The 56,528-nt window shown below is 65.6% G+C and carries 50 protein-coding genes (1 of these 50 only partly in view); 20 read left to right on the forward strand and 30 right to left on the reverse strand.

Annotated features, from left to right (window positions below; translation table 11 throughout):
• The first annotated feature begins 181 nt into the window (after positions 1-181).
• From AC3FNH_RS05275 to AC3FNH_RS05290, 4 genes are all read left to right on the forward strand, one after another.
• Positions 182-640 carry a (2Fe-2S)-binding protein gene (locus tag AC3FNH_RS05275; RefSeq protein ID WP_276099670.1) on the forward strand — a complete coding sequence of 153 codons (459 nt, stop codon included), beginning with the start codon at positions 182-184 and terminating at the stop codon, positions 638-640.
• A gap of 14 nt (positions 641-654) precedes the next feature.
• Positions 655-2,919 (forward strand): xanthine dehydrogenase family protein molybdopterin-binding subunit, encoded by a 2,265-nt coding sequence (locus AC3FNH_RS05280; protein ID WP_488719295.1) that lies wholly within the window; start codon positions 655-657, stop codon positions 2,917-2,919.
• 56 nt (positions 2,920-2,975) lie between these two features.
• Complete coding sequence (locus tag AC3FNH_RS05285; RefSeq protein WP_488719296.1) at positions 2,976-3,713, forward strand: DsbA family protein; 738 nt, start codon at positions 2,976-2,978, stop codon at positions 3,711-3,713.
• 104 nt (positions 3,714-3,817) lie between these two features.
• Positions 3,818-4,105, forward strand: coding sequence for a helix-turn-helix domain-containing protein (locus tag AC3FNH_RS05290; protein ID WP_276099674.1), 288 nt, complete (start codon positions 3,818-3,820; stop codon positions 4,103-4,105).
• 20 nt (positions 4,106-4,125) lie between these two features.
• Here the strand turns inward: AC3FNH_RS05290 and AC3FNH_RS05295 are convergent, their stop codons facing one another.
• Both AC3FNH_RS05295 and AC3FNH_RS05300 read right to left on the reverse strand, forming a co-directional pair.
• On the reverse strand, positions 4,126-5,655 hold the full coding sequence (locus AC3FNH_RS05295; RefSeq protein WP_488719297.1) for an MltF family protein: 1,530 nt from the start codon (positions 5,653-5,655) through the stop codon (positions 4,126-4,128).
• A 154-nt stretch (positions 5,656-5,809) separates the two neighbouring features.
• Positions 5,810-6,013: a hypothetical protein gene (locus AC3FNH_RS05300; protein ID WP_488719298.1), complete on the reverse strand. Its 204-nt coding sequence runs from the start codon at positions 6,011-6,013 to the stop codon at positions 5,810-5,812.
• Between the two features lie 685 nt (positions 6,014-6,698).
• Between AC3FNH_RS05300 and AC3FNH_RS05305 the strand changes: the two genes are divergently transcribed.
• Positions 6,699-7,511 carry an SDR family NAD(P)-dependent oxidoreductase gene (locus tag AC3FNH_RS05305; RefSeq protein WP_488719299.1) on the forward strand — a complete coding sequence of 271 codons (813 nt, stop codon included), beginning with the start codon at positions 6,699-6,701 and terminating at the stop codon, positions 7,509-7,511.
• An 84-nt stretch (positions 7,512-7,595) separates the two neighbouring features.
• On the opposite strand, the gene AC3FNH_RS05310 is transcribed toward AC3FNH_RS05305, so the two are convergent.
• Positions 7,596-8,354: an SDR family NAD(P)-dependent oxidoreductase gene (locus tag AC3FNH_RS05310; RefSeq protein WP_488719300.1), complete on the reverse strand. Its 759-nt coding sequence runs from the start codon at positions 8,352-8,354 to the stop codon at positions 7,596-7,598.
• A 209-nt stretch (positions 8,355-8,563) separates the two neighbouring features.
• Positions 8,564-9,580 (reverse strand): AraC family transcriptional regulator, encoded by a 1,017-nt coding sequence (locus tag AC3FNH_RS05315; RefSeq protein ID WP_488719301.1) that lies wholly within the window; start codon positions 9,578-9,580, stop codon positions 8,564-8,566.
• 200 nt (positions 9,581-9,780) lie between these two features.
• Here AC3FNH_RS05315 and AC3FNH_RS05320 point away from each other — a divergent pair, with 200 nt between their 5' ends.
• Positions 9,781-10,509: an SDR family NAD(P)-dependent oxidoreductase gene (locus AC3FNH_RS05320; RefSeq protein ID WP_488719302.1), complete on the forward strand. Its 729-nt coding sequence runs from the start codon at positions 9,781-9,783 to the stop codon at positions 10,507-10,509.
• Positions 10,510-10,601: 92 nt separating this feature from the next.
• Positions 10,602-11,660 (forward strand): AraC family transcriptional regulator, encoded by a 1,059-nt coding sequence (locus tag AC3FNH_RS05325; RefSeq protein ID WP_488719303.1) that lies wholly within the window; start codon positions 10,602-10,604, stop codon positions 11,658-11,660.
• Between the two features lie 11 nt (positions 11,661-11,671).
• Here AC3FNH_RS05325 and AC3FNH_RS05330 read toward each other — a convergent pair whose 3' ends face one another.
• From AC3FNH_RS05330 to AC3FNH_RS05355, 6 genes are all read right to left on the reverse strand, one after another.
• Entirely contained in the window at positions 11,672-12,376 is a 705-nt protein-coding gene (locus tag AC3FNH_RS05330; protein ID WP_488719304.1) for an EthD family reductase, read from the reverse strand.
• Positions 12,373-13,233, reverse strand: a complete 861-nt coding sequence (locus AC3FNH_RS05335; RefSeq protein ID WP_488719305.1) for an SDR family NAD(P)-dependent oxidoreductase — start codon at positions 13,231-13,233, stop codon at positions 12,373-12,375. The genes AC3FNH_RS05330 and AC3FNH_RS05335 overlap by 4 nt, the downstream gene beginning before the upstream one ends.
• A gap of 36 nt (positions 13,234-13,269) precedes the next feature.
• Entirely contained in the window at positions 13,270-14,289 is a 1,020-nt protein-coding gene (locus tag AC3FNH_RS05340) for an NADP-dependent oxidoreductase (protein ID WP_488719306.1), read from the reverse strand.
• Positions 14,290-14,364: 75 nt separating this feature from the next.
• Positions 14,365-15,615, reverse strand: coding sequence for a serine hydrolase domain-containing protein (locus AC3FNH_RS05345; RefSeq protein ID WP_488719307.1), 1,251 nt, complete (start codon positions 15,613-15,615; stop codon positions 14,365-14,367).
• 284 nt (positions 15,616-15,899) lie between these two features.
• On the reverse strand, positions 15,900-16,877 hold the full coding sequence (locus AC3FNH_RS05350) for a Bug family tripartite tricarboxylate transporter substrate binding protein (RefSeq protein WP_276099686.1): 978 nt from the start codon (positions 16,875-16,877) through the stop codon (positions 15,900-15,902).
• Positions 16,878-17,116: 239 nt separating this feature from the next.
• Positions 17,117-18,094: an NAD-dependent epimerase/dehydratase family protein gene (locus tag AC3FNH_RS05355; protein WP_276099687.1), complete on the reverse strand. Its 978-nt coding sequence runs from the start codon at positions 18,092-18,094 to the stop codon at positions 17,117-17,119.
• Between the two features lie 403 nt (positions 18,095-18,497).
• Between AC3FNH_RS05355 and groES the strand changes: the two genes are divergently transcribed.
• The 5 genes from groES to AC3FNH_RS05380 all read left to right on the forward strand — a co-directional run bounded on the left by groES (position 18,498) and on the right by AC3FNH_RS05380 (position 23,142).
• A complete protein-coding gene (groES, locus tag AC3FNH_RS05360; protein WP_063237002.1) occupies positions 18,498-18,788 on the forward strand; it encodes a co-chaperone GroES in 291 nt (96 codons plus the stop codon).
• 46 nt (positions 18,789-18,834) lie between these two features.
• Positions 18,835-20,478 carry a chaperonin GroEL gene (groL, locus tag AC3FNH_RS05365; protein WP_488719308.1) on the forward strand — a complete coding sequence of 548 codons (1,644 nt, stop codon included), beginning with the start codon at positions 18,835-18,837 and terminating at the stop codon, positions 20,476-20,478.
• Between the two features lie 488 nt (positions 20,479-20,966).
• Positions 20,967-22,205 (forward strand): pilus assembly protein TadG-related protein, encoded by a 1,239-nt coding sequence (locus AC3FNH_RS05370; RefSeq protein ID WP_488719309.1) that lies wholly within the window; start codon positions 20,967-20,969, stop codon positions 22,203-22,205.
• Positions 22,206-22,214: 9 nt separating this feature from the next.
• Positions 22,215-22,706 carry a TadE/TadG family type IV pilus assembly protein gene (locus tag AC3FNH_RS05375; RefSeq protein WP_488719310.1) on the forward strand — a complete coding sequence of 164 codons (492 nt, stop codon included), beginning with the start codon at positions 22,215-22,217 and terminating at the stop codon, positions 22,704-22,706.
• Positions 22,699-23,142: a TadE/TadG family type IV pilus assembly protein gene (locus AC3FNH_RS05380; RefSeq protein ID WP_276099691.1), complete on the forward strand. Its 444-nt coding sequence runs from the start codon at positions 22,699-22,701 to the stop codon at positions 23,140-23,142. The genes AC3FNH_RS05375 and AC3FNH_RS05380 overlap by 8 nt, the downstream gene beginning before the upstream one ends.
• A gap of 111 nt (positions 23,143-23,253) precedes the next feature.
• On the opposite strand, the gene AC3FNH_RS05385 is transcribed toward AC3FNH_RS05380, so the two are convergent.
• The 12 genes from AC3FNH_RS05385 to AC3FNH_RS05440 form a co-directional block, all read right to left on the reverse strand.
• Positions 23,254-24,039, reverse strand: coding sequence for a metallophosphoesterase (locus AC3FNH_RS05385; RefSeq protein ID WP_488719311.1), 786 nt, complete (start codon positions 24,037-24,039; stop codon positions 23,254-23,256).
• A gap of 235 nt (positions 24,040-24,274) precedes the next feature.
• The gene (locus tag AC3FNH_RS05390) at positions 24,275-25,246 is read right to left on the reverse strand and encodes a type II secretion system F family protein (RefSeq protein ID WP_276099694.1); all 972 of its coding nucleotides are present in this window, start codon (positions 25,244-25,246) and stop codon (positions 24,275-24,277) included.
• Between the two features lie 87 nt (positions 25,247-25,333).
• Positions 25,334-26,311 carry a type II secretion system F family protein gene (locus AC3FNH_RS05395; protein WP_276099695.1) on the reverse strand — a complete coding sequence of 326 codons (978 nt, stop codon included), beginning with the start codon at positions 26,309-26,311 and terminating at the stop codon, positions 25,334-25,336.
• A 45-nt stretch (positions 26,312-26,356) separates the two neighbouring features.
• Complete coding sequence (locus AC3FNH_RS05400) at positions 26,357-27,736, reverse strand: TadA family conjugal transfer-associated ATPase (RefSeq protein WP_276099696.1); 1,380 nt, start codon at positions 27,734-27,736, stop codon at positions 26,357-26,359.
• A gap of 52 nt (positions 27,737-27,788) precedes the next feature.
• The gene (locus AC3FNH_RS05405; protein ID WP_276099697.1) at positions 27,789-28,982 is read right to left on the reverse strand and encodes a CpaE/TadZ family protein; all 1,194 of its coding nucleotides are present in this window, start codon (positions 28,980-28,982) and stop codon (positions 27,789-27,791) included.
• Positions 28,983-29,043: 61 nt separating this feature from the next.
• The gene (locus AC3FNH_RS05410) at positions 29,044-29,385 is read right to left on the reverse strand and encodes a hypothetical protein (RefSeq protein ID WP_276099698.1); all 342 of its coding nucleotides are present in this window, start codon (positions 29,383-29,385) and stop codon (positions 29,044-29,046) included.
• Between the two features lie 32 nt (positions 29,386-29,417).
• On the reverse strand, positions 29,418-31,310 hold the full coding sequence (locus AC3FNH_RS05415; RefSeq protein ID WP_276099699.1) for a type II and III secretion system protein family protein: 1,893 nt from the start codon (positions 31,308-31,310) through the stop codon (positions 29,418-29,420).
• A gap of 65 nt (positions 31,311-31,375) precedes the next feature.
• Positions 31,376-32,218: a Flp pilus assembly protein CpaB gene (gene cpaB / locus AC3FNH_RS05420; RefSeq protein WP_276099700.1), complete on the reverse strand. Its 843-nt coding sequence runs from the start codon at positions 32,216-32,218 to the stop codon at positions 31,376-31,378.
• Between the two features lie 40 nt (positions 32,219-32,258).
• Complete coding sequence (locus AC3FNH_RS05425) at positions 32,259-33,677, reverse strand: DUF8689 domain-containing protein (protein WP_276099701.1); 1,419 nt, start codon at positions 33,675-33,677, stop codon at positions 32,259-32,261.
• A 70-nt stretch (positions 33,678-33,747) separates the two neighbouring features.
• Positions 33,748-34,254 (reverse strand): A24 family peptidase, encoded by a 507-nt coding sequence (locus tag AC3FNH_RS05430; RefSeq protein ID WP_488719312.1) that lies wholly within the window; start codon positions 34,252-34,254, stop codon positions 33,748-33,750.
• 28 nt (positions 34,255-34,282) lie between these two features.
• Positions 34,283-34,456 carry a Flp family type IVb pilin gene (locus AC3FNH_RS05435; RefSeq protein ID WP_276099703.1) on the reverse strand — a complete coding sequence of 58 codons (174 nt, stop codon included), beginning with the start codon at positions 34,454-34,456 and terminating at the stop codon, positions 34,283-34,285.
• 164 nt (positions 34,457-34,620) lie between these two features.
• The gene (locus tag AC3FNH_RS05440; protein WP_276099704.1) at positions 34,621-34,800 is read right to left on the reverse strand and encodes a Flp family type IVb pilin; all 180 of its coding nucleotides are present in this window, start codon (positions 34,798-34,800) and stop codon (positions 34,621-34,623) included.
• A gap of 1,008 nt (positions 34,801-35,808) precedes the next feature.
• Between AC3FNH_RS05440 and AC3FNH_RS05445 the strand changes: the two genes are divergently transcribed.
• Together AC3FNH_RS05445 and AC3FNH_RS05450 are read left to right on the forward strand one after the other, a co-directional pair.
• Positions 35,809-37,056: a glycosyltransferase family 87 protein gene (locus AC3FNH_RS05445; RefSeq protein WP_488719313.1), complete on the forward strand. Its 1,248-nt coding sequence runs from the start codon at positions 35,809-35,811 to the stop codon at positions 37,054-37,056.
• An 82-nt stretch (positions 37,057-37,138) separates the two neighbouring features.
• Positions 37,139-38,161, forward strand: a complete 1,023-nt coding sequence (locus AC3FNH_RS05450) for a glycosyltransferase family 2 protein (protein WP_488719314.1) — start codon at positions 37,139-37,141, stop codon at positions 38,159-38,161.
• Positions 38,162-38,192: 31 nt separating this feature from the next.
• On the opposite strand, the gene AC3FNH_RS05455 is transcribed toward AC3FNH_RS05450, so the two are convergent.
• The 8 genes from AC3FNH_RS05455 to hemL form a co-directional block, all read right to left on the reverse strand.
• The gene (locus AC3FNH_RS05455) at positions 38,193-38,582 is read right to left on the reverse strand and encodes a GtrA family protein (RefSeq protein WP_488719315.1); all 390 of its coding nucleotides are present in this window, start codon (positions 38,580-38,582) and stop codon (positions 38,193-38,195) included.
• Entirely contained in the window at positions 38,579-39,313 is a 735-nt protein-coding gene (locus AC3FNH_RS05460; protein WP_488719316.1) for a class I SAM-dependent methyltransferase, read from the reverse strand. Before AC3FNH_RS05460 ends, AC3FNH_RS05455 begins: the two co-directional genes overlap by 4 nt.
• A gap of 27 nt (positions 39,314-39,340) precedes the next feature.
• Positions 39,341-40,714 (reverse strand): sigma-54 dependent transcriptional regulator, encoded by a 1,374-nt coding sequence (locus AC3FNH_RS05465; protein ID WP_488719317.1) that lies wholly within the window; start codon positions 40,712-40,714, stop codon positions 39,341-39,343.
• A 1,385-nt stretch (positions 40,715-42,099) separates the two neighbouring features.
• Positions 42,100-42,765, reverse strand: coding sequence for a methyltransferase family protein (locus AC3FNH_RS05470; RefSeq protein ID WP_276099710.1), 666 nt, complete (start codon positions 42,763-42,765; stop codon positions 42,100-42,102).
• A gap of 231 nt (positions 42,766-42,996) precedes the next feature.
• On the reverse strand, positions 42,997-43,500 hold the full coding sequence (locus AC3FNH_RS05475) for a TPM domain-containing protein (protein WP_488719318.1): 504 nt from the start codon (positions 43,498-43,500) through the stop codon (positions 42,997-42,999).
• Between the two features lie 12 nt (positions 43,501-43,512).
• On the reverse strand, positions 43,513-44,379 hold the full coding sequence (locus tag AC3FNH_RS05480) for a TPM domain-containing protein (protein WP_488719319.1): 867 nt from the start codon (positions 44,377-44,379) through the stop codon (positions 43,513-43,515).
• 16 nt (positions 44,380-44,395) lie between these two features.
• Positions 44,396-45,022, reverse strand: a complete 627-nt coding sequence (locus AC3FNH_RS05485; protein ID WP_488719320.1) for a LemA family protein — start codon at positions 45,020-45,022, stop codon at positions 44,396-44,398.
• Positions 45,023-45,102: 80 nt separating this feature from the next.
• Positions 45,103-46,392 carry a glutamate-1-semialdehyde 2,1-aminomutase gene (gene hemL, locus AC3FNH_RS05490; RefSeq protein WP_488719321.1) on the reverse strand — a complete coding sequence of 430 codons (1,290 nt, stop codon included), beginning with the start codon at positions 46,390-46,392 and terminating at the stop codon, positions 45,103-45,105.
• 231 nt (positions 46,393-46,623) lie between these two features.
• Here hemL and AC3FNH_RS05495 point away from each other — a divergent pair, with 231 nt between their 5' ends.
• From AC3FNH_RS05495 to AC3FNH_RS05520, 6 genes are all read left to right on the forward strand, one after another.
• Positions 46,624-46,794, forward strand: a complete 171-nt coding sequence (locus AC3FNH_RS05495; protein WP_008644874.1) for a rubredoxin — start codon at positions 46,624-46,626, stop codon at positions 46,792-46,794.
• Between the two features lie 338 nt (positions 46,795-47,132).
• A complete protein-coding gene (locus tag AC3FNH_RS05500; protein WP_488719322.1) occupies positions 47,133-47,615 on the forward strand; it encodes a response regulator in 483 nt (160 codons plus the stop codon).
• Between the two features lie 22 nt (positions 47,616-47,637).
• Positions 47,638-48,009: a response regulator gene (locus AC3FNH_RS05505; RefSeq protein ID WP_011298771.1), complete on the forward strand. Its 372-nt coding sequence runs from the start codon at positions 47,638-47,640 to the stop codon at positions 48,007-48,009.
• Positions 48,010-48,045: 36 nt separating this feature from the next.
• Positions 48,046-48,594 carry a chemotaxis protein CheW gene (locus AC3FNH_RS05510; protein WP_488719323.1) on the forward strand — a complete coding sequence of 183 codons (549 nt, stop codon included), beginning with the start codon at positions 48,046-48,048 and terminating at the stop codon, positions 48,592-48,594.
• Positions 48,595-48,708: 114 nt separating this feature from the next.
• Positions 48,709-50,892: a methyl-accepting chemotaxis protein gene (locus AC3FNH_RS05515; protein WP_488719324.1), complete on the forward strand. Its 2,184-nt coding sequence runs from the start codon at positions 48,709-48,711 to the stop codon at positions 50,890-50,892.
• Positions 50,893-50,961: 69 nt separating this feature from the next.
• On the forward strand, positions 50,962-56,528 hold the 5' portion of the coding sequence (locus AC3FNH_RS05520; protein WP_488719325.1) for an Hpt domain-containing protein. The gene runs 310 nt beyond the window's last position; the window shows 5,567 of its 5,877 coding nt (coding positions 1-5,567); its start codon is at positions 50,962-50,964; the stop codon falls past the right edge of the window.

The raw sequence follows: 56,528 nt of genomic DNA on the forward strand, positions 1-56,528 counted from the left end.
TGATTTCCTGACTGACCTTGCCCGGCTGCACAAAGTTCGTGCATGGAGCGCGCGCGTCACGCCCCTGCCGGCAAGGTGACCGGAATTGCACTATGCTCATTTGTCCGCGGCGGCCGGTCAATGGCCGTGGGCGCGGCGTGTGAACAAGACTACGGGCAACGTACCCAAGGAGTGTCCCCCCATGACAACTCTCAATATCAACGGCAAGGCGCAGGAAGTCGACGTGGATCCGTCCACGCCGCTGCTGTGGGCCTTGCGCGACAACCTTGACCTGACCGGGACCAAGTTCGGCTGCGGCATGGCCGCGTGTGGCGCCTGCACGGTCCATATCAACGGCCAGGCCACGCGCAGCTGCGTGACGCCGGTCTCGGCAGCGGCCGGGGCGCGCATCACCACCATCGAGGGCGTGAATGCCGACAAGGTCGGCCGCGCCGTACTCGACGCCTGGATCAAGCATGACGTGGCCCAGTGCGGCTACTGCCAGAACGGGCAGGTGATGAGCGCGGTGGGACTGCTGCGCAACAAGCCCCGGCCCACCGATGCCGACATCGACCAGGCCATGGCCGGCAACCTGTGCCGCTGCGGCACCTACCAGCGCATCCGGGCCGCGATCAAGGACGCGGCCCGCGCGCTGGCCTGAGCGGAGGCCCTGACATGCGTATTCGTGGACTCGAGGCCCTGGCCGGCGCAAGCACGGCGCAGGGCGGCAATGCCGACGGCAGCGGCGCTGCCGGCGTGGCAACGCTGGATCGCCGCAGCTTCCTCAAGCTGAGCGGCCTGGCCGGCGGCGGCCTGGCACTGGGCATGGTGCCCGTGGCGCAGGCCCAGGAGGGCGGCGCACCGAAGGCGCCCCCATCGGCGCCGCAGGCGTTCCTGGTGATCGCGCCGGACAACACGGTGACGATCGCGGTGAACCGGCTGGAATTCGGCCAGGGCGTGCACACCGCGCTGCCCATGGCGCTGGCCGAAGAGCTGGACGTCGACTGGCGCAACGTGCGCGCCGCGCTGGCCCCCGCCGGCGATCCGTACAAGGACCCCGGCTTCGGCATGCAGATGACTGGCGGCTCGACTGCCATCAACCATTCGTTCCAGCAGTACCGCGAACTGGGCGCCCGTGCCCGCGCCATGCTGGTCGCCGCGGCGGCGCGGCAATGGCAGGTCGATCCCGCCAGCTGCAAGGTCGAGCAGGGCGTGGTGAGCTCGGGCAGCCGGCGTGCCACGTTCGGCGAACTGGCGCCCGCGGCCATGGAGATGCCGGTGCCGCGGCAGGTGCGCCTGAAGGACCCGTCGCAGTTCCGCCTGGTGGGCAAGCCCACGCCGCGGCTCGATGCGCGCGCCAAGCTCGAAGGCAAACCGGCGTTCGGCATCGATACGCGCCTGAAGGACATGAGGGTGGCCGTGGTGGCGCGTCCGCCGCGCTTCGGCGGCAAGGTCAAGTCGTTCCATGCCGACAAGGCGCGCGCGATCAAGGGCGTGAGAGACGTAATGCAGGTGCCGGTGGACCGTGGCGGCACCGGAGTGGCCGTGGTGGCCGACGGCTACTGGCCGGCCAGGCAGGCGCGCGAGGCGCTGCAGATCGAGTGGGAAGACACCGGCTCGAAGGTGTCGTCGCAGGCGCTGTTCGAGACCTATGCGAAGCTGGCCGCGCAGCCCGGCACCGTGGCCCGTGCCGGTGAGGGCGATATCGCCGCGGCAGTGAATGGCGCGCCGCGCAGGATCGAAGCCGAGTACCGCTTCCCCTATCTCGCCCATGCGCCGATGGAGCCGCTGAACTGCACGCTGCAGCCCGACGTGGCCGGCGGCAAGGTGCGGGCTGTCAAGGTGTGGGTCGGTTCCCAGTTCCAGACCGTGGACCAGGCGGCCGTGGCACGCGTGCTCGAACTGCACCCGGACCAGGTCACCCTCAACACCATGATGGCGGGCGGCGGCTTCGGCCGCCGCGCGGTGCCCACGTCCGACTACCTGGTGGAAGCGGCCAACGTGCTGCGCGCCTGGGTCGCCAACGGCCACACCGAACCCCTCAAGGTGGTCTGGAGCCGCGAGGACGACATCCGCGGCGGCTACTACCGTCCGCTGCATGTGCACCGCGCGCGCATTGGCCTGGACGCGCACGGCAAGGTGGTGGGCTGGCAGCACACCATCGTCGGCCAGTCGATCCTGAAGGGCACGCCGTTCGAGCCGTTCATGGTCAAGAATGGCGTCGACGCGACCATGACCGAAGGCCTGCTCGAGAACGACTACAACCTGCCGATGCAGCTTTCGGTACACCACCCGCAGGTGGACGTGCCGGTGCTGTGGTGGCGCTCGGTCGGCAACACGCACACCGCCTACGTCAAGGAAACGCTCGTGGACGAAATGGCCGCGGCGGCCAGGCAGGATCCGGTGGCCTACCGCCTGGCGCGGCTGGATGAGAGCAAGCACGCGCGCCATCGGGCCGCATTGCAGCTGGCGGTGGAAAAGTCCGGCTACGGCAAGCGCAAGCTGCCCAAGGGGCACGCGTGGGGCGTGGCGGTGCACGAGTCGTTCAACTCGGTGGTGGCCCATGTGGCCGAGGTCTCGCTGGTCAAGGGCGAGCCGCGCGTGCACCGCGTCACCGCCGGCGTGCACGCCAACCGCGTGGTCAACCCGTTGTCGGCCGAGGCGCAGATCCAGGGCGCCTGCATCTTCGGGCTGGCGATGACGCGGCCCGGGTTTGCCATCGAGATCGAGAACGGCGCGGTGAAGAACAGCAACTTCCCCGACTATCCGCCGCCGCGGATTACCGACGCGCCCGTAGTCGACGTGTTCTTCGTGCCCTCGCAGGACCCGCCCACCGGCCTGGGCGAACCAGGCGTGCCGCCGATTGCCCCGGCGGTCGCCAATGCGCTGTTCGTGCTGACGGGCAAGCGGCAGCGCCAGTTGCCGTTCGTGCTGGCCTGACCGGCCGGTGCGCCGGAGGTGCATGCCGCCTCCGGCGCTATCATGGCGGCATGACGATGACCGCCACTCTCCACTACATCTACGATCCCCTGTGCGGCTGGTGCTATGCCGCCGCGCCGCTGGTGCAGGCCGCCCAGGCCATGCCCGGCATGGCGCTGGCGCTGCATGCCGGCGGCATGATGGCCGGGGCGCAACGCCAGCCGGTGACGCCGGCACTGCGCAACTATGTGATGCCGCATGACCGGCGCATCCACGCGCTCACGGGCCAGCCGTTCGGCGACGCCTATTTCAACGGCCTGCTGTGCGATCCGCATGCCGTGTTCGATTCCGAGCCGCCGATTACCGCGATCCTTGCCGCGGCCGCGCTATCGGCCGAGTTATGGGACGAGTTATCGGCCGATGCGCCGCAGGACCTGGCACTGGCCATGCTCAAGCGCATCCAGCACGCGCACTATGTCGAAGGGCGGCAGATCGCCCGGCCCGAGGTGCTGGCCGCGCTGGCCGCCGAACTTGGCATGGCGCCCGCAGCCTTTGGCGCGGCCTACAGCGCCGCGGCCGGGGCGCCGGCCGCCCGCCATATCGAACAAAGCCGGCGCCTGCTGGGCGCGCTGGGTGGACGAGGTTTCCCGACCTTTGCGCTCGAAACGGACGGTGGCTACCGCGTGCTCGATTTCGGTCCCTTTCTTGGCAAGCCCGCCGAATGGCAGGCGTCGATCGCGCAGCAGTTGCAGGCCAACACCAACGATGCCGGTGGCGCATCACCCGTCTGCGGGCCTGACGGCTGCGTGTTGTAATCCACGCAGCCGGGGCGCGGCCCTATTGCCTTTGCCGCCAGGCCCGCGTAGAACGTGAAAAAAAGCGAGGGCGGCGGCGCCCGCCGGACAATCGAGGTGTGGACATGGAGACCCAGGAAAGCGCGCTGACCATGGCGCTGATGACCGAACCCGCACGCGTGAAGATCTGCCGCGCGCTGCTGCAGGCAGGCGAAGAGGGGCTGCCCGCGGCCGACCTGGCGCAACTGGCCGGCCTGCCGATCAAGCGTGCCGGCCACCTGTTCGAGGAAATGCTGCAGGCCAACGTGGTCACCCTGGCCATCCGCGAGCGCCGTGTCTGCTACGTGCTCAAGGCGCGGCTGGCGGTGACCGAAGCGCTCGGCTATATCGACGCCAGCGGGCTGGCCGACTGAGCCCGCGGCACGGGACATACCTATCTGCTGACTTCCTTCAGCGCGCGTTCCCGCGCGGCCTGCATGTCCTGCACCAGCCGGTAGGCGGCATAGTACTTGTAGATGTTCCGCACATAGGTCGTGGTCTCGATGCCGATCTTCTCGGCCACCACGATTTCCACATTGTTGAACCACTTGTCCGGGTCCAGGCCGCGCGCCGCGGCCTCCTTGCGCATCTTCGCGATATTGCCGGGGCCGGCGTTGTAGCTGGCAAAGGCAAAGAGCGGGCGGTTCGCTTCGGAGAAGTGCGCATCGGCGAAATACCGCGTCATCAGCTTGTCCAGGTACTTGGTGCCCGCGTGGATGTTCGACTCGGTCTGCTTGATATCGCCCACGTTGAGCTCCTTGCCGGTGGCGGGCATGACCTGCATGACGCCGATCGCGCCCACATGGCTGCGGGCCTTCTGGTTCAGCTGCGATTCCTGGAAGCCCTGCGCGGCCAGCATCAGCGGGTCGAAGCTGTAGTCCTTGCCGTACTTGTCGAAGAAGGCAATGGTCTGCTCGAAGCGCTTGTATTCCGCATCATTGGTGTTGTTGCGGATCTGCTTGACGCTCTTCATCAGTTGCTTGAGCCGGTATTCCGCGACACTGTGCTTCTTCAGGTGGTTGACGTAGAAATCATCGATCGCCGCACGCAACTGCGGGCTGTTCTTGCGGAAGGCCCAGCCGACATAGCCCGCGGCGCGGACCACGAGGTCCTCGCGCACCTTGATCTTGGGCAGGATCTGCGCCCACATCGCGGCTTTCCAGTCGTCCACCACGATGATCGGCAACAGCCCGGCATTGACCATCTCCATGGCATCTTCGTCTTCGAGCGCGTCGGGCAGCAGCACAAGTTTCACGGGTGCCTTGCCGGTCTGGCGCAGGCTGTCGTTCAGGGCCGTCAGGCTTTCGTAGTAGCTGCTCGTGCGCCGCACGTGCACGGTCTTGCCGGACAGGTCGACCAGGCTGGACAGCGCGGGTGCCTTGGGCCCGGTGACGATCAGTTCGCGCACCGGCTTGCGGTCGCGTGGCGCGGCGAAGTCGACCAGCTTGAGCCGGGATTCGGTCTCGGTCAGGTTGCCGGCGGCAATGTCGCCCAGGCCAGCGGCCAGGTCGGGCAGCAGGCGGTCGCGCGTGGTCGGGATGATGATGACCGTCAGCGGGCGCTTGCCGAGGCGGCTGGCGTAGGTCTTGTTCAGGTAGCGCTCGAAGTCCCGCACCAGCCCGGCCGTCAGGCCGCACTCGCGGCCCTTGTCACTGAAGTACAGCGTGCGGCTGTAGGGCACCAGCACGCGGATGACGTGGCGATCGACCATTGCGTCGAAATCGCCCTTCCAGGGTTTGTTGGCCAGGTTGAGCCCGCGTACGGCGGCGGCATCGGTTTTTGCGGCTGGCGCGGCCGCTGTCGGCGCGGAGGCCGGCGCCGACTTTTGCTGCGCGGCGGCAAGCGGGCCGAAGCAGCATGCTGCCCCCACCAGGCCTTGCAGCAAGAGGCCTGCCAGCTTGGGGGGCAAGCGGAAAGCGGGCATGTCGGGCAGCGCGGCCGCTGCGCGAGTGCCTGCGGCGCGTGCTACTGGAGTCTAGTGCGGATACGGGCCGGTGCAAGCCGGTCGTGAGCCGGCTGGCGATGGCGGCGCCGGCAGCGGCTTGCCAGCCCACTGCCGGCGAAGATGCTGCGGTTCGCTACTGCTTTGGCGCCGCGAGTTCCTGGCGCGCGGCGTTGTCCGCGGCCTGGTCCTCCGCCTTGCGCTCCTGCTTGGCTGCGTGGACGTCCTGCTTGTACTCGCCCTTGGCAGTCTTCTTGGTGGCCTTGTATTCATCGGCCGCCTTCTTGCGGGCCTCGCGGCGTTCCACCAGCGGATCCTTCGGTGGCTCGATTTGCGTCATGCCTGGCGGCACGCCTTGCGCCCCCGCCGGTGTGGCCGGTGTGGCCGGTGTGGCTGGAGTGGCTGGTGTGGCTGGTGTGGCTGGTGTGGCTGTTGTGGCCGGGGTGGACTGGGTGGACGGAGTGGCGGGAGTCTGGGCAAAGGCAGCGGCACAACTCAGACCGGCCAGGACCACGGCGAGTGCGCCGGCCACATGGGTCGGACGGACGGGCTTTTTCAGATCCATTTGGAACCTCATCGGGTTGTTGTCGGATGCGGCCGGCAGGCTGTTGCACGGGAGCAGGTAGCGGCACCTGTGATCCAGCGGTGCGTTGGTCGCAAGGTTGACTCTAGCGGGCGGATGGGGGCGGGGATGTCGGGGTTGGGCCGAATGGGTGGGGGGAGGATGTCTGACAGCGGTGTCGTGCCTGGCGGGCGCGGTTGTTTCGCGGTTCGGCCGGCGAGTCACTTGGCCGGACGGCGAAAGTCAGCAAAAGGCGCATTTGGCGGCTGGGCGGTTTGCGAAAGCTGGTCGGCCGCTCATGGGTATGATGGCTCGGCCTTCGTGGTTTCCCTAGTTACCCCGAAATGTCAATCTGATGCCCCGGATTGTCAAAATGCTCCGCCTTGCTCCTAGATACTTGGCGAGGTCGGCCGCAACGGCCCACGGTATCGACCTCTGACAAGATCGCAAGGAGAAGACCAGCATGGAGCTTAAGGACAAGGTGGCAATCATTACGGGCGGCGGGCAGGGCGGCGGCGAAGGCATCGCGCGCGTGCTGGCGCGTGAAGGCGCCAGGATTGCCGTGGTGGACCTGAACCTTGACGCCGCCAGACGCGTCGCTTCCAGCATTGATCCGGACGGCAAGCGTGCGATCGCCATCCGCGCCGACATCAGCAAGAAGGCCGACACGGAGGCCATGGCCCGCCAGACGCTGGAGGCGTTTGCCGCGATCGACATCCTGGTCAATAACGCCGGCATCGGCGGCGCCTCCGCATTGGTGTGCGACGTCACGGAAGAAAACTGGGACCGCGTGATGGGGGTGAACGCCAAGGGCATCCTGTTCTGCTGCCAGGCGGTCATCCCTGCCATGAAGGCGCAGGGCAAGGGCAAGATCGTCAATATCGACTCCATCGCCGGCATTCGCATGGCTTACTTCAGCAGTGCGGATTACACCGCGTCCAAGCATGCGGTCACGGGGCTGACGCAACACCTCGCATGGGAGCTGGCGGACCAGCGCATCAATGTCAATGCCGTGTGCCCCGGCGGCATCCTGACGCCTGCCATTGAAGCGTATGCCAGTCCGGAAAAGCGCGATGCGCTGATCCGGCGGACGGTGCCGCTGGGCAGATTCTGCAAGCCCGAGGAGATCGGCGAGGCGGTATCGTTCCTTGCCAGCGACCGTGCCGACATGATCACGGGCCAGATGCTGGCCGTGGATGGCGGCACCCTCACCGGATATGGCGAGGATCTCCGTGCGGTGCTGCGCCAGCGGCTCCAGGAAGAACAGGGCCATTGACCTGGCGTGACGCGCAGCCTGCAGGGCTGGCCCGCGCTGAAGCGGGCCAGCAAGGCGAGGCTGCCGTCGGCAGTGCAGGTGAGTTCAATAGTGGATGCTGCCGGGGATTCCGCCGCCGACCGCGATGGCTTCGCCATTGATTGCCACGCTCAGCGGTGAAGCGAGGAAGGTCACCACGCAGGCGACCTCGCTGGCATCGACCATGCGGCCGAGGCTGCTTCTGGTCGCCGCCCACGCCTCGGTGGCAGCATCGGTCTTCTCGGTGCGCGTGGGTCCGGGATGGACCGCCGTGACATTGATGCCCTTCGGGCCAAGTTCATCCGCGAGGTTCTTGGTGATCGCCGCCACGCCGACGTTGCGAAGCGTGGCGATGGGCCGGCCCGTATGGTAGATCGCCAGGCCGCCGATATTGATGATGCGTCCCCAGCCATTTGCGGCCAGATGCGGCGCCAGCGCCCGTGCGGTGCGAAGATAGCCGATGACCTTGATGTCGATATCTTCGAGTGCTTGCGCATCGACGATCTGGTCCAGCTGCGTGGCCGGCGAGATGCCGCCTGGCAGCGCCGCGGCATTGACCAGGATATCGATGCCACCCAGGGCTTCGATCGCTTGCTCCACCATGGCATCGACGGACGCCTTGTCGGCGGTATCGACCGTCAGCGGCACCATGCGGCGGCCGCTCAGCGCCGCGAGCTCCGCGGCTGTCGCCTCCAGCGCCTCTTGCCCGCGCGCGGCGAGCACGACATCAACGCCTTCCTGCGCGAGCTGCAGGGCAATCGTCTTGCCAATGCCGCGGCTGCCACCCGTCACGATGGCGCGCTTGCCTTCTAGCCTCAGGTCCATGATCTCTCCGATTTCCTGCAATGTTCCAGCAATGGGTTCCGGGCGATCATGCCCTGAGCACGTCGCCCCGTGATAGCGCATGCGTCCTGGTGGAGCGGTGATGCCCGCGCGCCGGGAAGCAACGTTACGGTACCAGTACGGCGCCAGCGCCGCTGGTCTTGCGCGCGTCGCGCGCACGATGGGTCTCCGCGGCATCGGCCAGCGCAGCGCTAGCGGGTACTTTCCCGTGCCGGTGATTGACGGCGCCACACCGTCACGCTGCAGCCAAAGCGCATGGAGAACCACCTGGAGAATGCACTAAGCGAGGAAAAGCCCAGCAGGATCGCAACGTCCGACAGCGGTCGCGCGCTGTTTTTCAGGTATCTCGTGACGAGGTCGACCCTGACGGCATCGACGACGGAAAGGTAGTTCTGTCCATAGGCAGCCAGGTGGCGATGCATCGTCTTGCGGTCGATGCCAAGCTGCCGGGCTACCTGTTCGGCCCCGCACTGGCCGGTTGGCAGCAGCGCGAATACCAGCTTGCGCACCTTGTCCGGCATGGTGGAGCCGGACTGCGCCAGCTTGGTATCCAGGAACTCGCGCGCATGACGTCCCAGTGCCGGATCCGGCGCTGCGTTGGCCACGTCGAGGTCGGAGGCGGCCAGCAGGATGCCATCGAAATCCTGGCGGAAGCGCACCGGTACACCGAACACGCGCCGATGCGTGGCAAGGCTGGCTGGCGCGGCATGGCTGAAGCAGACGCTGCGCGGCTTCCATGCCGGGCCCGCGAGCAGCTTGAACAACCGGAACCAGAGGCAGATCACGAACTCCGTCGATTGCCGCATGGAACCTTCCACGGACACGAGGAGTTCAAGCCTGACAAGCGCGGCGTCCCCGATCGTCTCGATGCGCATATCGAGACCTTCGTTGAGCAAATGCAGATAGCGCGCCATCGCGTCCAGTGCGTCGCGCAGGGTGGCGCCCTCGCGCATCGCCGTCCACAGTGGGCCCCGCGTTGTCAGTTGACGGGCTTCCGCCACGCGCAGCCCAAGGTCTTCCAGGCCGGCACGCCGTGCCGAATCCTCCAGCAGGCGCATGACCGATTTCGCCGGCACCCGCATTTCCGGGTCCACCAGCGCCGTCGGGCTGATACCCGCCTGACGCAGCTGGCGATAGGGATCCAGGCCGAGCTGGCGGGCCACGTCGACAAACTCCGTCAGGTTCACATGTTGCAGCAGTGTCGACATAGGACTTCCCCAAGGTGCCCCAAAATGTAAAGTGGCTGCCCCCGAATGTCAACGCATCGCGCGCCAGTTCCTCAATACTGTGCATCGACCCTTCTGCATCGACCTCTACTACAACCTTTCGGAGTCGCAATGCGAGTCGAGCCACTTACGTGCGACACACACACACCATTGCAACGCAAAGCGAGACTGAGAAACTGACAATGAGCCAGATCGACCCCAATATGCTCAAGGACAAGGTTGCCGTGATCACAGGCGCGGGCCGCGGCATCGGACGCACCATTGCACTGGCCTATGCCAGCGCCGGTGCTGCGGTGGTATGCAGCGCCCGCAGCGAGGCCGACATCGCGCAGACCGCCGCGCTGATCCGCGAAGCGGGTGGCCGGGCTATCGCGCAGACCGTTGACGTGGCGGACTACGAGACCGTCGCGGCCCTGTTCCAGCGCGCCAGCGATACCTTTGGCGGTGTCGATATCGTCGTGGCCAATGCCGGTGTCGCGCTCGAGCAGCGCCGGATCGCTGACGGCGATCCCGTGCTCTGGCGCAAGACCATCGATATCAACCTGACGGGTGCCTACCACACCGCCCATGCCGCCATTCCCCACCTGCGCCGCCGTGGCGCCGGCAAGATCATCATGATCGGTTCCGGCCAGCGCAATCGCCCCAATGCGGGCCTGTCGGCCTACTCGTGCTCCAAGAGCGGCCTGTGGATGCTTACCCAGTCGCTGGCGATGGAACTCCAGGAGGACAACATCAGCGTCAATGAGCTGATACCGGGGCCGGTCAGGACGGACATGACGCGTGACGTTGCCATACCGCCCGGCGAATGGTTCAAGGATCCCGCCGATGTCGTCCCGCTTGCCCTGTTCCTGGCCGGCATGCCCGATTTCGGTCCCAGCGCGCAGAGCTACAGCCTGATGCGCCGCGCCTGACACCAGGCAGACGACCGGCGGGCGCGGACACCGCACCCGCGACAACCGAAGGCTGCAATGGCCTTGCAGCCGCTGCCCGTTCAAGGAGGCCCATGAGTCGTTTAGTTCGCATCGCCACGCTGTCGCGCTATACCGAGGTGGCGCGCTCGGTCGGCCTGGATCCGCTGCGGATGCTGGCGGAAGTGGGGCTGCCGCCAAGCTGCCTGGACGACGGCGACAACCTGGTTTCCGCCAGCGCAGTCTGCCGCCTTCTCGAAATGTCCGCGGCAGCCTCCGATGCCGAAGACTTTGGCCTGCGCATGGGGGAGGGCCGTCAATTGTCGGTATTGGGGCCGCTCGGCATGGCAGTGCGAGATTCGCGGACGCTGCGCGATGCGCTTGGTGCGATGGTGCGCTACATCACGCTGCATAGCGAGGCTCTGTTCCTCGGCGTGGAAGAACGGGAGGGCGCTCTGGTCATCCGCGTGTCGCTGATGGTCGAGCATTCCGGCTCGACACGCCAGGCCGACGAAATGGTAGTGGTGTCGCTTTACCGGATGCTTCAGGAGCTGATCGGTCCACGGTGGCGCGCGCGGCGTATCTGCCTTTCGCATGGCGCCCCGAGAAATCCGGCAGCGCACGCGCGCGTGTTCGGCCGGGCCGTGGATTTCGGTTGCGACTTCAACGGCATTGTCTGCGAGCTGCAGGACATGGAGGCAGTGCCGTGCTCCGCGCGCCCGGAGCTGGCGCAGTACGCGCATGCCTATCTGGAATCACTGAGCGCGCGTGCGACCCTGTCCATGACCGAAAAAGTCCGGCGCATGGTGCTGTCCTTGCTCTCGTCGGGAAACTGCGGCGTGGAGCGCGTCGCCAGCCAGCTTGGCGTCGACCGGCGCACGGTCCACCGCAAGCTGCTGCAGGAAGGCTCGACCTTCAGCAGCATTCTCGATGAGGTCCGTGCCTCGCAGGCGATGCAGTATCTCCGGCATTCGGACCGCCCGGTCAGCTACGTGGCCGTGTTGCTCGGGTTTTCGATGCAGAGCGCGTTCTCGCGCTGGTTCCGCGGCCATTTTGGCTGCAGCCCCAGTGCATGGCGCAGCGATGGCATGCAGCCGGCCGGGCCGCTGCCGCGGCAACAGCTGCTGGCGGCGAGCCCCGAGCAGCGGGCGTAACGCGGCGTTGCTCAGGCCGCCTGCGGCCAGACGATGCGGCGCTCTGCTTCGATCGACAGCGTCACGGCGGCATCGGTATCGATAAAGTTTGCTTCGTCCGGCTTGACTGACTCCCGGAAGAGCGGCGAGCGCACCGCTGCCTGCAGCGCGGCATCATCCTCGAACCAGATCTGCGCCGCGCCGTCGAAGCGCGGCTCGCCTTGCTCACAGGCATCGGCACAGGCGGCCGGCAGCGTGGCACTTTGGACATAGCGGCGCAGACCCGGCACCGACGCGGCCAATGGCCCATGCGTGCCGCGCCAGTAGCGCAGCATGTCCGCGCGGCCGAGATTCGCCTTGCGCTTGAAGAAGGTCATTCGCTTTGGCAACGATTCGTCCCTGGCGATCGATGCGCCGGCGTGTACGACGTGATCCGTTGTGTGCAGACGCACGCAGGGCCCGGGGTCGACCAGTTTGCCAGCGCCCGCCAGCGCCGACCCGACATACTCCGCGCTGTGCAGGAGCGCATCGAGAGCCGCACTGTCTTCGACCCAGATCTCGTCCACGGTATCGTAGTGCGCAGCCTGACCGGGGACCAGGCGGACAGTGTTCTGGACGTAGCGCCGCACACCGGGAAAGCTCGCCGCCAGCGGCGCATGCGCTTCTCGCCAGTAGCGCAGGAAATCGTGGCGGTCCACATCGGGGCGCCGCGTGCAGAGGAAGATGAGATGGATCATGTCGCGGGCGTGCCGGTGGTGACGGCGGGCGCGCGCTCCAGCGCGCCGAGAATCCGCGCGAATCGCGCTTCCAGGCGCGGCCGCATGCGTGTCGGCGTGAAGATGTAGAACTCGCCCGCCCGAATCGCCTCCAGTGTCTGGCTGGCCACCAGTTCCGGCGCCGTGCCAGCGGCAACACTGGCCCTGAACGATTCGCTGGCATGGCTCGAGCGTTCGGCGATGGGGGTCTTCACCGGGCCAGGACAAAGCACCGAAACACCAATGCCGGTGCCGCGCAGTTCCTGCTCGAGCGCCTCGGAGAGGGCTACCACGCTGTATTTCGTGGCCGCGTAGGCGCCCATCGGGAAGTCGCTGTTCACCCAGAAGCCAGCGCCCGACGCCGTGTTGACGAAGTGCGCCGGCTCGCCGTGCCGGCGCAGCAGCGGCAGGAAATGACGGATACCGTGAATCACGCCAAACACGTTGATGCCGAACGCGCGGGTCCAGTCCTGCTCCGATAGCGAAGCCAGTTCGCCGCTCATATCGATGCCGGCGTTGTTGAAGACCAGGTGGATGCGCCCCAGTTTCGCCGCGAACTCCGCCGCCGCATCGCGCACGTCCGCATCGGAGGAAACATCCAGTACGCGCGTGCAGATGCGCCTGCCGGTCGATGCGAGCTGCTCGCGTGCAGTGTCAAGCCCGTGCGCGTCGATGTCGGCCAGTGCAAGGTCGGCACCGCGAGCCGCCAGTGCCTCGGCCAGTGCCAGGCCGATGCCCGACGCGGCGCCTGTGATGATTGCCGTCTTGCCCTGAAAGTCCTGAAGGCGGGGGCGGGCGTCCGGCCGGGACTCGTTGCCGCCGATGTCTGTATGAATCATGGATATTGGTGGTTAAGGGCTGCGCGGCCGCGGCATTCAGCCGATTACGGATTCCGGAGCGAGGCGGACAAGCTGCTTGCCGGTGTTCTTGCCGGTAAACAGGCGGTTCAGGGCGGCGGGCGCCTGCTCGATGCCGTCAACGATGTCGACGCGGTACTTGAGCCGGCCGTCCCTGACCCATTTCGCCAGGGCTTCCACGGCTTCGTGGAACCGCGAACGGTAGTCGGCAATAAGGAAGCCTTCGATGCGGGCGCGTTTCATGATGACGTTGCGGAACAGCTTCGGGCTCCACCAGTCACCGCTTGCGTTGTAAGTCGAGATCATCCCGCACAGGGCGATGCGGGCACCCGGATTGATCAGAGCCAGCACGGCATCCATGGTCTCGCCGCCCACGTTCTCGAAATCGACGTCGATGCCGTCCGGGCAGGCGTCGCGAAGATCGGCAAGCAGGTTGCCGCCCTTGTAGTCGACACAGGCATCGAGGCCGAACTCATCCCTGACGAGCTGGCATTTGGCCTGGCCACCCGCGACGCCAACCACCCGGCAGCCGAGTATCTTGCCGATCTGGCCGGCGATCGAGCCGACGCCACCTGCGGCGGCCGACACCACGATGGTCTCGCCAGCCCTGGGCCTGGCAATGTCGAGCATGCCGAAATAGGCGGTCATGCCGGAGCTGCCCAGCACGCTCGCATACGCATGCAGGGGCAGGCCATACTCCACCGGGACGCGCCGGGCAGTCCTCGTTACCGAGTACTCTTCCCACGCCATGCCGCCTTCGACGATGTCGCCAGGCCTGAAGTCCGGGTGGCGGGACTCGATGACCACGCCCATGGTGACGCCGCGCATCACCTCGCCCAGCGCCACCGGGGCCATGTACTGGTCGATCTCGCTCATCCAGACGCGGTTGGTCGGCGCCACCATGAGATAGAGGTTGCGCACCAGGATCTCGCCGTCGCGCGGGCGCGGCAGCGGCGCTTCAACGAGCTGCAGGTCGTTGTCGCCGATATCGCCGACGGGGCGCTGCCTGAGGATCCAGCGCCGGTTCATTGTCTTCATGCTTGCTCCTCCAAAATTTATGCCTGGTGCCGCGTGCGCGGGCCGCACTGCCGGTCGCCGTAACGCGCTCGCTGCTCAGTCTTCCAGCGCGCCATATACGATGTTGCGCAACAGGGCCCGGTACCCGACGCGCGTCGCCGGGTCGTTCTCCTGAAGCATCAGAATGGCTACCAGCTGCTCTTGCGGATCCGCCCAGAAATACGTCCCGAGCGCGCCGCCCCAGTAAAAATCGCCGACCGAACCCGGCACCGGGCTCAGGCCCCGCGCGGTGCGCACGCCCACTGTCAAGCCATGGCCCTGGCCGAGATCGGGCAATGGCGCGTTGATGCCGAGCCCTGTGGTCGAGCTGCCATAGCGTGTGGTCGGGGGCAGATGGTTGCCAAGCATCAATTCGACGGTCTTCCTGGAGAGCAGGCGCACGCCATCGAGCACACCGCCGCTGAGCAGCATCTGGCAGAAGCGCGCGTAGTCGCCGGCCGTGGACAGCAGGCCGGCGCCACCGGAATGCCAGCGAGGCGGGTCGTGCTCGTCGTAGTCGAACAGGGCGGTCGATTTGCCGGATGCGCCGGATGGCAGTGCCAGGCCAGCGCCGTCCCGGCGCTTCAGCCCGAAGGCCGTTGCATGCATGCGCAGCGGCTGTGTCACGCGCTCCGCGACGAAGCGGGCCAGGTCCATGCCCGAGACAATCTCGATGACGCGGCCGAGCACGTCGGTGGACATGCCATACTCGAACACCTCGCCCGGCTGGCATTGCAGCGGGATGGCCGCCAGCTTTGCGACCATCTCGGCATTGGTCTGCCCGGGATCCATCGTGCCGCTTTCGCGATACTGGCGCTGCACCAGCGAATCGCCGAACTGCCCGTATGTCAGGCCGGACGTGTGCCGGAACAGGTCGTGGACGGTCATGGCGCGGCGCACCGGTTCGAGCACAAGGCGGCGCCCGCCGGGTTTCCCGTCGGCCGTCTCGACGCCGACCTGAAGGTGCGCGAATTCCGGGATGTAGCGTTCGACCGGATCGTTCAGGGCCAGTCGGCCTTCTTCCATCAGTATCAGCGCTGCCACGCCAATGACGGGCCGGGTCATCGCAGCAAGGCGAAAGACGGAGTGGCGCTGCATCGGACGGCGCGGGGTATCCGCATGCTCGAAGCCGAACGCCTCGAACCAGGCGATCCGGCCCTTGCGCGCAACCAGCACGACGGCGCCCGGGATCTTGCGACGGTCGATATCTGCATTGAACACCGATGAGATCGACCGCAGCCGCCGCGCGGACAGCCCGACCTCTTCAGGGGTATCAGCCTGGTCCAGGGCACAGGTCTTGAATGGCAATACTGGCTCCTTCATGTTTCGCGGCATCAGCGCCTTGCGCCTGCCGTAAGGCATATGTACCGAGTCTAGGGAAGCAGGCGGCCGGGCGGATGATGGTGCGGGTCTTCGCCGTGACCGCCGGGGACATTGCGTATCCGGGGCACGCACTGTCGACGGGTACCGGCGAAGAGGGGAGCAACCGGCGAAGGTCGAATGATTGCGGCAGATCGCCGCGATGGCCGTCGGTGGCCGAGTGCGAACTCCGGCAGGAAGGCAACAGCCAGCGCTGCCGGAGCCGCGGACCGTCAGGGCTGGATGTTGTAGGTCTTCACGATGGCGGCATTGCGGTCGTACTCGGTGCGCAAGGCCTGGCCAAGCTGAGCCGGGGTTTGCGCCGGCACGGTCTCGAAGCCGAGCCCGAGAATCCGCTCCTGCACCTTGGGCGTCGAGGCTGCCTTGTAGACGGCAGCCTGGATTTTCTGGACCACGTCTGCAGGCACCTTGGACGATACGAACACGCCCGCCCAGTTGTTGAAGTCAATGTCCGGATAGCCCAGCTCGGCAAAGGTCGGGACTTGCGGCAGCAGCGGCGAACGCTGTTTCGCGGCCAGCGCATAGGCCTGCAGCTTGCCGGCCTTGATCATCGGCAGCGAGGTCACCATGCCGTCGTACATCACCGCGATCTGTCCGCCCATGACCTGTGTCAGCGCCGGCGGAGAGCCGGCAAAAGGCACGTGCTGCAGATCCATGCCAGCTTTCTGGTTCATGATCAGGCCAGCATAGTGGGCGACCGTGCCCGCACTGTAGGAAGCAAAACTGAGCTGGCCCGAATGGGCTTTCACATAGCTGATCAGGCTCGGCAGGTCCTTGGGCGGCAGGGCCGTCGACCCGACCAGCAGGAGGGTCGACCTGGCCACCGCGGCCACCGGCTTCACATCCTTCATCGGATCGTAGGAGACCTTCATCACATGCGGGATCTCCGTGAGCACATTGGTGGTCGACACCAGGATGGTCTGCCCGTCGGCCGGCGCCCCCAGCAACGTGTTCATCGCAATGCCGCCGCCGGCGCCTGGCTTGTTGTCGACCACCACGGACTGGCCCAGTTCGGCCGTGAGCGCTTCGGACAGCACGCGTGCCAGCACATCCATGGTGCCGCCGGCAGGCGCTGGGACCAGTACCCGGACCGGCTTGTTGGTCCATGCCATGGCGACGGGCATGGACAGGGCCAGGACAGCGCAGGCAGCGGCGCGGCGCACGCAGTTCAGGGTAGGGCGGATTGGCATAGATGTCTCCCCGTTATGGGTGTGGTCTCGAAATGGGTGCCATGGACGACGGCAGTCGTGCCAGAAGTATGGGCGGGCGATGCAAAGCGTCTTAACATTCAGGGGCAAATATTTGACATTTCGGGACAGTTAGGGAAAGCCCAATGCGGGGATGCCCTCGGGGGCAGTGCGGGAAAACGGGGAAATGCGTCGGGAAATGCGCAGATCGCGGCGCGACGGCACCGCGGCGGCAAACGTGATCAGATGTCGCGGATTGCTCCGCTGGCGATCCCGGTGCGGAAGAGTCTGAAGGTCTCGCCTACTGCTTCGCGCAGCGGCGTGCGGGGCAGGGGACCAATCAGGTTCTCCAGCGCGGTCGCGTCGTAGTCTTCGGGAAGCCCGAGCGATGGCCCGGCGAACGTGATCGTTCCGCGCGCTTCCGGTATGACCGACTCGATCGTCTCGACGACTTCGCCCATGTCTGCGACGCTGCCTTGCATATTGAAGACGTCAGCGCCGCGATAGCCGGAACGTGCGCACGCGATGAACATGCGCGCAAGGTCGTCGGCATAGTGAATCTGGCTGCGGCCGCTGTATGGAATATGGAAACGACGCGCGAGCGCTGCCGCCAGGACGGCCTGGGTGGGCGCCGCGGTCAGGCCATAGTCTCTTCCGGCGCCGAAGACTGTTGCCGGGCGAAGGCCGATGCTGGAGACGCCTCTGTCCTGGTAATACACGCGCGCCATGCCCTCTTCTGCCTGCTTGAACACACCATAGAGGGTCGTCGGATGCCCGCAGGTATGGTGCAGGATGGTTGCATCGCTCGCCGCGTCGCAGCTGTCGTACACCGCAATCGATGACGCGTACACGATGCCGGCGATCCGCTGGGCGCGCCGCGCCACTGCTTCGAACAGATTCACGCCGCCCAGCACGTTGACGCGGGCCCCAAGCGGAGGATCGGCCTTGAACCTTGGGTGAATCAGCGCTGCCAGGTGAATCACATGCGTGATGCGATACCTGTCCAGTGTTGCCTCGAGCAGGCCCAGGTCCGTGATGTCGCCGCGAACCATCTCGACGCGCGACAGATGTGCGTCGTCCATCAACAGGCGCAGGCGCCGGACGTCGTTGTCCGCGTCGAAGGCAACGACCGGCACGCCTTCCTGTACGAGCCGGCGCACCGTCCATGCGCCGATACATCCCAGTGCCCCGGTTACCAGAAATCGCTCAGAGTTCGCCATCGTTGCCAGTCACCGGTTGCGGGCACCGCCGCGTGCCCGGAATGAACTGTCAACATTCTAGGAAGGCCATCGCCATCGGGATTGACGTGGCGGGGCGCCGGCGTGACAGCCGGGGACATTGCGCGAGGAGTTCAGGCTGGCGCGGGAAGCCGTAAGGGGCCAGGGTTGAGCGAATCTCGCCACCTCGCCACCTCGCCTCCGCGTCACCAAAGGCCCCCGACACCCACCAAGGGAAAACCCCCATCAAGTCGCTGTCTTGAAATGCCCATACCCCGTCCCTATAATTAGCACTCGCTGGGGGTGAGTGCTAACAGCTCCCTGCGGTACCCGAAATTCCGCGGCCGCCGACTCTGATCGCGGCTCGCTTGTGAATCAAAACTCACTTTTGTATCTAGGAGTCCGTATGAATCTGCGTCCTTTGCACGACCGTGTGATCGTGAAGCGTCTGGACAATGAAACCAAGACCGCGTCCGGTATCGTGATTCCCGACAACGCCGCCGAGAAGCCGGATCAAGGCGAAGTGCTGGCCGTCGGCCCGGGCAAGAAGGATGACAAGGGCAACAATATCGCCCTCGACGTGAAGGTGGGTGACCGTGTGCTGTTCGGCAAGTACGCCGGCCAGGGCGTGAAGGTCGAAGGCCAGGAACTGCTGGTCATGCGCGAAGAAGACATCATGGCTGTCGTGAACAAGTAATCACTTGTCGACGACACCCACCGCAAAGAATTAGGAGAATCAGAACATGGCAGCAAAAGACGTAGTGTTCGGCGACGCCGCCCGTGCCAAGATGGTCGAAGGCGTGAACATCCTCGCCAACGCAGTGAAGGTTACCCTGGGTCCGAAGGGCCGCAACGTGGTGCTGGAGCGCAGCTTCGGCGGCCCGACCGTGACCAAGGACGGCGTGTCCGTGGCCAAGGAAATCGAGCTGAAGGACAAGCTGCAGAACATGGGCGCCCAGATGGTCAAGGAAGTGGCTTCCAAGACCAGCGACAACGCCGGTGACGGTACCACCACCGCTACCGTTCTGGCCCAGTCGATCGTGCGCGAAGGCATGAAGTTCGTCGCCGCCGGCATGAACCCGATGGACCTGAAGCGCGGTATCGACAAGGCAGTCGCCGCCGCCGTGGAAGAGCTGAAGAAGGTCAGCAAGCCCACCACCACCAGCAAGGAAATCGCCCAGGTTGGCGCGATCTCGGCCAACAGCGACACCTCGATCGGTGAGCGCATCGCCGAAGCCATGGACAAGGTCGGCAAGGAAGGCGTGATCACCGTCGAAGACGGCAAGTCGCTGGCCGACGAGCTGGAAGTCGTGGAAGGCATGCAGTTCGACCGCGGCTACCTGTCGCCGTACTTCATCAACAACCCGGAAAAGCAAGTTGTCCAGCTGGACAACCCGTTCGTGCTGCTGTTCGACAAGAAGGTCTCGAACATCCGCGACCTGCTGCCGGTGCTGGAGCAAGTGGCCAAGGCTGGCCGCCCGCTGCTGATCATCGCTGAAGACGTGGAGGGCGAAGCCCTGGCGACCCTGGTGGTCAACAACATCCGTGGCATCCTGAAGACCGCCGCCGTCAAGGCCCCGGGCTTCGGCGACCGCCGCAAGGCCATGCTGGAAGACATCGCCATCCTGACCGGCGGCACCGTCATCGCTGAAGAAATCGGCCTGACGCTGGAAAAGGCTGGCCTGAACGACCTGGGCCAGGCCAAGCGCATCGAGATCGGCAAGGAAAACACCATCATCATCGATGGCGCCGGCGACGCCGCTGCGATCGAAGGCCGCGTGAAGCAGATCCGCGCCCAGATCGAAGAAGCGACCTCGGACTACGACCGTGAAAAGCTGCAAGAGCGCGTGGCCAAGCTGGCCGGCGGTGTTGCCGTGATCAAGGTTGGTGCTGCCACCGAAGTCGAAATGAAGGAAAAGAAGGCCCGCGTGGAAGACGCCCTGCACGCCACCCGCGCTGCGGTGGAAGAAGGCATCGTCCCCGGCGGCGGTGTGGCCCTGCTGCGTGCCCGCGCTGCGATCTCGGCACTGACCGGCGAAAACGCCGACCAGAACGCCGGTATCAAGATCGTGCTGCGTGCCATGGAAGAGCCGCTGCGCCAGATCGTGCTGAACGCTGGTGAAGAAGCTTCGGTCGTCGTTGCCAAGGTTATCGAAGGCAAGGGCAACTACGGCTACAACGCGGCTTCGGGCGAGTACGGCGACCTGGTCGAAATGGGCGTGCTGGACCCGACCAAGGTCACCCGCACCGCACTGCAGAACGCCGCTTCGGTGGCTTCGCTGATGCTGACCACGGACTGCGCAGTTGCCGAGACGCCGAAGGAAGAGTCGGCTCCGGCAATGCCGGGCGGCATGGGCGGCATGGGTGGTATGGAAGGCATGATGTAATCACGCCGGCCGACTGCCGTTCGCGGCAGGCTGTCTGAGAAAAACCCCCGCAAGTGAAAGCTTGCGGGGGTTTTTGCTTTGCGGCCGGGCCGATGACATCGGCGCTGTCGCCAGAGGTATGAATCAGGTCTGCAACATGCGGCAGGCGCGAACGCCCTCGACACGGGCACCTTGGTACGGCGCGGCTGCCCTGCAAGTGTCTCCGCTTCCACTATCGATGCAGTGGTGCCTGCCAGGCCCCTTGCGAGATGGATTTGCGACCCCGCTGCTTCGCGTTCCCGGGTGCACGTGTTTCATTTCTTCATCGCCTGCCGGCTGATCGCTTGCCGGCATGTTCCACCATTGGATCGATACCAATTGCGGGTCGCATCGCCAAGAATGCATGTACGTCGGTAGGGCTTGGGCAGGTTCCCCGGTTGTTTGCACGGATTGCGCTTTCCCGCCATCCGCCCGACCGTGCCTATATGATTTTCCAAGGGCGAAGCCATATGTCCAGGTACGACAACAAGAAGGAAAGTGGGGTCATTCTTCCGATTGTGGGCCTGACTCTTGCCGTGCTGCTCGGCATGGCAGGCCTGATCATTGACCTTGGGGCCATGTTCGTCGCGAAGACCGAGCTGCAGTCAGCGGTCGACAGCTGCGCGCTCGCGGCGGCGCAGGAGCTGGATGGCGCCGCGGATGCCCTGACACGCGCGACCAGCGCCGGCCTGACCGCCGGGAATGCCAACAAGGTCAAATACCAGAAGGCCTCGGCATCGCTGGTCGACACGGATGTCACGTTCAGCGATTCGCTGACCGGAACCTTCAGTTCGACGTTCGCGCCCGTGGCCAATGCGCGCTACGCCAAGTGCAATCACCTGACCAGCGGGATCGTGGCCTACCTGATCAAGATGGTCGGCGGGCCAAGCAGCAATGCGGTGGCAGCCGTGGGCGTGGCTACCCGCACCCATGCGCAAAGCACCTGCCCGATTCCCGTCGGGCTGCTCCCCAAGACCGGTGGTACCGCACCCGACTATGGCTTCACGGTCGGAGACTGGGTAACGGTACTCTATGACGGGACGACGACCGCCGGCCCGGGAGAGATGGGCTGGTACAACCTGGACGGCTCGACGAACGCCAACGAAACCAAGAACGAAATGTCGGTCGGCTACTGCAATTCGAAGGTCAACGATACGCTTCGGACGCCTGGCGCAAAGGTTGCTGTCGATGACCAGTGGAACAGCCGCTTCGGCATCTACAAGAACAACGGCGACATGCAGGCGATGCGCCCTGACTTTACGGGCTATTCGTACACGAGCAAGAACTGGACGAATGGCAGGAACGCATATAACGGCGCTTCGGGCGGCACCGATCCCACTGCCGCCAACTTCAAGGCCAAGCGGCTTTCGTTCGCAAGCTATGGGGATACGAGCACCGATGTACAGGTGGGTGACAACATCACTGGCCTGAATATGAAAGGTGGTTACAAGAACCTGGCGGCGCCTGGCAGCACGGGCGACTACGCCAAGCTCGGGATGAGCCGGCGCCTCGTTATCGTACCGGTGGTTTCGACCGCGTCGAAAGTCGTCGATTTCGCCTGCATGCTCATGCTGCAGCCAATCAGCGGCCCTACGCTGACGGTGCAGTTCGAATATCTCGGCAACGCTGCAAGCTTCAGCAGTCCTTGCACGACCAACGGCCTGGCCGGCGGCAATTTCGGCCCCATGATCCCGGCGCTCGTAGAGTAGGGGAAAGCGATGAAAAAGCGACAGAAAGGCGTGGCGCTCGTCGAGTTCGGCATCACGATCTCGTTGCTGCTGGCGATCTGCTTTGCGCTCACCGAGTTCGGCCGGGCCATCTATACGTACAACACGCTGACGAAATCGGTGCGCGACGCGGCGCGCTACCTCAGTACGCAGGCGGCGGGCAGTGCGACGGCGCACGCCATGGCACAGCAGCTGGCCGTCTATGGCACGCCGGTGGTGGGCGCCAGCCAGCCGCCCCTAGTGCCCGGCCTGACGACCGGCATGGTCAGCATCTGCGACGCGGCGGATGTGACCTGTACCTCGAACATGGGGCAGGGCAGCAATCCCGCCATCAATACGGTGACGGTCCGGGTCTCGGGATACACGTTTACGCCGCTGGTGGACATTCTCGGCTTTACGCGGTTCTACACCGGTGGCAGCAACTCCCTGACGTCCATTTCCTTCAGCGACATCTCAGCCACGATGAGGCAGGCATATGAATAGACGGCAGCGAGGTGCGACAGCGGTGGAGTTTGCGCTGGTGGCAGCGATCTTCTTTGCGGTGTTGCTTGGGATCATGGAGTTCGGGCGCGTACTCTACACCTGGAACTCCGTGGCGGAAGCGACGCGATGGGGAGCGAGGCAGGCTGTCGTGTGCGGACGAGGATCGGGATCGGTGCTCAGCCGCATGCAGCAGATTGTCCCCAGTCTCTCGGCCAGCAATGTCTCCGTTACCTGGTATGACGCAGGCGGTGTCAGTGCGAGCTGCGACAGCACGTCTTGCACAGGGGTTTCGGTCACGGTGACCGGACTGTCCGCGTCTACGATCGCACCGGCGGCCTGGTTCGGAAGATCCGGATTGACCGTGCCGGGATTTGCGACCTACCTTCCGCGCGAAATCATGGGACAGGATCCGGGGAGCGGCACAGTCTGCAGCTAGTGTCACGCGTCGTCAGAGGCAATGCCCCGCATCGGCATGCGGGGCTTTTTTGTTGGCGCAATGCGAACGGCGTGCAGGCTTGACCATTGGCCACGGATAGCGGAGTCAGGGTCAGATTTCGACGACGCAGCACCAGTCGAACCGTGAATTCTCGAGCTCGCCCGTACGCCGACTGACATACCCGCGCGGATTGCACACCACGCGCGAGTCGTCGATGCAATAGTCGAAGCTGGTGTGCGTATGGCCGTGGATCCACAGGTCGGCCTGTGCCACCAGGTCGGGCCGGCGTGACAGGAATCCGCCGGATACCAGGTCGTGCGAATAGCGCGGATCGAGGCTGCCGAGGTCAGGGCCATGGTGGGTCACGACGACGGTCTTGCCGTCGAACGGCCGGGCCAGTTGCTCGGCCAGCCATGCTGACGCGGCCTCATGGCGTGCCAGTGCATCTTCCGGTCGAAAGTGCCGCAGATGTCCGTCATTGCCCTTGAGTTCGATCAGCCGGTGGTCGAGCATCGCCGCGGAACAGGCCTGCATCGACGCCTCGCGCCGATCGGTGCCGAACAGGTTGTAGTCGGTCCACCAGGTTGCCCCGAGAACGCGTACGCGCCCGTTGGCCGCGCTGAACTCTGCCACAGCGCCGTTGAGCAGATGCATGGCGGGATAGGCGGCTGCGGCGTCCGCCATCTGCGCGTCCACGGCGTCGAAATTGCCATCGTAGTATTCGTGGTTGCCCGGAACGTAAATGACAGGCTGTTCGAAGGTGTCCGCGGCCCAGTCGATGCCGTTGCGGCCATTGGCGATGTCGCCAGCGAGTATCACGATATCTGCCTCGCAGGCCGGTACCGATTGCGGCATGGCGTGCTCGATATGCAGGTCGCTCAGGATACGTAGTTTCATTGGGACTCCCGCGAATTCATTCGGACTGCACGCCGTGGCAGGGCGGCGGTGCTTGAATTCTTAAGAAGGCCGGCGATCCGGTCAAGTCCCGTGTCGTGCCGTGTCGGCGCGGTGCCGCATAGCGGTTGCGCAGCAGGCGAAAAAGCCCGGCGCTAGGTCCGGGCAAAGACTGTCTTGCCGGCGTTGCACCGGGGAGACAGCCGGGGGAACCGTGTGCGGCTACCCGGAAACGCGCTCAGCCCTGTCCGGACATGGTCGGCAACAGGACCCGATAGATCTGGATGAATGCCGGTCCCAGCAGTACCAGGAGCAGCGAAGGGAAGATCGTGAAGATCAGCGGAAACAGCAGTTTCAGCGCAATCTTCGCCGCCATTTCTTCCGCGCGCATGCGGCGCTTGGTGCGCAGCATGTCCGACAGTACGCGTAACGAGTCGCCCAGGCTGGTACCGAAACGATCGGCCTGGATCAGCATCGAGGCGAACTTGTCGACGTCTTCCACACCTGTGCGCAGCGAGAGGTTGGACAGGGCCTTCTCCTTGGAGAAGCCCGAGCGCAGCTCCAGCAGCATCAGCTGCAGTTCGTCCGCCAGGACAGGGCAGCGCAGCGCCAGTTCGTCGGCCACGCGCATCAGCGCCGCGTCCAGACCAAGACCGGCTTCGACGCATACCGTCAGCAGATCGATCACATCGGGAAACTCTTCGAAGATCGTGCGCTGGCGGTTGGCCACCTTGCGCGCCAGTACGAAGTTCGGCAGGTAATAGCCGATGGCGGCAAGCACCGTCAGCAAAGCGAGTATGGTGTGTTGCTGCTGGAGCTCGGCTTCGCCCGTCGCGGCGACCAGGCCGGCCATCGGCAGCACGACAGCCAGCACCGTCTTGGCGGTGAAGTACAACGGAGCGGCGCCCGCGCTGCGCCACCCGGCGTTCATGAATCGCACCCGCAGTTGCGAACCTTCCCATCCTTCCTTTGGCAGCGACAGGCGCGAGACAGGCTGGGTCCATCGCACCAGCTTGCCGAGCCATGCCTGCAGCCATCCGGTGCCGCCCTCCGCCTGGCCGGCGTGGCCGGCAACCTGCTCGGCACGGCCGCGCATGCGGTTTGGCGAGAACGCATAGAGCACGCCGAACACCGTGCCGAATGCCGCCACAAAGATCAACCCGAGCACGATAAGCTGCTGGGCCTGGACCCCTTGAAAGATGCCTTGCATGATGGACCCCCGTCAGGCTGACTGCCCAAGCCGTGTGTGTCGTAGCACTACGATGTATGTGTTCTGCTGCCTGCCGGCACGATGGCATTACACCCGTATGCGAATGATCTTGCGCATCCACAGTACGCCCAATGTCATCATTAGCAGAGCGCCCCCGATCAACTGCAAACCGATCGGGTCGTCCCACAGTACCTTCATGAAGCCCGGGTTGATGACCAGGATCATTCCGGCGGTCGCGAACGGGAGCAGGCCGAGCACCCACGCAGACATGCGCCCCTCTGCCGAGAGCACGCGGATCTTGGCGAACAGCTTGAGGCGCTCGCGCACCATGTTGCCAATGGTGTCGAGGATCTCCGCCAGGTTGCCGCCGCTCTCGCGCTGGATCAGGACCGCGATGACGAAGTAGCGCAGATCGCCGACCGGCACGCGTATGGCGAGATTGGTCATGGCTTCGTCGAGCGCCACGCCATAGTTGATTTCCTCGAAGGTGGTACGGAACTCGGGCCCGATCGGCGCCTTCATTTCCTGGCCAACCATGCCGAGCGCCCCGCTGAATGAATGTCCGGCGCGTAAGGCGCGGGCGATCATGTCGACGGCATCCGGCAACTGGGCCTCCAACTGCCTGATCCGCTTGGCGCGCTGGCGAGAGACATGAAGGATCGGCATCACCGCGGCGACGGCGGCGGCGATCAGCATGATCGGCATGGCTAGCGGCGATACCGGGATCAGTGCCACAGTGCACAGTGCCACCGTCGCGCAATAGCCCAGCAACTGGGCCACCGACCACGAACTGCCCGACTGTTCCAGCCAGCGATCAAGCGCGCCGACGCGCGGCAAGGTCATCAGCCATCGCTGGATCTGCGGCGAATCGGCGAGCAGCCGTTTTTTCAGGATCGATAACTGCTCTGCGCCAACCTGGCCGCCGGCGGAGAGCGCGCGAAGCCGGGCCTCGATACGCTTGGCCGCGGCGCCGTGCGTACTGTTCCACCAGATGAAGATACCCTCGACACAGAGCACCACGGCCACGAACAGCAGGATGCCGAAGGCATAGAAGATCATGCTCATGAGTGTCTCCGCGTAGCGTTTTCGCTGTGATATCCGGTCGCTGACTCAGACTTCATGTCGCTTGGACGGATCGTAGGTTTCGTCGGGCAGCCCCACGCCGAATACGCGCAGACGTTCGGCGAACTTGGGGTACACCCCCGTGGCGCGGAAGTGACCGCGGACAGTGCCATCCTTGTCGACGCCGGTGCGCTGGAAGGTAAAGATTTCCTGCATGTTGATGATGTCGCCTTCCATGCCGGTGATTTCCGAGATGCTGATGATCTTGCGTCGCCCATCGGTCAGGCGCGCGGCCTGGACGATCACCGTGATGGCCGAGGCGATCTGTTGCCGCATGGCCTTGGCCGGCATGGTCAGCCCGGCCATGCTGACCATGTTTTCCAGGCGCGTCAGGGCATCGCGCGGCGTGTTGGCATGGATGGTGGTCAGCGATCCTTCATGGCCGGTGTTCATGGCGTTGAGCATGTCGAGGGCCTCGCCGCCGCGCACCTCGCCCAGGATGATGCGGTCCGGGCGCATCCGCAGCGCGTTGCGCACCAGCGCGCGCTGCGTGATCTCGCCCTTGCCTTCGATGTTGGGCGGGCGCGTTTCGAGCCGCAGCACATGAGGCTGGCGCAGTTGCAGTTCGGCGGCGTCCTCGATGGTGATCACGCGCTCATCCTCGGGGATGAAGCCGGACAGGATGTTCAGCAGCGTGGTCTTGCCGCTGCCGGTGCCGCCCGATACCAGCACATTGACCTTGGCCTTTGACAAGGCCTGCAGCATCTGCGCCATCGGCGGTGTCAGGCTGCGCAGTTCGACGAGGTCCGACACCTGAAGCGGATTGACGGAAAAGCGGCGAATCGAAAGCAGGGGCCCGTCGATGGCGGAAGGCGGAATGATGGCGTTAACGCGCGAGCCGTCGGGCAGGCGCGCATCGACCATCGGGCTGGTTTCGTCGATGCGGCGGCCCACGCGCGAAACGATCTTCTCGATCACCTTCATCAGGTGCGCGTCGTCGTAGAACACCACGTCCGTCAGTTCCAGCTTGCCGCGCCGTTCCACGTAGGTCTGGCGTCCGGTATTGACGAGGATGTCGGAGACCGTTGGGTCTTTCAGCAGTGGCTCGAGCGGACCGAAGCCGAACATCTCGTCATAGATCTCGATCGTCAGCTGGCGCCGCTCGTTGTCGTTGAGCAGCACCCGTTGTTCGTCGATGATCAGGTTGACCAGCGTGGCGATCTCCTGCTTCACCTGTTCTTGCGGAAAGCGCGCCAGGCGCTCCAGTTCCACGCGGTCCAGCACGGTTTCGTGCACGTCGCGCTTGAGGGCATGGTAGCCCGCTGACGCGGTGGTGCGGGCGGGTGCTGCCGTGGTGAACTGGATCGCGGCATGGCCATTGGTCGTGAATGCAGGCGCGGCGCCGGCAAGCTGTTCACGGATCGACATGATGGGCTCCTTCACTTTGAATAGGGTTCAGCGCAGGCCAGCCAGGCCATCATCAGGTGCTCTTGGTGCGCAACATCAGGCGACGCAGTGGCGATACGGCATCCGCCTTGCTGTGGCGGCCGTTCTCGGGCGGCGCGGCCAGTTGCGCGGCCATGGCCTGCAGTGCCCGCGTGATGGGGCTGCGCCGGCTCAGCTTGCCCACCGGCTCGCCGTGGCTCACGGATTCATCCACTGCGGACGGGTCGTCCGGCAGGACCACTGCCACCTTCATACCGAAGATCTCTTCCATGGTCGCGCGCGGCACGTCGCTCTTGCGGCCCATGCGATTGAGCACGAGCTGGATCTTACTGGCCGGGTAGTGCAGGGCGCGCAGGATGTCGAGCATGCGGCGGCCCGGGCGACCGCACGCCACGGCCGGCTCCGTCACGACATAGATGCGCTCGCTCTGGTCCAGTACGCTGATCGACAGCGGGTCGATGTTCTGGCCCATGTCGACCAGGATGAAGTCATAGTTAGGCTGCGCCACAGACAGGATCCACTCGAGCTTTTCCTTCTGGATATGCGTCGCCTGGACCGGATCGGCCGCGCCGGCCAGCAGGTCGAATCCGTTATCCACGTGGACCAGGCTGGCATCCAGAAGCGCGGCGTCCATGCGGTCGGCTTGGCCGCAGATGTCGGGCAGCGTGGACGGCGGCGTCTTGTCGCTGACAATGTGGACGAGATCGCCGAAGTGCCGGTTCAGGTCCACGACCAGCACGCGCTTGCCGTATTGCCGCGCGATCGTGTCGCCGAGATTCGCGGTGACGAAACTCGTGCCCACGCCGCCTTTGCACGAGATCACCGAGATCACCTGGGCGGCCTCATGGGCGCGTGGAACAAAGGTCGCCTCGACACGCTTGATGGCATCGGCAAGCTGCGCCTTGTCCAGTGGCCACGACAGGACATCGCGAATGCCGGCGCGCATTGCCTTGATCAGGACGTCGGGGCCCGGCGCCTGCGTCACCAGGATGCAGGGCAGGTCGGCGTGTTGCTGGCGCAATGCCTCGATGGACAGCATCTGCGCAGGGCCCAGGTCAGGCAGCTCCACGATCAGCAGGTCGGCCATGCGCAGGCGCCCGGCATGTAGCGGGAAGCGGGCCAGGCCTTCCTGAAGCGACATGGCCCGGAAGTTGCCGACTGCGGCGCAGAGCCGGTTGATTTCGGCGAGCCGTTCGGTGTCTTCGGATGCGATCAGGATCTTCAGCATGGTGTCCTCGCGAATCTCGGTTCTGGTTAGCCTGGAGCGGGTGTTGCGATAGCCGCGGTGTTCAGCGGCTGCTGCCGCCCATGCCTACACCACCGTAGCCGCTCGAGCCGAAGTCGATCGAAAAACCGCCGGGCGCACCGCCCGTCGGCTGCATCCGGACCAGCGAGCGGTCGAAGTTGCGCATCGCGGCTACCGCGGTCTTGCCATCGGTACCGGTGACCGTCGGCAGGCCGGCCGGCGCATCGGGGTTGATGATCTGCATCTGGTTGACCGTGGCGAGCGCCACGCCGCGCTGGCCGTCCCACACCGGGGTGGTGGTCATACAGCCGGACAGTCCCAGGCAGGACAAGGTGCCCAGCACCAGGGCGGCCGCGCCGCGCGAAAGCTTCGAGATCTTGTTCATGGTCGTTCTCCGGTTTGCTGTGGCGCGGCGGCTTAGTTGCTGCCCGATGCGGTGCCGGCGGTCCGCGCCTGTGCCAGGCGCGCGGCGGTGGCTTCGATGCGAGCGATACGCGCTGCGGAGTCTTCCGGCGGCGGCAACGCCGCCACGCTGCGAATGCGTGCCTCGGGTGCCTTGGGTGCGGCGGCCGCCGGCTGCGGCGCCGCGGGAGCCTTCGGGACCGGCGCCGCGGGCGTTGCAGCGGCCGGGACCGCGGCCCTGGACGGCTCCTCCAGCGGGCGGCCTTCCGGCATGGCCGAGACCGACGTGGCCGGGGCGGCTTCGCTGCGCGGGGCCGACGGTGCCGGCGCGGGCGCTGCGGCCGGTGCCTGCTGCGACGGGGCCGGTGCCGGCGCGGGCGGCGTATTGCGGTGGCCCTCCATATTGCCCATGAAGTACAGCGAGAACGGATCGGGCGTGGTGAAGCTGTCGGTGGGCAGCGGATAGTTGTTGTTCTGCATCGGCTTGACCAGGCGCGGCGTGATGATGAACACGAGTTCGGTCAGGTCCTGCTGGTACTGCGTGCTACGAAACAGCGTGCCCAGCACGGGCACTTCGCCGGCGCCGGGGAGCGCCTTCAGCGAACCGCGCGCGCTGTCCTGCAGCAGGCCGCCGATCGCGAAGCTTTCGCCATCACGCATCTGCACGGTGGTGGAAGCGCGGCGCGTGGTGATGAGCGGAAGCACCGTCTGTCCCGACAGGCTGCTGCCGCTGACGGTCGCGCCGGTCGGCGACAGTTCCGAGACTTCCGGCGCCACTTTCAGGTGGATGCGGCCGTTGGCGAGTACCGTGGGGGTGAACTTCAGGCCCACACCAAACTCCTCTTCCTGCAGCGTGACCGTGCCCGCACCGTTCAGCACATTGGCCTGCGCCACCGGGATGTAGATCTTGCCGCCGGCGAGGAAGCTCGCTTCCTGGCCGCTGATGGTGACGAGGTTCGGCTCGGCCAGGATCTTGACCAGGCTGTCGTTCTTCTGCGCGTCAATGGCGAACTGGAATGGCTTGTTGTTGGCCTTGCTGCCAAAGATCGCCGCCGAGGCGCCGGTCAGCAACGAGGTCACCAGGCCGCCGGTCCAGGAGCCGAAACCGCCCTGCAGGTTCACTGACGAGCCGAGCTGGTTCAGCAAGGTCTTAGAGACCTCCGCCACCTTCACTTCCAGCATGACCTGTTGTGGCGTGTCGACCGACAGCATGTTGAGCACGCCGCCTTTCTTGCCGCCGTCACCGCCACCACTGCCAGCCTGCGCCGCATTGGCATAGGCCTGCGCAATGTCCATCGCCTGCAGGGCCGACTGGGCATTGGTGACACTGCCGGTCAGGACAAGATTGTCCGCGGCGGTCATCACGCGAATGCCGGGTTCTCCCGGCAGGAGCTGGCCGAGCGATGTCTGCAGTCCGCCGGCGTCCGCGTTGACCACGACGTTGATGATGCTGCAGCTGCCGCTGCGGCCCTGCACGATCATGTTGGTGGTTCCCACCGCACGGCCGAGTACATAGAGCGTCTGTGCCGACACCATCGTGGCCTGAACCACGTTCGGGTTGCCCAGCGTGCGGTTCTTGACCGGCTCCTGCAACGTGATCAGCTGCGACTTGCCGACCGGGACAATCACGCTCGACTCCTGGCGGACCGGGCCGGTGCAATTAGGACCGCGGGCATCGGCGGCGGGCACCGGCGCGGCCGACGCGACGGGCGCGGTGCCGGCGGGCGTCATGCTGATGGTCATCTGCATCGGTGCCTGGGGCGCCTTGGCGGCCGCTGGCGCGGTGGCCTTGGTGAGGTTGCCGGCTTCGACGGCGACCTGCGCGGCAGCGGCCAACGGTGTGCAGAGGATGGCAGCCAGCACCAGGACGCGGGTGCCGCTGGCGGCTTCGGATCGTTTTTGGTTCATTTTGAATCTCCCCCCGGAGAAGCTGTGTTGCAGCTCAAAATTCGTCTATGCCGTGCGCTACGAGATCAGAAGCACTCGACGCCGCCCTGGATGCCTGCCAGCACGCCGACGCAGTTGCCTGCGTGTGGCTGTGCCGCCACCGTGCGGGTCCTGACCACCGTGCGCGTCTGCGTCTGCGTCACCACCTTGACCTGGGGCGCTTCCGGCGCCTTGCCAAGCAGGGTGCCCTTGGTGGCGCCACCGGTGTTGATGTCGGCCACGTCCATCTGGTTGCGCAGGACTAGCGACAGGGTGCCCACGCTGCGCGCCACGTCCAGTTTCTCGGCCTGTTCCGGCGTGACTTCCAGCGTCACCGCATTGACGACCTTGGGTTGGGTGTCGTCACGGCTGACTTGCTGTGCCACAGCCAGCACGAGGATCTTCTCGAGCACGATCTTCGAGATGCTGCCGTTCTGCGTGCTCTTGGCTTCCTCGTTGGTATTGACGATCACGTCGACGAAGTTGCCCGGCAGCGCGAAGCCGGCCACGCCCACCACATCGTTGACGCGCACCGTGATGGCCCGCTTGCCGTCGTTGATGACGGCGGACAGTCCGCCCTTGGTGCCGACCGGCGCCAGCTTGGCATCGAGCACCGGCTCGCCACGCTGCAGGCTGGTGCGGACCACGCGGCCCTCCAGCAGCTTCAGGTCTTCGAACGCACCGGGCGGCACGCTGGCCGAGGGCCAGTTGACCAGGCGCAGCTGGCTGCCGTTCAGCGGCTGTCCGAGGTTCAGGTCGTTGGCGGCAACCACCACTTGCTTGACCGAACTGGACGATTGCTCCATCAGCCATCGCGACGCCGATACCACGGCCGCCACACCGGCGAGCAGGGCAATCAGCAGCATCAGGATTGCGCGAGTGTTTTTCATGATGACTCTCCCCTGGAAGTTCCGTGTGTGCTATTTCCGTTCAACTCGCCGCGCGCTGGTCCATGGACCAACGATGGTGACTGCTGGCGGGCGGCATGCCTTCTGCAGAGGTCCGCAGCCCGTAGTAGGCTTGCCACGCGGCCACCAGTCCCTCTTCAGTGACTTGCGGCGCATGGCCGTGATAGCGCACGCCCGACGCGACCAGGCGCAGCAGGTCGCGCGGCAGGCAGGCCAGCAGCGGCGTGTCGCTCTCGTAATGCAGGCTGTCGACCAGGAAGTTGAAGACGGTGTCGGCGCTGCTCAGCCCGAAATCGGCGGCGGTGCGCTGGTACACCTCGCGGTAGTCATCGACCGACAGCGGTCCCACGTACAGTTTGCTGCCGAGCCTGCGCAGGAATGCGTCGTCGCCGAGCGCCGACGGCTCGAGGTTCGTGGAGAAGATCGGCCACACGTCGAAGGGCACCGAGAAGCGCACGCCGGTCTGCAGCGTGAACATGTCGACGGAGCGGTCCAGCGGCACGATCCAGCGGTTGAGGAGGTCATCGACACCAACCAGCTGCCGGCCCAGGTCATCGACGATGTAGATGCCGTTGTTGGCTTTCATGTGCGGTGGCGCCTGATAGAAGCCGGCGATGCGGTCGTAGCGCAGATCCAGCGTGGCCAGCGTGAGCTCGCCGCCGGACAGCACCACCGGACGGTGGCACAAGACCCAGCGACGGTCCAGCGACCGGCGTGCCAGCGAGGCTTCGCTGTCGCTGAAAGGCACATGCACCAGGGGGTCGAAGACCTGGATGATTTCGCCTGCCACGGTGATCGCATGCGGCACCGGCACTGCGCCCGGCAGCAGCATGCCAAGGCGCTGGGCGAGATAGGTCTTGCCGCTGCCGGGGGGGCCGTAGATCATCAGCGCGCGGCAAGTGTTGAGCGCCATGCCGATCGCGTCCAGCAGATGGACCGGGATCACCAGGTCATGGAAGGCCGCGGTGACATCGGCCTTGTTGACGGAGCCGTGACTGACGGAGTGGTGCTTGACGGCTTCGATATAGGCATCGAGCGTGACCGGGGCCGGGCCGTTGTAGCTGCAGCGCGCGGAAGCCTCGGCGGCGCGCGTGTACCCGGCATCGGTGAGGCGGAAGCGGACATCGAGGTCGCTGGCGCCACGATGCGCGATCTCGAGCAAGCGTTCGCGTACCGCGACCGTGGCGACTTCGTTGACCACTGTTGCCGGAAGCTTGAGCGTGTCGGTCAGCGTGGACAGCGTCGCGGTGCGGTGCAGGTACGCGGCCTTCATCAACAGGCCGAGCAGCTGCGCGACTTCCAGCCCGGTATCGGCGATGGTACGCGGAAGCACATGCCAGGGCGGAAGCGATGCCGCGCCATGGTCGGCATTGGCGCTCCGGATAGCCGTGACGGGCTCGAGAAGCCTTGGTGTGTGGCCCGTGTCGTGATGCTCGTTCATTGCCGCCCCCCTGAAAGCTCGATGTCGTTATCGCTAACGCGCATGTATGGCGTGAAAGCCTCTATTGGTGTCAGGTACTTATGAAAAGCGTGATGACTGTGCCAGCGGCGATGGCGACGCCATAGGGCAGGGAGCCGACGGAATGTGCAGGGCTTCCTGTGCTGCCAATGCCGACCACGTTGTGAAACAGCTGCGCGCCTTTCCCGTTCCGTACGGCGACCGATATGCCCCAGAGGCCGCCCAGTACGAACGTCAGCAGTGCAATGCGCAAGGCCATGCCGGAACCCAGCCAGGCGCCGACGGCTGTCATCAGCTTGACGTCGCCGGCGGCCATGCCGCGCAGCATGTAGAACGGCAGGAGGAGGACGAAGCCTGTCAGCCAGCCCATCGTCCACGCAAGGATTCCAGTGCCAAGGCCATGGACATAGATGTTGGCCGCGCACGCAAGCAACCATGCACCGAACGTCAGCCAGTTCGGAATGCGGCGCCGCTGGATATCCGACGCAGCCGCCATCAGCACGATCGCAATCACGCTCGGGCCAACAAACGGCGCTTGGGGTGCGAGTTCAAGGGGCATGATTCTTTGTCCGCATTGGTTTGATCGATCACGGCATGGATGAGGCGACCCTGTCGAACAGGTCGCGGACCGTTTGTCCGACTGATGTGACCGCGGCGAGGATCACCAGTGCAATGAGCATGGCGATCAGGGCGTACTCGATTGCCGTCACCGCGTCTTCGCCCCGAATGAATGCATGCACGCCTGCAAACTTACTGATCATGACGGTTCTCCGGTGGCGCCGACGCGTTTGCTTCGCGACGGTCCACAAGGGTCTCTGCATTGCCTGGCAGTGTCGCCGCAGGCCCTGTCTACAATCCAACCCTGGTATCAGGTGCGCGACCGGAGCTCATGGCTTTGGGCGCCGATCGCGCACGCTGCAAGCGCTTAGGCCGTGACCAGGGCGCTCTGGATCTTGTCGAAGACCGTGCTCAGGTTTTGACCGACAAGCTTCGCGCCGGCAATGATCAGAAGGGCGATCAGTGCGGCGATAAGGCCGTACTCGATGGCGGTGACGCCATCTTCTTCAACGAAGAAACGCTTGGTGTTGTCGATGAGTTTTTGCATGACAATCTCCTTCGGTTAAGGGCACTTCTGTTCTGTTACGGGATGGACAAGCTGAGGAGACGGCGGACAAATGGCGGGCCGCAGGTGGCGCAATCGTGAAACGGCCACTGGCCGCCCCGAATCCGCTGTGGCATTTGCTCAGCGGAGCCTGGTGCGTCAGGCGAACAGTGGTCTATGACGCGTTGCGCACGGTTCCTGGCATTGCAGATGTGGAAGCATGCTGCAGATGCAAAGGCGATCTTTGCCCACGATGCGATAGCTTCGCGGGATCGAATGCGCCGGGCATTGGTTTGATGTGCTTCCAGCATTTGCGAATACCTCAGTTCCCCGTTTCTGATCGGCCTTCTCTTCCCGTTACCGGGTAGCGCGCCTTTTTCTAAGCATCCCGGCTGGACGGTGCAGTTCCACGCTGGGTACGGACTCCATCGCAAAAGCTGGGCCACCCTTGCTGAAAGGCTTGATCCATAAGGGATTTCAGCCGCCTCGGGATCCGGGGGGCGTGTGGCTGGCGGCCACGGCCATGCCAGCGTTTCTGAGGAGAATCGTGCTTCTTTCCGCGATCGCGGCGGCGGTGTAAATCACCATGATGGGATCTCGGTCGGACGGCCGCCAAAAGTATGAGTCGCCACACTCCTTTTGGATGGCCTTATCCGCGTCGCGTCGCGCTGCGCAGTGCCAAGGGCGTAGAGCCTGGCAGCCAGTGCGCGCGCTATCGGCGTTTCAGTCTGGAAACGACCGGCTTGTCGAACCGGACTCGATCCCCGGCAGTCTCGTGCGGTTCGACAAGAAAGCGCGTGGGGGCTGGCGTGCGGACAGGCGTTCAGGATTGAAACGTACGTAAATCGGGGGCCTGTAGGCGTCTGTCCGGCGGTCCTTCACTGCTTGTCTATTTGCCACGTGCTGACAAGAATATAACGGCGTGTTGCGTGCCTCTCTGCTTTGCGAGGCGTACGCCGTTAGTCAGCCATTACGCATTGGCACAAGAGAGAACCAGGGGAAGGGGAAGCAATGAGCAACATGGACCATGGCTCGACGGCAATACTGGAAGCGCCGGCGTCCAGGCATTGGCTGAATCTGGAGCGCGTGCGCTTTTACAGCCTTTCCATGCTGTTGGTCTATCTGGTGTTTATGGTCTTGTGGGCTTGGGAAAGCAAGGGCTTCACATCGGACAGAGTCGTACGTCCTGGCGGCGACTATTCCGTCTTCTGGAGCGCGTCGTACCTGGTGCTGAAGCACAGTGCGGCGCAGGTATATGACTATGCGTCGCTGAAGCCCGTGATCATGGCCTTCGGAGCGGTCAAGGGTGATGGAAATTTCTATCTGCCCTGGCTTTACCCACCGACCTACTTATTGCTGGTCTTGCCGCTGTCGCTGTTGCCGTTCGCCGTGAGCTACGTGCTTTTTATTTTCGGTACGGCAGCGATCTATGTCACCGCGTTATTCCGGATCCTTGATCTTGACGACGTGCCGCGCCACCTGTTGTGGCTGCCGGTGATCGCGTTTCCCGGTGTGCTGGAAGCAGCGATGATCGGCCAGAATGCCTTGCTGACCGCCGGAATCGCGGCATGGTCGCTCATCCAGCTAAGACGTCGTCCGGTGGTGGCCGGCATGTTGATCGGCGTGTTAAGCGTAAAGCCTCAGCTGGCAATCATGTTTCCCATTGCGATGATTGCTGCCGGGGAATGGAAACCCTTTTTCGTGGCAGCGGCGACAGCGTTGACGATGGCTGCGCTGAGCATCGTGCTATTTGGCTGGCAACCATTTTCGGTATTCCTTGCGGATGGCCGTTCTGTCGCGGCGCATGTGCTGGAGCAGGGAGAACGTGGGTGGTTTTCCAGCCCAACCGTATTTGCCATGATGCGCACTTTCGGCGCTTCGGTGCCAGCGGCCTACGTTGCGCAGCTGATTTCGGCCGCTTTCGGAATAGTCGTGCTGGTCAAGGTCTGGCGAGGTCAGACGCCGATGGCGCTGCGCGTCGCGGTGGTTGCGGCGGCCACTGTTCTCATTACGCCTTACCTTTGGTTTTATGAGCTGACCTGGCTCGGCATCGCGATCGCCGGCATGACCGTCGATTGCGTGCGGCGCGGATGGATGACAGGGGAGCGGGAGCTGCTGGCGGCAGCATGGCTTCTGCCATTTTTCCTGGGGCTGAACCGACTGGCTGAAGTGCCTCAGTTCGGTCCGGTCGTGACGTTGCTGCTCATGGCCGCCATTCTCCGCAGGGCCAGACAAGGCATTCCAGAACCAGGACGATAAGTCCTGGCAAAAAAATATAGCGCACAAGAGCGCATTCGCTTGCGGTAGTTGCCGAGCGCAGCGCCGCGCAGGGGAGAGAATCATGTCGGGTGCTTACGATTTCGGAATGCTTTCCCTCGTCGTGCCTTGCTACAACGAGTCCGCGAGCATCGCAAAATTCTTCGATTGCGTGGTGCCGATCCTGGAATCCATCGACCGGATGCGCTTCGAGATCGTGATGGTGAACGACGGCAGCTCGGACGACACGCTCGAGCAGCTGCTTGCCTATGGTTGCCGCGACGAGCGCGTGCGCGTAGTGGACCTGACGCGCAATTTTGGCAAGGAAGCCGCATTGACCGCCGGACTCGACGAAGCCCTCGGCGACGCCGTGATCCCCATGGACGTGGACCTGCAGGATCCACCCTCGCTGATCCCCGAGCTTGTCGCGCGCTGGCGCGAGGGCGCGGAAGTCGTGCTGGCGCAACGGAGCAGCCGCCAGTGCGATTCCTGGCTCAAGCGCGTGACGGCGGCCAGCTATTACCGCATCCACAACCAGTTGTCCGATCTGAAGCTGCCTGTGAACGTGGGCGACTTTCGCCTGATGGACCGCGTGGTGGTCAACGCGCTCAAGCAGTTGCCGGAGCGTCATCGCTTCATGAAAGGCCTGTTCGCCTGGGTCGGCTACAAGACGGCCATCGTCCGTTACGAGCGCGAGTCGCGCAGCGCAGGCCATTCGAAGTTCTCGGGCTGGCGCCTGTGGAACCTTGCTCTCGAGGGCATCACCAGCTTCAGCACGCTTCCGCTGCGCAGCTGGACCTATATCGGGCTGCTGATCGCCTTCAGCGCATTTATTTACGGCACCTTCATCGTGGCGCGGACGCTGATCTTCGGGGTGGATGTTCCCGGCTATGCATCGCTGCTTTCCGTCGTGCTGTTCCTGGGCGGTATCCAGCTGATCGGACTTGGCGTGGTCGGCGAGTATATCGGCCGGATCTATGACGAAGCGAAGGGGCGGCCCATCTACCTAGTGCGACGCCGCTACCAGGAGCTTGGCCAGGACCGGCTGCGGGCCTCGGGACGGCGGGTCATCCGGCTGGAACGCGGGCATGCCGGCAACGGCCGCTGATGTCGGGCTCGGCCTCCATGCAGGGGCCGAGCTATTTCCGATAGGTCCAGCTCCGATGCGCAAGATAGGTGAAGGCTGGCACCGTCACCACGACGCAGGCGATTCCTGTCCAGTAGCTGGCTCCCAGCACCTGCGCGGTCCAGGAAATGCCCATGGTCAGGCCCAGCCCGAGCAGCGATACGCCGGCAAAGCGGCCCAGCGTCCGGTGGTGCAGCCGGGATGAGAAGCTCCACAGGGTGTTGAGAAGATAGGAGCAGCCGGTCGCGCACACAAACGCCACGCTGTTCGCCGTGACCGGTGCCATCCCCATGGCACTGACCAGCGTCGCCGTGACGGCGACATGGACGCAGGTCGAGCCGGCCCCTGCCGCCAGGAACCGTGCGACCTGACGGACCTCGTCCGTCCCGGCAACGGCTCTCACGATGCGCGTACGATGGCCATCAGCGAAATACCGAACGGCAGCGAGGCGCGCGCCAGCCAATGGCGTTCCGTGCTGAACAGTGCGTGCAGCGCGTTGTTGATGGATTGGGGCGGAGTACCGGCACCGCTTGCTTTCTCGCTGCCGCGTAGCCGGTCGCTGAGTCGAGCGGTGACCGCCAACGGAGACAGAAGGGTGTTGAAGTAAGTGATGCGCTCCAGGTGCAGGCCGCAACAGCTGACCAGTGCTTGCAGCGATCCCTTGCTGTAGCGCCGCTGGTGATGCAGGAAGACATCGTGGCGGCTCCACAGCCATTGGTATGCGGGCACGGTGATCAGTACCGCGCCGCCCGGCTTGAGCATCTTCGCCGCACAGTCCAGTGCCCCGTCATCGTCGGCAATGTGTTCCAGGCAATCCAGCAGGCAAACCAGGTCAAAGCTGCCTTCCGGAAACGGCATATCGTCCGGGCACCGGCCGCTGCGGATGTCATAGATGCCGCCGGTCTTTTCGCGTGCCAGCTGCAATGCTGTGCCATCCATCTCCACGGCGCTCACTGTGCCGAATTGCGAAAGCATGGCAAGGTTGCCGCCGGTGCCCGCCCCGATTTCCAGGATGGACGCGTCGTCCGGAAGTGCCAGGCCGGCGAGGACGGTCGCGAGAATGTCGCGCCGCCCGCGGAACCACCAGTGGCCGGCTTCAGTGTCGGCCATTTCAAGGTAGGCATCAGGAGACATGGGACAATTCCTCGGAGGTCGGTAAGGTCAGCCCTGCACGCATACCAGGCCGAGATCGCCCTTCTTCACCTGCAGCTTGTAGTCCCGCATCAGCCTGAACAGCGTGACCCGCGAAATCCCGAGTTCTGCCGCGACGTCGATCAGGCGCTCATGGTTGCGCTGAAGCGCCTCTACGATCGCGCCCTGTTCGGCGGCCTCGCGAATCGCCGCCAGCGTCAGCGGCCGTTGCTCTGCCGGCGTGGCCAGCTCGAGGTCTGCCGGCTGGATTACCCCGTCTTCACACATCGCCGCCGCATGCCGGATCCGGTTGATCAGCTCGCGCACATTGCCAGGCCAGCTGTGCTGCTGGATCGCGCGCAGCGCGGTCGGCGAGAAGCCGCGGATGTGGTTCGGCGACTGCTTGCGCACGCCGCCGAGCACATGCTCGGCGAGCAGCATGAGGTCGCTGCCGCGCTCGCGCAACGGTGGCTGGCGCACGCGCAGCACGCACAGGCGGTGGTACAGGTCGCCGCGGAACCGTTCTGCCGCGATGGCCGCTTCCAGGTCGACATGGGTGGCCGAGATGATGCGCACGTCCACCTCGATCGATTCGGTGCCGCCCAGGCGTTCGATCCGGCCAGTTTCCAGGAAGCGCAGCAGGCTGGTCTGGCTTTCCAGCGGCATGTCGCCGATTTCGTCCAGGAACAGCGTGCCGCCCTGAGCCATTTCGATGCGGCCGAGCTTGCGTTTGGCCGCGCCCGTGAACGCACCTCGCTCATAGCCGAACAGCTCCGACATCAGCAGCGTGGGCGGGATGGCGGCGCAGTTGACGGCGACAAAGGGCTTCTGCGCGCGTTCGCTGGCGCGGTGAATCGCCTGCGCGGCCAGTTCCTTGCCCGTGCCCGATTCGCCCGAGATCAGCACGGGCGTGTCCCAGAGCGAGACCTTCTCGATGCCGCGAAACAGCGCCTGCATGGCCGTGCAGTTGCCGATCATGCCGTCCGGACGCACGCTGTTCGCCGCCCGCTGCGCGGCGGGCCGCATCTGCGCGATGCCTTGTGCGTGGCCGAGCGAGTGCATCAGCTGCGCCAGCTCGAACGGCGCGGTGTAGTAGTCGACAAAGTAGAGGCCGAGCAGGCGGCGTGCCGCATCGCTGAGCGCGTCGCGGCTGGCGACGATGCCAATCCAGCTCATCAGCGGATGGGACAGCCAGGGCTCGAAGGACTCCAGCTCAATGTCGCTGAAGCCGCTGTGGACATCGAGCAGGGCGGCAGTGGGCTGTGGATTGTGCGAGAGCGCTTCGAGGTCATGCAGGCTCGACACAAAGCTGATCTTCCAGCCGCGTTGCGAGAGAGCCCTGCACAATGTGGCGTCGTGATGCTGCGACAGGTAGAGCAGCGGACGATTGGCGTAAGTGCTCATACGATTTCCCCGGATCTTTTTATTGACGAAACCGATGCCGGCGGTTGCCGGACCGGATTCGGTGGCCCTCAGGCCCGCTCCGGCCGCGCGTGCGTGTTGCGTCGGCCGGGCGTATTCCCCGAATTCTGTTCTTGCCGCGCCTGCTTGCAGGCCTGGCTATTAACCCTCGTGATGCCGGCGCACCGGCATCCCGCTGTGCTCGCGGTCCCCATCGCCGCCATGGTCATCCATGGCTGGCTTCGACTTTCCAGGTTGCACGGGCCGCCCGCGCTGGCGCGGCCCGTGGTTTCCTGAAGACCTCACCTGTTCTTCCCGGCCCAGACCGCAACGGTATGCGTCGGTGCGAGCCATTCCCTGCGGCGCGGCCCTACGCCTACAGCACCAGCCCGATTCCCGCCCTGGGATGCGGAGTCGTTCTGAAACTGACCTCGATCGAACGTTTGCCAGTGTGTTGGCACTTCGGTGTCAGACTTCCCCAATTCCGGGCTTCATGTTCGCGTGGACATATTCGCGACGAACGTGCCAGAGCCGGACATCTCATTGAAAGTAAAAGAGAAAACGAGGGTCGGATAAGAATCGCGAGTATTTGGAAGCGCCAAAATGTTCCATTTCTGTTACTGCCGCTGCCGTTGGTCACGATCCGGGGTAACCGCCTGACGATGGAAACGACACTCATACTCATCACCCTGTGGCTGGAAAGGCATTTCCATCATGAATGTCCGCAGAATGTGGGAAGGCGTCGTTCAAAAGACCTGAGGCGCCGCGGCACCAGCATTGCGCGTGATGAGGGCCTCGCAGGTTTCACTCGCGTTACAAGAAGTGGACGTGATTACACGGCCTATTGGCTTTACCCCTAAGACTATTGGGGCTCTGAGGCAGGTGTGAGTCGTGGCGTGGCGCGGGCCGGCGGTGCGATGACAGACCTTTGCACGAGTCGTGGCATGAGTGGTCCATCCATATCTCATCTCTATGGATGGGGGAGCGAAAATTGCACGGTAGTTGGCATGACGGCGCGATCTGGTTGCATTCGTGAAACCCAGGCCAGAGGGAAGACTGTTTGACCCGGCAGTTCCGGGGGCGGCAATGGCTCGGGCCAGAGCGCCAAGCCTTTGATTCTGCCGGCACAAACAGAAATGATTCGTATTGCCAACATTGGGCCCCAAAACAATTTCACGGGTGATACGTGCGCCGGCGTGGCGCGTCGTTGCCGAGTCCGTCGGCAACGCCACCTGGCGAAGTTTGCCTGCCAGGTGGGCGTGGGCTTCCTGCTGGTTCTGCAGGTGCTTGCGGCGGGATTGGTACCTGTGGCCGGCTACTGGCGGGCACTATCCGCGCAACCGGTGGCGTGGTGGGGGGCGATGCCCCGCTTGTGATCTACGGATGGCTCAGTAGATACCCGGCAATACGCGAAAGCGCACCTTATCGCGATACCGCCGGTATTCGGGATCCTCGGATAACAGCCGTTCTTCGCGACTGATCCGCATGACCTGCAGCGAGTACAGCCCCGCATAAACCAGCAGGTTCTGCAGTCCGAAATTGGTGATCAGGAAGCCGATATCGGTGATCAGATAGCTCAGGTAGATCGGATGACGCATGAAGCGGTAGGCGCCGCTGGAGACGATTCCCCGATTTGCCGGCAGGATGCCGAACGAGAAACGCAGCGAGAGCTTGGCATAGATCTGCCAGGCAATCCCTGCGACCTGCAGGCCTGCGCCAACTGCCTCGGGTGCGAGATGCGCGCCAGGCGCCAGTTGGATTGCGAGGAAATAATATGTGCCACCCAGCGAGCAGAGCACAGTAACGGGATTCCAGTCCCGCTTCTTTGGGACCCGGGCAAACAGGCTCAGGCCGAGCGTCAGGCAACTTGCCAGCACGAGCAGCAAGAGGGTGATTCGCGACGGGTCTGCCAGCCATTGCCGGATCGCTCCATACGCGAAAGCTGCAAGCAGGACTGCGGTAGTAGCTCTTAGCGCCAACTCCAATAGCAGTTCCCGGAGGTCTGTTTTGGATGCGGCGCTTGCTTGCACCTTCTGCGCGAGGCTTTCTGACATGGTTTCCCCTCGTTCCAGCGGAATTCAGTTATCCCACTTCATATCGCTGGAATGTCTTTGTGCACTCAGCTTAGTCGGGGCAGGCTCGGCGCCATATCGGGCAAAGGTATGTTTCGCGCATGAATAGGCGCCGCGTTGCACAGATGACTCGCGCAGCGCTAACGTGCTGAAGCAGTCTTTCCAGCGTGGCGGGGCGAAATGGAAACCAGCGGATGCGGGGGAAGCTCCGCTCTAGAGAACCAGCGGCCGGTCATCCAGCTCATTTGGGTTGCGGCCACCATCGGATGGAAAATGCGCCGCCAGCAGATCATGAATCTGCCCTACGGACTTCAGCACCGGCCTGACCGACAAATCCCTGGACAGCCCTGCTGCCAGTTCATCGCAAACCGCGCGCCACGTCTTCGCCCCCACGCGCCCATCGATACCCCGGTCGGCCAGCAATTCCACCGCATGGTCGGCCAGGTTGATATAAAGCAGCACGCCGGTGTGCTCTTCGGTATTCCACACCTCCAGCGCGCCAAACAAGGCGCGTGCCCGCGCCCGCGCCGTGGTGCCGCCCCAGGCATGGCCGAGCGGCAGGCTGGACTCGATGACCACCCGGATCTCGCCGCGGTGGCGCGCTTCGCCGGCATGGACGGCATCGTGCAGTTGCTGTTGCGCCTCGGCCGGGAAGTGGCGGCGGGCAGTGCCGGGGGTGGTGCCGAGGTGGCGCAGCGCGCGTCGCAGCGATGGCATGGTCCGCTCTCCTTACCAGTTGCCGGAGGCACCGCCGCCGTCGAAGCCGCCGCCGCCTCCACCGCTGAAGCCGCCGCCCGAGTCGCCGCCCCCGAAGTCACCGCCGCCACCGAAGCCGCCCCGGCGGCCCCAGTCGCTGCCCATGCCGTAGCCGCCCAGTCCGCCCAGCCCGCCGGCGATCACGTCGCGGCCACGCGGCGAGGTGACGATCTGCGGGCCGCGCCGGCGCGTGGCCGCCGTCAGGAAGAAGAACAGGATGATGGCGAGCGGGAACAGCACCGGCAGCCAGTCCGACCAGAACGATGACGCGCTCTTGCGCGGCTGCGGGCCGGCCAGGCCCTCCTTGTCGATGGTGGCCTGGATCGCGGAGATGCCGGCCGCCAGTCCGCCGTAGAAGTCGTTCTGGCGAAAGTGGGGGGCCATGATGTCCTGCAGGATGCGCTTGGACATTGCGTCCGTGAGCGATCCCTGTACCCCGCGGCCGACTTCCAGCCGCATCTTGCGCAGGCCGGGCGGATTGTCCTTCGCGATCAGGACGATCACGCCGTCGTCGATGCCCTTGCGCCCGGCGCGCCAGGCGTCGGCGACGCGGATGCTGTAGGCGTCGATGGTCTCGGGCTCGGTCGTCGGCAGCATCAGCACGAAGATCTGGCTGCCGCGCTGCTGCTCGTACTCGGCCAGCACGTTTTCCAGCGCGGTGCGCTGGGTGGCGGAAAGGGTATTGGTCAGGTCGGTGACGCGCTGGGTCAGGGGCGGCACCGGTACGAACCCGTCATTGGCCGCCAGGGCCGGCAGCGCCAGCGAGCTGGCCAGCCAGAGCAGGGCGGCCAGCCAGCGGCGCCAGGAGCGGAAGGCGGGCAAGTCCGTCAGGGTGCCCATGATGCGTGCCTTGCTGTCAGAACTTCACGGCAGGGGGCGTGGAGATGGCCTTCTCGTTCTCCACCGCAAAGGAAGGCTTGACCTCGTACTTGAACACCATGGCCGTGAGGTTGGTGGGGAAGCTGCGCGCGAGCACGTTGTAGTCGCGCACGGCGGCAATGTAACGCTGGCGCGCTACGGTGATGCGGTTCTCGGTGCCTTCGAGCTGCGATTGCAAGTCGCGGAACGAGGCATCGGCCTTGAGCTGCGGGTAGTTCTCCGACACCGCCAGCAGGCGCGACAGGGCGCTGGACAACTCACCCTGCGCCTCCTGGAAGCGCTTGAACGCTTCAGGATTGTTCAGGGTCTCGGGCGATACCTGGATGCTGGTGGCGGCGGCGCGTGCCTTGGTCACGGCCTCGAGCGTCTCGCGCTCGTGCGTGGCGTAGCCCTTGACCGTGTTGACCAGGTTGGGGATCAGGTCGGCGCGCCGCTGGTACTGGTTCACGACCTCGCCCCAGGCCGCCTTGACCGCCTCGTCCCTGGTCTGGAAGTCGTTGTAGCCGCAGGCCGACAGCAGGCTGGCCAGGCAGGCCAGCAACAGCCAGCGGAACCAGCCGGCAGCCCGGTTCGAGGTCGAGGACAGGGGCAATGAGGCGCGCATCGTGGGCTCCCGGGTTGAGACGAATCTCAAGTGTAGCGCACGGCGCGTTACCACCGGCGGCTACCCCGGGAGGGCTCCGGTCAGGCCGCGAAGGCCTTGCGCGCGGCGTCCAGCGTGGCCTGCAGGATGGTGTCATCGTGGCAGGCGGAGACAAAGCCCGCCTCGAACGCCGAGGGCGCCAGGTACACGCCGTTGTCGAGCATCGCGTGGAAGAAGCGGTTGAAGCGCGTGGTATCGCTTTTCGTGACTTCGGCAAAGCTGCCCGGCACGCCCTCGCGGAAGTAGATGCCGAACATGCCGCCGATCGCATCGGCGGCGAATGGCACGCCGGCGGCGCGGGCGGCTTCGGCGAGGCCGTCGGCCAGCTTGCGGGTTTGCGCGGCGAGCTTGTCGTAGAAACCCGGCGCCTGGATCAGCCGCAGCGTGGTCAGGCCGGCGGCCACCGCCAGCGGGTTGCCGGACAGCGTGCCGGCCTGGTACACGCCGCCCAGCGGTGCCAGCTTTGCCATGATGTCGCGCCGGCCGCCAAAAGCCGCCGCCGGCATGCCGCCGCCAATGACCTTGCCCAGGCAGGTCATGTCCGGGGTGATGCCGTAGTGCGCCTGGGCGCCGCCCAGAGCCACGCGGAAGCCGGTCATGACTTCGTCGAAGATCAGCACGGCGCCGTCGCGCGTGCACAGATCGCGCATGGCCTTCAGGAAGGCGTCGCTCGCGCGCACGAGGTTCATGTTGCCGGCGACCGGCTCCACGATGACGGCGGCGATCTCGCCCGCGTGCTTCGCGAAGGCCTGCTCCAGCTGCTCGACATTGTTGTACTCGAGCACCATGGTGTGGCGCGTCACGTCGGCGGGCACGCCTGCGGACGACGGCGCGTTCTGCGTGGTGTCGGCAAACGTCAGCAGGCCCGAGCCGGCCTTGACCAGCAGGCTGTCGGCGTGGCCGTGGTAGCAGCCTTCGAACTTGATGATCAGGTCTCGGCCGGTGAAGCCGCGCGCGAGGCGCAGCGCGCTCATGGTGGCCTCGGTGCCGGACGAGACCAGCCGCACCTGCTCGATGGACGGCACCAGCTTGCAGATTTCCTCGGCCATCGTGATCTCGGCTTCGGTCGGCGCGCCGAACGAGAAGCTGTGCGCGGCGGTCTCCTGCACCGCTCGCACCACGTCCGGGTGGGCGTGGCCCACGATCATCGGGCCCCAGGAACCGATGTAGTCGATATAGCGCTGGCCGTCGGCATCCCACATATAGGCGCCTTCGGCTCGCGTGATGAAGCGCGGCGTGCCGCCCACCGAGCGGAAGGCCCGCACGGGCGAATTGACGCCCCCGGGGATGGTTTGCTGGGCGCGGTCGAAGAGCTGCTGGTTAAGGGACATGGTCTGCCTGGGTCTAAAACTCGGGAAACGCGTTCAAGCGGACGCGATCTGGCGCCAAAAGGATGGGCAAGGCGGCGCATACGTGGAGCAGCGCGGCTTTTGTCCTGTATTTGTACGCTAACGTGCGCGAACACGGCGGATTTGGCCCGATCTGGCTGAGCGGCTGGCGCCGTCGGCGCCGATTCGGTACCATCTGCGCTGAATTTTAATGGAGAGCGACCAGCGCCTGTTATGGAATACAAGACTTGGATGTGCCTGATCTGCGGCTGGATCTACGATGAAGCTGCCGGCGCGCCGGAAGACGGCATTGCCCCGGGCACCAAATGGGAAGACGTGCCCATCAACTGGACGTGCCCGGAGTGCGGGGCCCGCAAGGAAGATTTCGAGATGGTGGCGATCTGACGCCACGGCTCGCTGGCGTCGCGTGCGCGGTGTCGCGTCGCGCCGACGCGACAATTCGCCGGGCCGTGCCGGGTGCTCCGGATTGACGGCCCTCCGGCGTCTTGTCACACTCTGTCGCAAAATGATTCTCCGTCCACCCCGCCCTCCGGGGGTGGCAAAGGACGGAAAGGCAGGTGCGGGTTCCACGTGCCGCCACAGGCCGGTCATCTGACCGGCCTTTTGTAGGGAAGATTAAATCGGGGTTCCGTCGGGGCCGCTGGCCAGACCAGGCTGCTTCGCACGGGTGTTCTCAAGAGATTGCCGGTGCTCCGCAGGGAGACGCTGGTCGCGGGAACAATATGCGGGTCGCTCAACCACTAGAAAACCATCGGGTCAATGCCGGCGCCAGCGCGCAGCCGGAACAGGTGCCGGCGTGCGCGCCGGCATCTTCGCGCAGAGTGCTGGTAATCGACGATTCCAGCACCATCCGCCGTACGGCGGAGATCTTCCTTTCGCAGGCAGGCTATGAGGTCGTGCTTGCCGAGGACGGTTTCGAAGCGCTCGCCAAGGTCGGCGACATGCACCCCGACCTCATCTTCTGCGACATCCTGATGCCGCGTCTCGACGGCTATCAGACCTGCTCGCTGATCAAGAAAAGTCCGCGTTTCCACGCCATTCCCGTGGTCATGCTGTCCTCGCGCGATGGCGTGTTCGACCGCTCGCGCGGGCGCCTGGTCGGCGCGCAGGATCACCTTGCCAAGCCGTTTACGCGCGATTCGCTGCTGCAGGCCGTCCAGACCTGCCTGCCCGGCCTGGCGGCCGGCAACGCGCTGCCGGCATGACCCGGATTCAAGGAACTGACTCATGACAACCATCAACAAGATCCTCATCGTCGATGACTCGCCCACCGAAGCCCTGTTTATGTCCGACCTGCTCGGCAAGCAGGGCTTCAAGGTTTCGGTCGCAGGCAACAGCGACCAGGCCTTCGCGCGCCTCGAGGCCGAGGCCTTCGACCTGATCCTGATGGACGTGGTGATGCCTGGCCAGAACGGCTACCAGGCCACGCGTGCCATCAAGCGCGACGACCGCTTCAAGGACATCCCCGTCATCATGTGCACCAGCAAGGGACTGGACACCGACCGCATCTGGGGCATGCGCCAGGGGGCGTCCGACTATATCGTCAAGCCGGTCGACAGCAAGGAATTGCTCACCAAGATTGCGGCGCTGTCCCACTGACGGCACCCGTTCTCGCCAGTAAGCTGGGGACGCCACATGAACGCGCCACGCCAAGACCTCCGCACCCGCCAGACCCGATTGCAGGACTATCAGGCCATGCTGGCCAGGCGCCTTCGCGAAGCGCGCAGCGTGCCCGCAACGGACAGCTACCTGGCGCTTCAGGTTGGCCAGCGCGGCTGGCTGCTGCCGCTCGCGCAGACCGGCGAGGTGCTCGACATGCGCCATCCGAGCCGCGTGCCGCTGACGCAGCCATGGTATGCCGGCCTGGTCAATGCGCGCGGCAGCCTGCTTGGCGTAGTGGATTTCGGCCTGTTCTGCGGCGACGGCCCGACCCCGCTGCAGCCGGGCAGCAAGATCGTGGTGCTGTCGCGCCAGGTCGAGCGGGCCTGCGGCATCCTGGCCACGCGCGTGGTCGGCCTGCGCCACGCGGCGGATCTGCGCGCGCCCGCGCTGGATGTGGCGGCCGGCGCCGCCTGGGAAGGCCGGCGTCTCGATGATGGCGACGGCCGCGCCTGGCAGGTGCTGGATGTGCATGCGCTGCTCGATGCGCCGGCCTTTCTCCAGGCGGGGCGCGTGGCGGACTAGCCGGTGCGGATGGTCCGGCGCGGTGAATCGCGGCGCCCGCAGGCGACAGAACAAATAACGCGGTGGCCCGGGTCGAGGCCGCCCCAGACAACGATTCAACGGATAGAGGGTGCTATGGGGTTCAAGAAAATCAGCCTGGGACGCCGGACGCCGGCGGCCAACGCGGCTGCTGGCCTGGTGGAGGACCGCGCCGGCGCGGGCACGCGTGGCAACGGGTTGGGCCGCACCCCTGTCGATGCCGTGGCGGCATGGCTGGAACGCATGCCGTTCTCTTCGCAGCAGCGCGCGCTCACCATCGGCGTGGTGGTGTCGCTGGTTGCGCTGCTTGGCTCGGTGTACATGGACAACCGCATCGCCAACAACGCCGCCGCGCAGATCGAGGTCTCCGGCGACATGCTGATGCACTCGCAGCGCCTGGGCAAGGCCGCGCCGGTGGCGCTGCTGGGCAACGTGCAGGCGTTCACGCAGCTGCGCCAGTCCAAGGAGGCCCTGGCGGAAGACTTGCAGGCGCTGCTGGCAGGCAGCGACGCCAAGCAGGTGCGCGCGACCACGGGCGCGGCGCAGCCGCTGCTGGAAACCGCGATCAGCTCGTGGAAGCGCAGCGAGAAGAGCGCCGCCGACGTGCTCGCGCAGCAGCCGGTGCTGACCACGATCGGCCAGACGCTGCAGGTCTTCAACGCCTCGAACCCTGAACTGCTTGAAGCCGCGGAACAGGTCGCCGCGCTCAAGCTGCAGTCCGGTTCCAACTCGCGCGAGGTGGCCGCTTCGGCCCAGCTCGTGATGCTGACGCAGCGCCTGGGCAAGAACCTGAACGAGTTCCTGTCAGGCGAAGGCGTGAACCCCGAGACCGCGTTCCTGCTCGGCAAGGACACCAACACGTTCCGCGAGACGCTCGACGGCCTGCTCAACGGCAGTGAGGCGCTGCGGCTCAACGCCGCCAGCGATGCCGAGACGCGCTCCTACCTGCAGCAGCTTTCGCAACGCTTCGACGCGGTGCAGAAGACCACCCAGACGATCCTGCAGAACCTGCCCGGCCTGATTGCCGCCAAGCGCGCGCAGCAGCAGATCTTCAACGACAACGAAGCCCTGCGCGGCGAATTGTCCGCGCTGCAGAAGGCTTACGCCGAGGCAGCGCGTTACCGCCCTGTGACGCTCGGGGCGACGGTGGTCTCGGCGCTGATGACGCTGCTGTGCCTGGCGGGCCTGGCCGCGCTGTACCTGCGCGACTCACGCCTGCGTGCGCTCGAAGCCGAGGCGCGCGAGCGTGAAGCCGAAACACGCAGGCTGGAGGAAAAGCGCAACAACGACACCACGCAGAAGGCGATTCTGCAGCTAATGAACGAGCTGCAGGACATCGCCGACGGCGACCTCACGCGCCAGGCGACCGTGACCGAGGACATCACCGGCGCCATTGCCGACTCGGTGAACTACACGGTGGAAGAACTGCGCGAACTGGTGGGCCGCGTGCAGCAGACGGCAGGGGAGGTGACACTGGCCTCGGGCCAGGTGCAGGCGACCTCGAACCAGCTCGCGGCCACGACCGAAGAGCAGTCGCGCCAGATCCGCCAGACCGGCGAGTCGGTTGTGGACATGGCCGACCGCATCACGCAGGTTTCGCGCGGCGCGGCCGAATCGGCCAACGTGGCGCGCGCCTCGCTGACCGCCGCGGAGCAGGGGCAGCAGGCCGTGCAGAACGCCATCGCGGGCATGAACGACATCCGCGAGCAGATCCAGGAAACATCCAAGCGTATCAAGCGCCTGGGCGAGTCGTCGCAGGAGATCGGTGAAATCGTCGAGCTGATCTCGGACATTACCGAGCAGACCAACGTGCTGGCACTGAATGCCGCCATCCAGGCGGCGTCCGCCGGCGAAGCCGGTCGCGGCTTCACGGTGGTGGCCGAAGAAGTGCAGCGCCTGGCCGAACGCTCCGGCGAGGCCACCAAGCAGATCGGCGCGCTGATCCGCACCATCCAGACCGATACCCAGGATGCCGTGCACGCCATGGAGCGCAGCACGCAGGGCGTGGTGGAAGGTGCGCGACTATCTGACAATGCAGGTACCGCTCTGCAGGAGATCGGCCGCGTGTCGCGCCAGCTTGCCGAGCTGATCGAGCAGATTTCCCGTTCCACCTCGCACGAGGCCGACCTGGCCGGCGGCGTCGCCCGTCACATCGAACGCATTCTGCAGGCCACCGAGCAGACCACCGCCGGTACCCGCCAGACCGCGAGCTCGGTGCGCGAGCTGACGCAGCTGACCGAAGAACTGCGCAATTCCGTATCGCGATTCAAGATTGCCTGACCAGGATGACGCCCGCCGTGGCGTCCGGACTGCCCCGACCCGCGCGCAAAGGCCGCAATGGAAGCCGTGATGTCTTTGAATTCTCCCTTTTCGCGTGATCCCGCCGAGCCGCAGCAACAGGTGCTGTTGCCGGAGGACCCGACCCAGTCTGCGGCGCTGCCGGATGTGGCGGAACCAGCCGCCCCCGCCTCGCGCGACCTGTCGGTGCTGGCATGGGTGGCACCGAGCCTGCGCGCCGCGCTGGATGACGCCGCGACCGAGCTGTCCCACTACGTCGAAGAAGTCCAGCAGGCGCCCGAGGCGCTCGGCGCGCGCGATACCACATCGCTGCGCCTGGCCGGGCAACAATTGCACCAGGCCGCCGGCGCGGTGCATATCGTGGGCCTGCGCGGGGTCGATCCGTACTGCCAGGCCTTGCGGCGCCTGATCGAAAGTCTTGACGGCGGCGGCGTGGCCGCCGATGCCGGCACGCTTGCGTTGTTCCGTGCCGGGGTGCTGGCGCTTGCCGAGTACGTCGACGACCTGATGGCGGGCGATGAACAGGACCCGCTGCGGCTGTTCCGCCCATATGCGGAGATCCTGGCGCTGCTCGGCGACGAGCGCGTGCATCCGGCCGACCTGTGGCTCGACGAGCTGCAGATGCTGCCCGGCATCCTGCTGCCCACGCGCAACGCATCGGTCGTCACGCGCGCGCGGCAGCGCTACGAAGCGGCACTGCTCAAGGCGCTGCGCCTGCCGGTGCAGTGCAACGAGTCCCAGCGGCTGCGCGAGGCGTACCTGCCGCTGCAGGAGGCGCTGGACGAAGTACGGGCCAGCGAGCAGGAGGCACGCCGCGCCACCGACCACCCGGACCGCGGAATCTGGCATGTGCTGTCGCTGGCGTTCCGTGCCCTGGCCCACGGTTTGCTGCCGTCAGACCTGCTGGCGAAGCGCTTTGCCGGCCGGGCCCACCTGCTGCTGCGTCAATACCAGCAGGGGCAGGTGCGCGTGCCGCAGGCCCTGCTCAACGACGCCATCTTCCTGCTGGTCTGCACCTTGGCGGAGCAGGCGGAGTCTCCTCTGCACGATGCCGACGAGAGTGCGGTGATGACGTTGCGCGCCGACATCGCGCGTACCGTGCAGGCGTTCCGCCTCGACCGCGCGCACGCCACGCCCGGTGCCGACCACCGCCTGCGCTACTACGGCTGGCTCGATCCTATCGATACCCGTAACCTGCAGCAGGCTGCCGCAGGGTTGGAGCGTGCCGCCGAAGGCGATCCCGCCGCCTGGGAAATCGCGCTGGCGGCGCTGGCCGAGGCCGCGCAGCCGCTTGCGCAGCCGGCCTTGCAGCTATGCCTGTCGCAGGCCGCGCTCAGGCCGGCGGGCGAACCTGGGCGCGGCGAGGCGCTGGGCGCCACCGGCATTGCCGTGTTCCTGTCGCGCGCGCTGGCCTTGCCCTGGCGCGTGCACGGCATGAGCCCGAACCCCGCGGCAGCGGTCTTTGCCGCACGCTGCGAGGAGCTGGCGCAATGCCTGGCCGACCCGGCCGCCGCGGCGCCGGCATGGCTCGCGCGCATGGCCGACGAAGCCCGCGCCCAGGCGGCGCGCGTGCAGGCAATCGCGCAGTTGCGCGCCCAGCTTGACGGCGGTGAATCGTGGCTTGATACCTATGACCGCAATGCCGCCCGGCCCGATGCCGGGAACAGCCTGGCGGAGGCCGTGCAGGCCTTCGAGGCCTTGCGAAGCACGCTGGACGCGCTGCAGCACACCGACATCCTGCCGGCAGCGCTGGGCGATGAGGCGCAGCGGGCCGGCGAAGCCGTGCAGGAGGCCGTGCGCCAAGCCGGCATGCTGGGCACCGTCGCCGATGAAGCCTTGCGTGGCGAGTCCCTGGCTGCCATTGCCGAGACGCTGGGCACCGTGCATGCGTTCATCGATGCGCTGGAGCTGGGCCGCACCCCTCATGAAACGCAGGACGAGGATCCTGACGAGGGGCTGGCGCCGCGTCAGGCAGGTGCTGTCAGCAGCGATCCGCTGTCGGTGGCACGTGCCGCTGCCAGCGAAGCGCTCCGCACCGGTGCCACGGCCGACACGCCGACGATTCAGCGACTGCGCGCAGCGCTGCAGACGCTGGCTGACCAGGCTGCCATCGACGACAATGCCGCGCTGCGACGCCAGGCCACGGAGGCGACCACGCAACTCAACGCGTGGCTTGCAGGCAGTGACACCGGCGACCGGCTGGTGGCGGCACTGGCCGAGCCGATGCCGGTTGCCTCGCAGGCGACCGCACAGGCGCAGGCGCCGGACGACGGCGCGGCCCTGGACGCCGAGCTGTTCGGGATCTTCCTGCACGAGGCCGACGAAGTTCTCGGCGGCATCGCGGCCGATCTGGGTTCGGGTCTGAAAGCGCTTGGCGATGCCGATACGCTAAGCCGCATCCGGCGCGCGTTCCATACGCTCAAGGGCTCCAGCCGCATGGTCGGCCTGCACCGCTACGGCGAGGCCGCCTGGGCCGTGGAGCAGGTGATGAACCTGTGGATCGCGGAGGCGCGCGAGCCGGTGCCGGCTCTGCTCAACCTGCTGCGGCGCGCGCATGCGGAGCTGTCCGCGTGGGTGGCGCTGCTGCATCGCGATGCCGGCGCGGCGCATGACATCGCGCCGCTGGTGGCCGCGGCCGAGGCCGTCCGCGATCCGCAGCCGGAAGCGCCCGCAGGTTCCGCCGCAGCGGAGCCCCACCCGGCTGTCATCGAGGATGCGCTGCTACCTGACATCCTGGCTGTGGATGCTTCGGCAGCGAGTCCGGAGGCCGGGACGGATGCGCCTGCGGATACCGCCGACGGGGGCGAGGGCAACGTGATTCCCTTCCGCCTGTCGGGGGCGTTGTCCACCGAGGATGACAACTTCAAGGTGATTGGCCCGATCCGCATTGGCCTGCCGCTCTACAACGTCTACCTGCAGGAAGCCGACGACCTCCTGCGCCAGTTCGCCACCGACATTTCCGAGTGGCGCCATGAGAACCACCCGTGCCCGAGCGAGCTGGCGCTGCGCGTTGCGCATACGCTGCAGGGCAGCGCGTCGACGGTCGGGCTGGAGCCGGTGCGCGAGATTGCCGAGGCGCTCGAGCAATTGCTGCTGCAGCTCGGCTCGCACCCCGTTGCCATGCATCCCGGCGACTTCCGCCTGCTGGAGCAGGCGGTCGAACGGCTGCGTGGCATGCTCCACCAGTTCGCCGCGGGCGTCTGGCCCGAGGCGGATGCCAGCCTGCACCGCAGCCTGACCGAGTTCGGCGAGCGTGCCATGCTGCGCCCGCGTGTCCTGGTGCCGGCACCCGAGGTGCCCGCCGGCCCGGATGATTCCGTGGCCAGCCTGTTCGGCCAGCTGCAACCGTCCGTACCCGAGCCGCACGTGGAAGCGGAACCGCCCGCCGCGCCGGAGTCCTCGCGCCCGGCAGTGCCGGCGCCGGCAACTGTGACGCATGACGCGGTGGTGATCCCGTTGCCGGCGCCGGCGCGTGCGCTGCCGCCGGCAGTCGTGCAGGCCGATGCCGCCGAGCTGGACGCGACCCTCGTCGAGATCTTCCTGGAAGAGGCGCATAGCAGCCTGCCCGAACTCGGCCGGCTCGTGCGCACGTGGGAAGCGGCACCCGAAGACACACGGCAAGGTGGCCTGGTGCTGCGCGCGCTGCATACGCTCAAGGGCAGTGCGCGCATGGCGGGCGCCATGGCGCTGGGCCAGGCCGCGCACGAGATGGAAACGCTGCTCGACGCCAGCCTGCGCGCGCAGCGTGTCGGCCCGCAGTTGTTTGCCCGCCTGTACGCGTGGTACGACCGGATCCTGATGCACGTGGAGGCGCTGCAGGCTGGCCGCCTGCTCGTGCCGGACGATCCTGATGTCATCAACGGGCTGGCCGCGCCGGAACCGCCCGCGCCGCCGGTGATGGCCAGCGCCGAAGTCACTAAGCCGGAGAGCGCTGGCCCTGCGTTGCCGATGCCCGTCACCAAGGCCTCCAGTGGCGAGCTAGCGCAGGTGTCGGATGCAGCCGAGCGCCAGCGCGCGCTGGTGCGCGTGCAGGCCCGTGCGCTCGATACGCTGATCAACGAGGCTGGCGAAGTCGGCGCCACGCGTGCGCGGCTGGAAAGCGAACTCGATGCCATGCGCGCCTACCTGGGCGAACTGAACGACAACGTGGCGCGTCTGCGCGGCCAGTTGCGCGAGATCGAGATCCAGGCCGAATCGCAGATGGCTTCGCGCATCGCCGACGCCCAGCACCGGCAGGAATTCGATCCGCTGGAATTCGACCGTTTCACGCGCTTCCAGGAACTGACGCGGATGATGGCCGAGTCGGTCAACGACGTGGCCACCGTGGAGCAGAACCTGCACCGCGGCTTTGACCGTACCGCGGGCGACCTGGCCGCGCAGGCGCGGCTCACGCGCGGCCTGCAGCGCGGGCTGATGCAGGCGCGCATGGTGCAGTTCGACGCGCTGGCCGAGCGCCTCTACCGCGTCGCGCGCCAGGCCGCCGCGGAGACCGGCAAGGAGGTCCGGCTGCTGATCCAGGGCGGTACGGTGGAAGTCGACCGGTCCGTGCTGGACCGCATGGCCGGCCCGATCGAGCACCTGATCCGCAATGCCGTCGTGCATGGCATCGAGACCGCTGAGACTCGCCGCGCCGCAGGGAAGTCGGCGGCCGGTTCGCTGACGCTGGAAGTGCAGCAGGAAGGCAACGAAGTCGTGTTGCATTTCGTCGATGACGGAGCGGGCCTTGATCTTGGGCGGATCCGCGCGCGCGCCGTGGAGCGCGACCTGTTGGCGCATGATGATGAAGCCAGCGACGCGCGGCTGACCGAGATGATCTTTACGCCCGGTTTCTCGACCGCCGACGCCGTTTCGGAACTCGCCGGCCGCGGCGTCGGCATGGACGTGGTCCGCGCGGAGACCGTGGCGCTGGGCGGCCGCATCACGCTGTCGACGACAGCTGGTCGCGGCACGACATTCACGGTGCACCTGCCGCTGACCACGGCGATCACGCAGGTGCTGGTGGTGGTGCTGGGCGGCCGCATGTATGCCATGCCGAGCGGCATGATCGACCAGGTTCAGCAGTTGCGTACGCAGGCCCTGCTCGATGCCTACAATCAGGGGCATCTCACCGTCGCCGGCGGCGAGGTGCCGTTCCATTACTTCGGCGCCTTGCTCGAGGAAAGCGCGGCCAGTCCGTCCGGGCGCAAGTATTCGCCGGTCGTCATCGTGCGCAGCGGTACCGAGCGCGTCGCCGTGCACGTGGACGAAGTGGTGGGCAACCGCGAAGTGGTGGTCAAGCACATCGGTCCGCACCTGGCGCGCCTGGAAGGCATTGCCGGTGCCACGACGATGGGCGACGGCGAGATCGTGCTGATCTACAACCCGGTGGTGCTGGCCCAGCGTTTCGAGCGCGTGCGCGGTGAAGTGGCGCCCGCCGCCGTGCAGCCGTCGGCAACGCAGCCGCTTGGCGCGGTCGCGGAGCTGGCTGGCGATGGCGCCGCGACGCCGGTTCCGGGCCTGGTGGTGCAGCCGACGGTGATGGTGGTGGACGATTCGCTGACCGTACGCAAGGCCGCCCACCGCCTGCTGACGCGCGCCGGCTACGAGGTACTGCTCGCCCGCGACGGCGTCGATGCGCT

It is taken from the genome of Cupriavidus sp. 22TCCZM01-5 (assembly GCF_057798915.1).

Bases quoted from the DNA above. Each gene is read 5' to 3' on its own strand.
- AC3FNH_RS05275 (WP_276099670.1), top strand. From the start codon at position 182: ATGACAACTCTCAATATCAACGGCAAGGCGCAGGAAGTCGACGTGGAT.
- AC3FNH_RS05280 (WP_488719295.1), top strand. From the start codon at position 655: ATGCGTATTCGTGGACTCGAGGCCCTGGCCGGCGCAAGCACGGCGCAG.
- AC3FNH_RS05285 (WP_488719296.1), top strand. From the start codon at position 2,976: ATGACCGCCACTCTCCACTACATCTACGATCCCCTGTGCGGCTGGTGC.
- AC3FNH_RS05290 (WP_276099674.1), top strand. From the start codon at position 3,818: ATGGAGACCCAGGAAAGCGCGCTGACCATGGCGCTGATGACCGAACCC.
- AC3FNH_RS05295 (WP_488719297.1), bottom strand. From the start codon at position 5,655: ATGCCCGCTTTCCGCTTGCCCCCCAAGCTGGCAGGCCTCTTGCTGCAA.
- AC3FNH_RS05300 (WP_488719298.1), bottom strand. From the start codon at position 6,013: ATGACGCAAATCGAGCCACCGAAGGATCCGCTGGTGGAACGCCGCGAG.
- AC3FNH_RS05305 (WP_488719299.1), top strand. From the start codon at position 6,699: ATGGAGCTTAAGGACAAGGTGGCAATCATTACGGGCGGCGGGCAGGGC.
- AC3FNH_RS05310 (WP_488719300.1), bottom strand. From the start codon at position 8,354: ATGGACCTGAGGCTAGAAGGCAAGCGCGCCATCGTGACGGGTGGCAGC.
- AC3FNH_RS05315 (WP_488719301.1), bottom strand. From the start codon at position 9,580: ATGTCGACACTGCTGCAACATGTGAACCTGACGGAGTTTGTCGACGTG.
- AC3FNH_RS05320 (WP_488719302.1), top strand. From the start codon at position 9,781: ATGAGCCAGATCGACCCCAATATGCTCAAGGACAAGGTTGCCGTGATC.
- AC3FNH_RS05325 (WP_488719303.1), top strand. From the start codon at position 10,602: ATGAGTCGTTTAGTTCGCATCGCCACGCTGTCGCGCTATACCGAGGTG.
- AC3FNH_RS05330 (WP_488719304.1), bottom strand. From the start codon at position 12,376: ATGATCCATCTCATCTTCCTCTGCACGCGGCGCCCCGATGTGGACCGC.
- AC3FNH_RS05335 (WP_488719305.1), bottom strand. From the start codon at position 13,233: ATGATTCATACAGACATCGGCGGCAACGAGTCCCGGCCGGACGCCCGC.
- AC3FNH_RS05340 (WP_488719306.1), bottom strand. From the start codon at position 14,289: ATGAAGACAATGAACCGGCGCTGGATCCTCAGGCAGCGCCCCGTCGGC.
- AC3FNH_RS05350 (WP_276099686.1), bottom strand. From the start codon at position 16,877: ATGCCAATCCGCCCTACCCTGAACTGCGTGCGCCGCGCCGCTGCCTGC.
- AC3FNH_RS05355 (WP_276099687.1), bottom strand. From the start codon at position 18,094: ATGGCGAACTCTGAGCGATTTCTGGTAACCGGGGCACTGGGATGTATC.
- groES (WP_063237002.1), top strand. From the start codon at position 18,498: ATGAATCTGCGTCCTTTGCACGACCGTGTGATCGTGAAGCGTCTGGAC.
- groL (WP_488719308.1), top strand. From the start codon at position 18,835: ATGGCAGCAAAAGACGTAGTGTTCGGCGACGCCGCCCGTGCCAAGATG.
- AC3FNH_RS05370 (WP_488719309.1), top strand. From the start codon at position 20,967: ATGTCCAGGTACGACAACAAGAAGGAAAGTGGGGTCATTCTTCCGATT.
- AC3FNH_RS05375 (WP_488719310.1), top strand. From the start codon at position 22,215: ATGAAAAAGCGACAGAAAGGCGTGGCGCTCGTCGAGTTCGGCATCACG.
- AC3FNH_RS05380 (WP_276099691.1), top strand. From the start codon at position 22,699: ATGAATAGACGGCAGCGAGGTGCGACAGCGGTGGAGTTTGCGCTGGTG.
- AC3FNH_RS05385 (WP_488719311.1), bottom strand. From the start codon at position 24,039: ATGAAACTACGTATCCTGAGCGACCTGCATATCGAGCACGCCATGCCG.
- AC3FNH_RS05390 (WP_276099694.1), bottom strand. From the start codon at position 25,246: ATGCAAGGCATCTTTCAAGGGGTCCAGGCCCAGCAGCTTATCGTGCTC.
- AC3FNH_RS05395 (WP_276099695.1), bottom strand. From the start codon at position 26,311: ATGAGCATGATCTTCTATGCCTTCGGCATCCTGCTGTTCGTGGCCGTG.
- AC3FNH_RS05400 (WP_276099696.1), bottom strand. From the start codon at position 27,736: ATGTCGATCCGTGAACAGCTTGCCGGCGCCGCGCCTGCATTCACGACC.
- AC3FNH_RS05405 (WP_276099697.1), bottom strand. From the start codon at position 28,982: ATGCTGAAGATCCTGATCGCATCCGAAGACACCGAACGGCTCGCCGAA.
- AC3FNH_RS05410 (WP_276099698.1), bottom strand. From the start codon at position 29,385: ATGAACAAGATCTCGAAGCTTTCGCGCGGCGCGGCCGCCCTGGTGCTG.
- AC3FNH_RS05415 (WP_276099699.1), bottom strand. From the start codon at position 31,310: ATGAACCAAAAACGATCCGAAGCCGCCAGCGGCACCCGCGTCCTGGTG.
- cpaB (WP_276099700.1), bottom strand. From the start codon at position 32,218: ATGAAAAACACTCGCGCAATCCTGATGCTGCTGATTGCCCTGCTCGCC.
- AC3FNH_RS05425 (WP_276099701.1), bottom strand. From the start codon at position 33,677: ATGAACGAGCATCACGACACGGGCCACACACCAAGGCTTCTCGAGCCC.
- AC3FNH_RS05430 (WP_488719312.1), bottom strand. From the start codon at position 34,254: ATGCCCCTTGAACTCGCACCCCAAGCGCCGTTTGTTGGCCCGAGCGTG.
- AC3FNH_RS05435 (WP_276099703.1), bottom strand. From the start codon at position 34,456: ATGATCAGTAAGTTTGCAGGCGTGCATGCATTCATTCGGGGCGAAGAC.
- AC3FNH_RS05440 (WP_276099704.1), bottom strand. From the start codon at position 34,800: ATGCAAAAACTCATCGACAACACCAAGCGTTTCTTCGTTGAAGAAGAT.
- AC3FNH_RS05445 (WP_488719313.1), top strand. From the start codon at position 35,809: ATGAGCAACATGGACCATGGCTCGACGGCAATACTGGAAGCGCCGGCG.
- AC3FNH_RS05450 (WP_488719314.1), top strand. From the start codon at position 37,139: ATGTCGGGTGCTTACGATTTCGGAATGCTTTCCCTCGTCGTGCCTTGC.
- AC3FNH_RS05460 (WP_488719316.1), bottom strand. From the start codon at position 39,313: ATGTCTCCTGATGCCTACCTTGAAATGGCCGACACTGAAGCCGGCCAC.
- AC3FNH_RS05465 (WP_488719317.1), bottom strand. From the start codon at position 40,714: ATGAGCACTTACGCCAATCGTCCGCTGCTCTACCTGTCGCAGCATCAC.
- AC3FNH_RS05470 (WP_276099710.1), bottom strand. From the start codon at position 42,765: ATGTCAGAAAGCCTCGCGCAGAAGGTGCAAGCAAGCGCCGCATCCAAA.
- AC3FNH_RS05475 (WP_488719318.1), bottom strand. From the start codon at position 43,500: ATGCCATCGCTGCGACGCGCGCTGCGCCACCTCGGCACCACCCCCGGC.
- AC3FNH_RS05480 (WP_488719319.1), bottom strand. From the start codon at position 44,379: ATGGGCACCCTGACGGACTTGCCCGCCTTCCGCTCCTGGCGCCGCTGG.
- AC3FNH_RS05485 (WP_488719320.1), bottom strand. From the start codon at position 45,022: ATGCGCGCCTCATTGCCCCTGTCCTCGACCTCGAACCGGGCTGCCGGC.
- hemL (WP_488719321.1), bottom strand. From the start codon at position 46,392: ATGTCCCTTAACCAGCAGCTCTTCGACCGCGCCCAGCAAACCATCCCC.
- AC3FNH_RS05495 (WP_008644874.1), top strand. From the start codon at position 46,624: ATGGAATACAAGACTTGGATGTGCCTGATCTGCGGCTGGATCTACGAT.
- AC3FNH_RS05500 (WP_488719322.1), top strand. From the start codon at position 47,133: ATGCGGGTCGCTCAACCACTAGAAAACCATCGGGTCAATGCCGGCGCC.
- AC3FNH_RS05505 (WP_011298771.1), top strand. From the start codon at position 47,638: ATGACAACCATCAACAAGATCCTCATCGTCGATGACTCGCCCACCGAA.
- AC3FNH_RS05510 (WP_488719323.1), top strand. From the start codon at position 48,046: ATGAACGCGCCACGCCAAGACCTCCGCACCCGCCAGACCCGATTGCAG.
- AC3FNH_RS05515 (WP_488719324.1), top strand. From the start codon at position 48,709: ATGGGGTTCAAGAAAATCAGCCTGGGACGCCGGACGCCGGCGGCCAAC.